Source organism: Streptomyces sp. NPDC004284, from assembly GCF_042874035.1.
Taxonomy (GTDB): domain Bacteria; phylum Actinomycetota; class Actinomycetes; order Streptomycetales; family Streptomycetaceae; genus Streptomyces.
Genome location: NZ_JBIAMJ010000027.1, coordinates 1 through 57,452, shown reverse-complemented (window position 1 = coordinate 57,452; position 57,452 = coordinate 1). Strand labels below are relative to the sequence as shown.

At 69.4% G+C, this 57,452-nt stretch carries 48 protein-coding genes, 3 pseudogenes and 3 CRISPR repeat arrays; of the genes and pseudogenes, 23 read left to right on the top strand and 28 right to left on the bottom strand.

The window, feature by feature from the left end; all coding sequences use genetic code 11:
• Positions 1-2,627 precede the first annotated feature (2,627 nt).
• Positions 2,628-3,937: a CRISPR direct-repeat array (repeat unit 29 nt; unit sequence GGGACCATCCCCGCGGACGCGGGGAGCAG).
• An 88-nt stretch (positions 3,938-4,025) separates the two neighbouring features.
• A CRISPR array of direct repeats spans positions 4,026-4,727; the repeat unit is 29 nt; unit sequence GGGACCATCCCCGCAGGCGCGGGGAGCAG.
• Positions 4,728-5,339: 612 nt separating this feature from the next.
• A complete protein-coding gene (locus ACFYUS_RS37975) occupies positions 5,340-5,708 on the top strand; it encodes a hypothetical protein (protein WP_388862679.1) in 369 nt (122 codons plus the stop codon).
• A 650-nt stretch (positions 5,709-6,358) separates the two neighbouring features.
• Here the strand turns inward: ACFYUS_RS37975 and ACFYUS_RS37970 are convergent.
• Positions 6,359-7,804: an ISL3 family transposase gene (locus tag ACFYUS_RS37970; RefSeq protein WP_388862685.1), complete on the bottom strand. Its 1,446-nt coding sequence runs from the start codon at positions 7,802-7,804 to the stop codon at positions 6,359-6,361.
• Between the two features lie 310 nt (positions 7,805-8,114).
• Here ACFYUS_RS37970 and ACFYUS_RS37965 point away from each other — a divergent pair, with 310 nt between their 5' ends.
• Positions 8,115-8,411, top strand: a complete 297-nt coding sequence (locus ACFYUS_RS37965) for a hypothetical protein (protein WP_388862677.1) — start codon at positions 8,115-8,117, stop codon at positions 8,409-8,411.
• Positions 8,412-8,886: 475 nt separating this feature from the next.
• On the opposite strand, the gene ACFYUS_RS37960 is transcribed toward ACFYUS_RS37965, so the two are convergent.
• Positions 8,887-9,285 carry a VOC family protein gene (locus ACFYUS_RS37960; protein WP_388862675.1) on the bottom strand — a complete coding sequence of 133 codons (399 nt, stop codon included), beginning with the start codon at positions 9,283-9,285 and terminating at the stop codon, positions 8,887-8,889.
• 94 nt (positions 9,286-9,379) lie between these two features.
• Here ACFYUS_RS37960 and ACFYUS_RS37955 point away from each other — a divergent pair, with 94 nt between their 5' ends.
• Both ACFYUS_RS37955 and ACFYUS_RS37950 read left to right on the top strand, forming a co-directional pair.
• The gene (locus ACFYUS_RS37955; RefSeq protein ID WP_388862673.1) at positions 9,380-10,366 is read left to right on the top strand and encodes a helix-turn-helix transcriptional regulator; all 987 of its coding nucleotides are present in this window, start codon (positions 9,380-9,382) and stop codon (positions 10,364-10,366) included.
• Between the two features lie 1,113 nt (positions 10,367-11,479).
• Positions 11,480-11,851 carry a hypothetical protein gene (locus ACFYUS_RS37950; RefSeq protein WP_388862671.1) on the top strand — a complete coding sequence of 124 codons (372 nt, stop codon included), beginning with the start codon at positions 11,480-11,482 and terminating at the stop codon, positions 11,849-11,851.
• Positions 11,852-12,384: 533 nt separating this feature from the next.
• On the opposite strand, the gene ACFYUS_RS37945 is transcribed toward ACFYUS_RS37950, so the two are convergent.
• The 13 genes and pseudogenes from ACFYUS_RS37945 to ACFYUS_RS37885 form a co-directional block, all read right to left on the bottom strand.
• Positions 12,385-12,522, bottom strand: coding sequence for a hypothetical protein (locus ACFYUS_RS37945; protein ID WP_388862669.1), 138 nt, complete (start codon positions 12,520-12,522; stop codon positions 12,385-12,387).
• The gene (locus ACFYUS_RS37940; RefSeq protein ID WP_388862667.1) at positions 12,519-13,136 is read right to left on the bottom strand and encodes a YoaK family protein; all 618 of its coding nucleotides are present in this window, start codon (positions 13,134-13,136) and stop codon (positions 12,519-12,521) included. Before ACFYUS_RS37940 ends, ACFYUS_RS37945 begins: the two co-directional genes overlap by 4 nt.
• A gap of 367 nt (positions 13,137-13,503) precedes the next feature.
• A CRISPR array of direct repeats spans positions 13,504-13,837; the repeat unit is 29 nt; unit sequence GGGACCATCCCCGCGGGTGCGGGGAGCAG.
• 612 nt (positions 13,838-14,449) lie between these two features.
• Positions 14,450-15,052, bottom strand: a complete 603-nt coding sequence (locus ACFYUS_RS37935) for a hypothetical protein (RefSeq protein ID WP_388862665.1) — start codon at positions 15,050-15,052, stop codon at positions 14,450-14,452.
• A 272-nt stretch (positions 15,053-15,324) separates the two neighbouring features.
• The gene (locus tag ACFYUS_RS37930; protein ID WP_388862663.1) at positions 15,325-15,597 is read right to left on the bottom strand and encodes a hypothetical protein; all 273 of its coding nucleotides are present in this window, start codon (positions 15,595-15,597) and stop codon (positions 15,325-15,327) included.
• Positions 15,597-15,830: a hypothetical protein gene (locus tag ACFYUS_RS37925; RefSeq protein ID WP_388862661.1), complete on the bottom strand. Its 234-nt coding sequence runs from the start codon at positions 15,828-15,830 to the stop codon at positions 15,597-15,599. Before ACFYUS_RS37925 ends, ACFYUS_RS37930 begins: the two co-directional genes overlap by 1 nt.
• A 229-nt stretch (positions 15,831-16,059) precedes the next feature.
• Entirely contained in the window at positions 16,060-16,461 is a 402-nt protein-coding gene (locus ACFYUS_RS37920; protein WP_388862660.1) for a DUF6009 family protein, read from the bottom strand.
• Positions 16,458-17,975, bottom strand: a complete 1,518-nt coding sequence (locus tag ACFYUS_RS37915) for a phage/plasmid primase, P4 family (RefSeq protein ID WP_388862658.1) — start codon at positions 17,973-17,975, stop codon at positions 16,458-16,460. The genes ACFYUS_RS37920 and ACFYUS_RS37915 overlap by 4 nt, the downstream gene beginning before the upstream one ends.
• On the bottom strand, positions 17,972-19,081 hold the full coding sequence (locus tag ACFYUS_RS37910; RefSeq protein WP_388862656.1) for a bifunctional DNA primase/polymerase: 1,110 nt from the start codon (positions 19,079-19,081) through the stop codon (positions 17,972-17,974). Before ACFYUS_RS37910 ends, ACFYUS_RS37915 begins: the two co-directional genes overlap by 4 nt.
• Positions 19,082-21,749: 2,668 nt before the next feature.
• Positions 21,750-22,049 (bottom strand): hypothetical protein, encoded by a 300-nt coding sequence (locus tag ACFYUS_RS37905; protein ID WP_388862654.1) that lies wholly within the window; start codon positions 22,047-22,049, stop codon positions 21,750-21,752.
• Positions 22,050-22,073: 24 nt separating this feature from the next.
• Entirely contained in the window at positions 22,074-23,288 is a 1,215-nt protein-coding gene (locus tag ACFYUS_RS37900; RefSeq protein WP_388862652.1) for an IS110 family transposase, read from the bottom strand.
• A gap of 130 nt (positions 23,289-23,418) precedes the next feature.
• Complete coding sequence (locus tag ACFYUS_RS37895; protein WP_388862650.1) at positions 23,419-24,753, bottom strand: hypothetical protein; 1,335 nt, start codon at positions 24,751-24,753, stop codon at positions 23,419-23,421.
• 148 nt (positions 24,754-24,901) lie between these two features.
• Positions 24,902-25,162, bottom strand: a pseudogene (locus ACFYUS_RS37890) (protein kinase); the annotation flags it as partial.
• A gap of 812 nt (positions 25,163-25,974) precedes the next feature.
• On the bottom strand, positions 25,975-26,508 hold the full coding sequence (locus tag ACFYUS_RS37885; RefSeq protein WP_388862648.1) for a CbrC family protein: 534 nt from the start codon (positions 26,506-26,508) through the stop codon (positions 25,975-25,977).
• A gap of 684 nt (positions 26,509-27,192) precedes the next feature.
• Between ACFYUS_RS37885 and ACFYUS_RS37880 the strand changes: the two genes are divergently transcribed.
• On the top strand, positions 27,193-27,786 hold the full coding sequence (locus ACFYUS_RS37880; RefSeq protein WP_388862646.1) for a hypothetical protein: 594 nt from the start codon (positions 27,193-27,195) through the stop codon (positions 27,784-27,786).
• A 152-nt stretch (positions 27,787-27,938) separates the two neighbouring features.
• Here ACFYUS_RS37880 and ACFYUS_RS37875 read toward each other — a convergent pair whose 3' ends face one another.
• Positions 27,939-28,694: a hypothetical protein gene (locus ACFYUS_RS37875; RefSeq protein ID WP_388862644.1), complete on the bottom strand. Its 756-nt coding sequence runs from the start codon at positions 28,692-28,694 to the stop codon at positions 27,939-27,941.
• Between the two features lie 316 nt (positions 28,695-29,010).
• Here ACFYUS_RS37875 and ACFYUS_RS37870 point away from each other — a divergent pair, with 316 nt between their 5' ends.
• From ACFYUS_RS37870 to ACFYUS_RS37820, 11 genes are all read left to right on the top strand, one after another.
• Positions 29,011-29,745 carry a ParA family protein gene (locus ACFYUS_RS37870; protein WP_388862642.1) on the top strand — a complete coding sequence of 245 codons (735 nt, stop codon included), beginning with the start codon at positions 29,011-29,013 and terminating at the stop codon, positions 29,743-29,745.
• Positions 29,745-30,917, top strand: a complete 1,173-nt coding sequence (locus tag ACFYUS_RS37865; RefSeq protein ID WP_388862640.1) for a ParB/RepB/Spo0J family partition protein — start codon at positions 29,745-29,747, stop codon at positions 30,915-30,917. The genes ACFYUS_RS37870 and ACFYUS_RS37865 overlap by 1 nt, the downstream gene beginning before the upstream one ends.
• Before the next feature lie 224 nt (positions 30,918-31,141).
• Positions 31,142-34,063, top strand: coding sequence for a CRISPR-associated helicase Cas3' (cas3, locus tag ACFYUS_RS37860; RefSeq protein ID WP_388862683.1), 2,922 nt, complete (start codon positions 31,142-31,144; stop codon positions 34,061-34,063).
• On the top strand, positions 34,056-35,738 hold the full coding sequence (gene casA / locus ACFYUS_RS37855) for a type I-E CRISPR-associated protein Cse1/CasA (RefSeq protein WP_388862637.1): 1,683 nt from the start codon (positions 34,056-34,058) through the stop codon (positions 35,736-35,738). Before cas3 ends, casA begins: the two co-directional genes overlap by 8 nt.
• A 13-nt stretch (positions 35,739-35,751) precedes the next feature.
• A complete protein-coding gene (gene casB / locus ACFYUS_RS37850; protein ID WP_388862635.1) occupies positions 35,752-36,402 on the top strand; it encodes a type I-E CRISPR-associated protein Cse2/CasB in 651 nt (216 codons plus the stop codon).
• A 94-nt stretch (positions 36,403-36,496) separates the two neighbouring features.
• Positions 36,497-37,690, top strand: a complete 1,194-nt coding sequence (gene cas7e / locus ACFYUS_RS37845) for a type I-E CRISPR-associated protein Cas7/Cse4/CasC (RefSeq protein WP_388862633.1) — start codon at positions 36,497-36,499, stop codon at positions 37,688-37,690.
• Positions 37,687-38,433, top strand: coding sequence for a type I-E CRISPR-associated protein Cas5/CasD (gene cas5e, locus ACFYUS_RS37840; RefSeq protein ID WP_388862631.1), 747 nt, complete (start codon positions 37,687-37,689; stop codon positions 38,431-38,433). Before cas7e ends, cas5e begins: the two co-directional genes overlap by 4 nt.
• Positions 38,433-39,212, top strand: a complete 780-nt coding sequence (gene cas6e / locus ACFYUS_RS37835; protein ID WP_388862681.1) for a type I-E CRISPR-associated protein Cas6/Cse3/CasE — start codon at positions 38,433-38,435, stop codon at positions 39,210-39,212. The genes cas5e and cas6e overlap by 1 nt, the downstream gene beginning before the upstream one ends.
• Positions 39,209-40,210 carry a type I-E CRISPR-associated endonuclease Cas1e gene (gene cas1e, locus ACFYUS_RS37830; protein WP_388862629.1) on the top strand — a complete coding sequence of 334 codons (1,002 nt, stop codon included), beginning with the start codon at positions 39,209-39,211 and terminating at the stop codon, positions 40,208-40,210. Before cas6e ends, cas1e begins: the two co-directional genes overlap by 4 nt.
• Complete coding sequence (gene cas2e / locus ACFYUS_RS37825) at positions 40,207-40,569, top strand: type I-E CRISPR-associated endoribonuclease Cas2e (RefSeq protein WP_388862627.1); 363 nt, start codon at positions 40,207-40,209, stop codon at positions 40,567-40,569. The genes cas1e and cas2e overlap by 4 nt, the downstream gene beginning before the upstream one ends.
• Positions 40,570-40,593: 24 nt before the next feature.
• Positions 40,594-41,244: a DUF3223 domain-containing protein gene (locus tag ACFYUS_RS37820; RefSeq protein ID WP_388862625.1), complete on the top strand. Its 651-nt coding sequence runs from the start codon at positions 40,594-40,596 to the stop codon at positions 41,242-41,244.
• Positions 41,245-41,340: 96 nt separating this feature from the next.
• On the opposite strand, the gene ACFYUS_RS37815 is transcribed toward ACFYUS_RS37820, so the two are convergent.
• The 4 genes from ACFYUS_RS37815 to ACFYUS_RS37800 all read right to left on the bottom strand — a co-directional run bounded on the left by ACFYUS_RS37815 (position 41,341) and on the right by ACFYUS_RS37800 (position 44,858).
• A complete protein-coding gene (locus ACFYUS_RS37815; RefSeq protein ID WP_388862623.1) occupies positions 41,341-41,895 on the bottom strand; it encodes a Uma2 family endonuclease in 555 nt (184 codons plus the stop codon).
• 219 nt (positions 41,896-42,114) lie between these two features.
• A complete protein-coding gene (locus tag ACFYUS_RS37810; protein WP_388862621.1) occupies positions 42,115-42,933 on the bottom strand; it encodes a class I SAM-dependent methyltransferase in 819 nt (272 codons plus the stop codon).
• Between the two features lie 723 nt (positions 42,934-43,656).
• Positions 43,657-44,358, bottom strand: coding sequence for a hypothetical protein (locus tag ACFYUS_RS37805; protein ID WP_388862619.1), 702 nt, complete (start codon positions 44,356-44,358; stop codon positions 43,657-43,659).
• Entirely contained in the window at positions 44,355-44,858 is a 504-nt protein-coding gene (locus ACFYUS_RS37800) for a hypothetical protein (RefSeq protein WP_388862617.1), read from the bottom strand. Before ACFYUS_RS37800 ends, ACFYUS_RS37805 begins: the two co-directional genes overlap by 4 nt.
• Before the next feature lie 289 nt (positions 44,859-45,147).
• Between ACFYUS_RS37800 and ACFYUS_RS37795 the strand changes: the two genes are divergently transcribed.
• The 3 genes and pseudogenes from ACFYUS_RS37795 to ACFYUS_RS37785 all read left to right on the top strand — a co-directional run bounded on the left by ACFYUS_RS37795 (position 45,148) and on the right by ACFYUS_RS37785 (position 49,305).
• A complete protein-coding gene (locus ACFYUS_RS37795; protein WP_388862615.1) occupies positions 45,148-46,017 on the top strand; it encodes an IS5 family transposase in 870 nt (289 codons plus the stop codon).
• 28 nt (positions 46,018-46,045) lie between these two features.
• Positions 46,046-46,431 (top strand): annotated as a pseudogene (locus ACFYUS_RS37790) (hypothetical protein).
• Positions 46,432-47,040: 609 nt separating this feature from the next.
• Positions 47,041-49,305, top strand: a complete 2,265-nt coding sequence (locus tag ACFYUS_RS37785; protein WP_388862613.1) for an FG-GAP repeat domain-containing protein — start codon at positions 47,041-47,043, stop codon at positions 49,303-49,305.
• A gap of 39 nt (positions 49,306-49,344) precedes the next feature.
• On the opposite strand, the gene ACFYUS_RS37780 is transcribed toward ACFYUS_RS37785, so the two are convergent.
• The 5 genes and pseudogenes from ACFYUS_RS37780 to ACFYUS_RS37760 all read right to left on the bottom strand — a co-directional run bounded on the left by ACFYUS_RS37780 (position 49,345) and on the right by ACFYUS_RS37760 (position 53,570).
• Positions 49,345-50,436: an IS630 family transposase gene (locus ACFYUS_RS37780; RefSeq protein ID WP_388862611.1), complete on the bottom strand. Its 1,092-nt coding sequence runs from the start codon at positions 50,434-50,436 to the stop codon at positions 49,345-49,347.
• Positions 50,437-50,479: 43 nt separating this feature from the next.
• Positions 50,480-51,856, bottom strand: a complete 1,377-nt coding sequence (locus ACFYUS_RS37775) for a hypothetical protein (protein WP_388862609.1) — start codon at positions 51,854-51,856, stop codon at positions 50,480-50,482.
• 248 nt (positions 51,857-52,104) lie between these two features.
• Positions 52,105-52,439: pseudogene (locus tag ACFYUS_RS37770) on the bottom strand (NAD(P)/FAD-dependent oxidoreductase); the annotation flags it as partial.
• 32 nt (positions 52,440-52,471) lie between these two features.
• Positions 52,472-52,885, bottom strand: coding sequence for an arsenate reductase ArsC (locus ACFYUS_RS37765; RefSeq protein ID WP_388862607.1), 414 nt, complete (start codon positions 52,883-52,885; stop codon positions 52,472-52,474).
• 43 nt (positions 52,886-52,928) lie between these two features.
• Positions 52,929-53,570, bottom strand: coding sequence for a low molecular weight phosphatase family protein (locus ACFYUS_RS37760; RefSeq protein ID WP_388862605.1), 642 nt, complete (start codon positions 53,568-53,570; stop codon positions 52,929-52,931).
• Between the two features lie 74 nt (positions 53,571-53,644).
• On the opposite strand from ACFYUS_RS37760, the gene ACFYUS_RS37755 reads away from it, so the two are divergent.
• The 4 genes from ACFYUS_RS37755 (at position 53,645) to ACFYUS_RS37740 (ending at position 56,456) form a co-directional block, all read left to right on the top strand.
• Positions 53,645-53,959, top strand: a complete 315-nt coding sequence (locus tag ACFYUS_RS37755) for an ArsR/SmtB family transcription factor (RefSeq protein ID WP_382659451.1) — start codon at positions 53,645-53,647, stop codon at positions 53,957-53,959.
• Between the two features lie 40 nt (positions 53,960-53,999).
• A complete protein-coding gene (locus ACFYUS_RS37750; protein ID WP_388862602.1) occupies positions 54,000-54,770 on the top strand; it encodes an aquaporin in 771 nt (256 codons plus the stop codon).
• The gene (locus ACFYUS_RS37745; RefSeq protein WP_388862600.1) at positions 54,767-55,828 is read left to right on the top strand and encodes an ArsO family NAD(P)H-dependent flavin-containing monooxygenase; all 1,062 of its coding nucleotides are present in this window, start codon (positions 54,767-54,769) and stop codon (positions 55,826-55,828) included. Before ACFYUS_RS37750 ends, ACFYUS_RS37745 begins: the two co-directional genes overlap by 4 nt.
• A gap of 82 nt (positions 55,829-55,910) precedes the next feature.
• A complete protein-coding gene (locus ACFYUS_RS37740; RefSeq protein WP_388862598.1) occupies positions 55,911-56,456 on the top strand; it encodes a DinB family protein in 546 nt (181 codons plus the stop codon).
• A gap of 6 nt (positions 56,457-56,462) precedes the next feature.
• On the opposite strand, the gene ACFYUS_RS37735 is transcribed toward ACFYUS_RS37740, so the two are convergent.
• The 3 genes from ACFYUS_RS37735 to ACFYUS_RS37725 all read right to left on the bottom strand — a co-directional run.
• Positions 56,463-56,966 carry a GNAT family N-acetyltransferase gene (locus ACFYUS_RS37735; protein ID WP_388862596.1) on the bottom strand — a complete coding sequence of 168 codons (504 nt, stop codon included), beginning with the start codon at positions 56,964-56,966 and terminating at the stop codon, positions 56,463-56,465.
• Complete coding sequence (locus tag ACFYUS_RS37730) at positions 56,963-57,304, bottom strand: ArsR/SmtB family transcription factor (RefSeq protein WP_388862594.1); 342 nt, start codon at positions 57,302-57,304, stop codon at positions 56,963-56,965. Before ACFYUS_RS37730 ends, ACFYUS_RS37735 begins: the two co-directional genes overlap by 4 nt.
• A partial coding sequence (locus tag ACFYUS_RS37725) for a hypothetical protein (protein WP_388862592.1) occupies positions 57,247-57,452 on the bottom strand: 206 nt, incomplete at its 5' end. The genes ACFYUS_RS37725 and ACFYUS_RS37730, both read right to left, overlap by 58 nt.

Below are 57,452 nucleotides of genomic sequence, written 5' to 3'. Positions count from 1 at the left end.
GGGGCCGGCCCGGAGGAAGCCGCGGACGGGCGGGCCGCGGGGCGGGCCCGCAGGAGCAGCGGGGAGAGGTCTGGGCGGGCAGACGGGCATCAAAGACACCGGGCCCCGTATACGGAAAACGCAAACGACTACAGCAGTCCCGGTCCTCGTGTAGGCGGAAAACGCATATGCGCCGTACCACCTTCATGACAGTGAGCCACCTGGCGATGTACCGCCTTCATGACAGCCACACGACCCTGGAGCACCACCACCATGCAGGGTCCTCCCACCCGACCACAGCCGGCACACCCCCACCCGGCACAAAGACCGACACACCACACCTAGAACAGACTCCAGACCCACCGCACCACGCCCCAGACCCAGACCCAGCGGGGCCACGATCACCACAGACACCGGAACCACCCACACCCCGCAAAAGCAGGGCGCAGCAAGGGAGGCTGGTGCCGACCGGTCATCCGCACATCACACGACTCGCCGCCGGACCGAGGACGGTCCGCCCCAGCCCGACATCACGGCCGGCCCCTGTACGAGAGCCATGGTCAGCCCACCCCTCACAGCTCCCAGCCCACCCATCCACCTGGCAAAACAGCCTGAGAGCCTCTCAGGCCCCCACACACCACACCCCAGGCACACGGACAGGACAGCTCCTCTGACACCAGGCCCCACACACCCAGCAAGGACGGCAGCAACACCAGACGACAGGGCGCAAAGCACGCCCAGACGCCACCGACCACACCACCGACGACGCCACCCCACAGACCACAGAACAGGTCACCCCTGGACGGGGAAACCAACAGGGAGACGGGAAAAACGAGAGCCTGCGGCTCCCCCCACGCCGACCCCGACACGACGCGCAGACCCACACACCCCCGCACAACAAAACCGAAGCCCAGAACCCGAACCTGACCCACCCCGCATACAGAAAACGCATACGCCATGGATGTGCCCGTATGCAGAAACCGCATCACCCACCCACACCATCCCGAACAACCCCACACCCACAGCAAACAGACGGGCGGGGACTGCTGGACAAGACAAGCGGTACAACACGAGACGGAACCACCCCCCACACACCAGCGGGATACCCCCACAAGGCAAGAGCGCCCACAGGGCGGCATCCCCACAGACACCGGGAACAAGCAGAAGCTGCCACCGATGCCGTGGACCGTGCGGCCATCCCCTCAGGAGCAGAGAGCAGCAGCCTGCGGCATGGCCCCACCACCGGACCGGGACCATCCCCGCAGACACGGGGAGCAGCAGCCTGCGGCGTGGCCCCACCACAGGACCACCGGACCGCGCCCACAACGCACAGGAGCAGGCGCGGGGAGCAGAGGGTCTTGGGCGAACCGAGCAGCTCGACACTGGGACCATCCCCGCAGGCGCGGGGAACAGACTGAGCCAGAGCCGGCCATAGCAGGGAGCGCGGGACCGTCCCCGCAGTCGCGGGAAGCAGAGCCGGGCGACCTGATCGAAGTCCCATACAGGGAGGACCATCCCTGCGCAGGCGGAAAGCAGGAGGCCCGACTCGCCGTCAAGTTCCCCGAGGTGGGACCATCCCCGCGCAGGCGCGGGGAGCAGTCGTCACCTGCACCAGCGGCGATCCCCGGATCGGGACCATCCCCGCAGGCACGGGAAGCAGCTGGGTCACCACGCACTCCACCATCCGCTCGTAGGACCATCCCCGCGGGTGCGGCAAGCAGTCAGGAGCTCTCACGGCCGTCCGCGTACCCGAGGGACCATCCCCACGGGCGCGGGGAGCAGCATCCGCAGAGCTGACACCGGAGAAACCACGGGGGACCATCCCCCCGAGCGCGGGGAGCAGGTCGACGAGGCGAGCATGACCGCCGGCGTCTCGGGGCCATCCCCGCGCGAGCAGGGAGCAGTCCGCGGCGGCCAGGTCCTCGTCGGAGGTGTCGGGACCATCCCCGCAAACGCAGGGAGCAGAGCCGCAGCTGCGGCGTCCACCCGAGCTTCGGGGAACCATCCCCGCGGGCGCGGGGAGCAGAACGGCGTCTGGGGCGAGGACTTCACGCACGAGGGACCATCCCCGCAGACGCGGGGAGCAGCTGCTCGTCGGTCAGCTTGACGGCCGAGTAGACGGGACCATCCCCGCGAGTGCAGGGAGCAGGCCCCGGACACCCAGGGGACCTTACGGCCGTGGGGCCATCCCCGCGGGCGCGGGGAGCAGTCTCTGGCCGGGGGCCACTAGCGGTCGTGGGAGCATCCCCGGGCGAGCGGGGAGCAGACGACCGCCACGTCGGACTCTCCGGACGACCGGGGGCCATCCCTGCATGAGCAGGGGGCAGGTCGCTCAGCCGGGCAGACCCGCCGACAGGCCAGGAACATCCCCGCGGATGCAGGGAGCAGTTCAGTGTGCCCGCCGCGTGTCCCACGCCAGCGGGACCATCCCCGCCGCGAGCGGGGAGCAGAGATTCAACTTGCCCTGCGTAACGCCGGTGACGGGACCATCCCCACGCAGACGGGGAGCAGTTCCCGGGCTTGATGATGCGCGGGTCGATCGCGGGGCCATCCCCGCGCGAGCGAGGAGCAGTGAGGTGAACGGCGTCCGCACGAGGACGCCGGAGGACCATCCCCGCAGACGCGGGGAGCAGCCGGCGGGTGCGTGGCTGCCCATCCCCACGGGCGCGGGGAGCAGAGCACGTGTGGGGCCGCCCGCTTCCCGTCGGGGGGACCATCCCCGCGGACGCGGGGAGCAGTGAAGGTAGCCACCGTAGGCGCCCACCTTCGTGGGACCATCCCCGCGGACGCGGGGAGCAGAAACTCCAGGCGCTCGCGTCGAAGCGGGACTCGGGACCATCCCCGCGGACGCGGGGAGCAGGCCGGCGGCGGTACCCCGCGGCCCGGTGAGACGGGACCACCCCCGCGGACGCGGGGAGCAGCCGGGCTTCGGAAGGGTCGGGGACGGCGGACGGGGACCATCCCCGCGGACGCGGGGAGCAGATGTTCGGACTCGGCGTGATCCGCCACCGGAAGGGACCATCCCCGCGGACGCGGGGAGCAGTGAAGGTAGCCACCGTAGGCGCCCACCTTCGTGGGACCATCCCCGCGGACGCGGGGAGCAGAAACTCCAGGCGCTCGCGTCGAAGCGGGACTCGGGACCATCCCCGCGGACGCGGGGAGCAGGCCGGCGGCGGTACCCCGCGGCCCGGTGAGACGGGACCACCCCCGCGGACGCGGGGAGCAGCCGGGCTTCGGAAGGGTCGGGGACGGCGGACGGGGACCATCCCCGCGGACGCGGGGAGCAGATGTTCGGACTCGGCGTGATCCGCCACCGGAAGGGACCATCCCCGCGGACGCGGGGAGCAGGTACGTGATCGTCTCGGGCTGGTCGGCGAGGAGGGACCATCCCCGCGGACGCGGGGAGCAGCTGTACGACGACGAGGACGACGCGTCGTGAGGGGGACCATCCCCGCGGACGCGGGGAGCAGTGGACGGTGCCGAGCCAGCCGTCTCGGAGTTCGGGACCATCCCCGCGGACGCGGGGAGCAGCCGGTCCACACGACGCGGAGGGACTCGCCCGAGGGACCATCCCCGCGGACGCGGGGAGCAGCGGTCAGTCGACGGCGGGGAGTTCCCCGCCTTGGGACCATCCCCGCGGACGCGGGGAGCAGGTGTCGGTGCGACTCCCAAGGGGTCAGGTTGAGGGACCATCCCCGCGGACGCGGGGAGCAGGCCGATGCTCGACGTCACCCAGCAGCTCCTGGGGGACCATCCCCGCGGACGCGGGGAGCAGACTTCGGCGAGGAGCGCGTACGGGGTGTCGTCGGGACCATCCCCGCGGACGCGGGGAGCAGAGCTTTCCCGCCAGGGCCGTGACGGCGTCCGTGGGACCATCCCCGCGGACGCGGGGAGCAGTGGTTGCAGTAGGTGCGGACGTCCTCAGCCGAGGGACCATCCCCGCGGACGCGGGGAGCAGACTCCGTGACCTGCAGTTCTATCCCACGAACAACACCACCTGAACCACTTTCACCGAAACCGGCAAAACAGACACTCTCCTCTGACGCCGAACCAACCCCGCAGGCGCGGGGAGCAGGCGTCGTCGGCCGCCCACTTGCCGTACGGCCTGGGACCATCCCCGCAGGCGCGGGGAGCAGGGTGTAACCCCTCCCCTTAGACGTACCGGTGCGGGACCATCCCCGCGGGCGCGGGGAGCAGTAGAAGCTCGCCAGGCTGTGCGGGAAGGGCGAGGGATCATCCCCGTAGGCGCGGGGAGCAGTGGTTCCGGTTGCTGGAAGCATATGCCCGAACGGGACCATCCCCGCAGGCGCGGGGAGCAGCCATGCGTTCCATGGCGGACAGGTAGCCCTTGAGGGACCATCCTCGCAGGCGCGGGGAGCAGCCATGCGTTCCATGGCGGACAGGTAGCCCTTGAGGGACCATCCTCGCAGGCGCGGGGAGCAGGAGACACCTTCGCGGGCGGCGGTGGCGACGGCGGGACCATCCCCGCAGGCGCGGGGAGCAGGGAATGAGCGTCACCGTCCCCGCGCGTGACGCGGGACCATCCCCGCAGGCGCGGGGAGCAGCACCACAAATCCGCGCAGACTCCGTATCCTCGGGGACCATCCCCGCAGGCGCGGGGAGCAGTCGCTTCCCTCCGTCGCCGACATCAGGGAGCTGGGACCATCCCCGCAGGCGCGGGGAGCAGTACTCGACGCCGCCGAAGAACCCGTCGGAGCGGGGACCATCCCCGCGGGCGCGGGGAGCAGTGAATCTGTCTCAACTCCAGCTCGGCATCCTCGTTGGGGCGGACCACAAAACGATCCACCGCATCCAGTACGGCGCCAGCGACCCGGGCCTCGGGTTGCTCCTTCAGATCTCGCGGGTGGTCGACGTGCCCCTTGCCGAGCTGGTGAGGTAGCCCTGGGCGGTCATGGGGGAATGGGTACCGGTTGGGGCCGACTACCTGCTCGCCCGTGGTCCGCCGAGAACACGGACGAGCAGGAGATCAGGGGCGGCGTTGAGCTTTCGCCTGCTTGCACTCGGCAGGTGTCGCGTGCCAGTACAGCGTTGGCCGTGCGCCGGACGTTGCCTCCGGCGTCTCCTCGCGGGCCTCACCCTCGATGGGGTACCCGCAGGACTGGCAGCGCTTCATCGTCGGCCCCTCTTCCGGTGGCAGGGGCAGTCGGAGCGCTTAGTGGGGAAGAGGGCGTCGCTGCCGACACGGACCTCATCGAGCTTGCACCAGGTGGCTTTGTACACGAGAACGGGTTCTGGCTCAGTTTCCGTGAAACGGCCACGCAGAGTAACGAATTGGCTTGGCCTGGTCTCCAGGTACAGTCGGAGCGCCTCGTGAGATCGTGCTCGCACAGGAGTCTTCCTTGCTCGAACCGGACCGCTTCGCCCTTCTCATAGTCAAGCCAGACGGAGTGGCCCAGCACCTCACTCGGCTCATCTCCCTGTGGACACGCGACCGGGGCTACAAGCTGCACGGGTTCCGGGAGCTGGTTCTGAGCCCGGAGCACCAGCTCGTCCTCGACATGGACACCCACGCCGGAGGCCGGGTCGATCGGCAGCTGAGCGAGGTGTTTTACAGTTTGGGACCGGCGCACGCCTTGCTCCTGCAGCGGGAGGGCAGCCGGTCCTCGGACGAAGGGTCAGCTGCAGCCGAGCTCGCGGGCCGTTTCGTAGGGATGCCCTTCCCCACCGGGCTCGACCGGGCACTCTGCGTGGCGATTTCGGGGCCCTGAACCCCGTCTTCAACCTGATTCACGCAACCAACAGCGCCGACAACCTGGACCGGGACGCCCGGGCCCTCTTCGACCGCCCTCTCGTTGACCTCCTGGGACTGAACGGTGCCAGACCGGATGGAATAGCCCAGACCCCGCACCTACTGTGCCCGTTCAAACTGTGGAGCACTGTGGCGGACGTCCTGGCCACCTGGCTGGGACCGGAGGTGGTACGGCCCATCGACTGGCCTGCCGACTCCCACGGCCCGTCCCACCCAGCGGTCGGCGCTGCCCTGATGGCCTGCGCCCGCGCCGCACAGCGGGCCGGAGGCGAGAATGGTGAAGTGCTGACGGGAGTGCTGGACGGGAACACTTCCTACGTGCAGTTCGCCCGCCAGGTTCCGACGGTGGACACATGGCGCGGATACCTCGCATACACGACGCTGCGTCACTTGACGCTGTGCGCTGACACTCAGTGAGCCTTGATCGCTGCTGGCCTCGGTGTCTGCGGTACAGCGACGCCCAGTCACGCTAATAGGACGCGCTTGCGAAGAAGCTGGAAGCCTGCGCGGCCGAACATCTGGCGTTTGAGCATCTTGATCCGGTTGACGTGGCCTTCGACGACCCCGGAACTCCAGGGCAGGGTGAGGCCGGCGATGACTGCATCGCGGTCACGGTCGATGCCTGCGGCGAGAGTGTGGAGGCCGGGGAGGGTTGTCTCGCCGGACGGCATCGAGCCACTGCGGCAGCCGTTCGCCCTGGCGCTCAGTGAGCATCTGCCCGAAGGACCGGACGTGGCCGGTGAGGGCGTCCAGTTCAGGGCAGTGGAGCAGAACGGCCTTGAGCCGAAGGTGCTCCGTCTCGGTGAGGGTCTCCGGCCGACGGAGGATCCATCCGGCGACGACCCGGGGTGACGGTGGCCGAGCCGTGACGGAGCCTGACGAGAGCCGCTTCTCCCGGAAATAGGCGCGAACCCGCTGGTAGCTGCCCTGATAGCCGAGCGGCACGATCTCCTCCCACACCCTCCAGGCGTTCGTGCAGCCCTGGTTCCAGCGGTCATCCAGGTAGGGCTTGAAGGCGTCGAGTCTGGATGGTCGACCCTGCCACTGGCCCTGGAACAGGTCCTCCGGGGTGGCCGCGTCGGCGAGGAGCTTGACGGTACGGGAGGTCATCCGGAGTTGGCGGCCGATCGCCCTCCGGCTGAGCCCGGCGGCCAGCAGTTCGTGGACGGTCGCGTGGTTGGCACGGGTGCGGTCGGCGAAGCGGTGCCCCCTCGGCCAGGGCGAGCCGGAGGGGTCTTCGAATTTCTCCGGCTCGGGGGCATGCTGGGCGGGATCCGGTGCCAGGATCTGCAGGCATCCGCGGTGGTCTGCGACGCACCGCTCGGCGGCCTCGCTCAGGTTATGCCAAAGATGCCACCTGTCCGCCACCTGCACCGCCTGCGGTGCCCCGGCCGTGGCGCCTTCGGCGAAGAACGGTGCCCGATCGCGGCAGACCACCTCCACCCCGGGCCGTTTCGCGAGCCAAGTCGCCAGGCTGGACGCCTCCCGGTCGGGCAGCAGGTCCACCGGACGCCGGCTTTCGACGTCGACCAGGACGGTCCCGTAGTGACGCCCCTTGCGGGTCGCGTACTCATCGACGCCGACCACCCGCGGGGCCGGAACTTCGGGGTCGGGCAGCGCTTCGACCAGCCGCAGCACCGTGCTGCGGCTCACAGACACGCCGATCACGCGCGCCAGGCGGGCACCGGCCCGACCGGCGAGCGCGAGGCCGACCGCGGCCAGTGTCGACCGCAGGCGCTCGGTCCGTCGGCCGTACCGACGGGTCAAGCCCGGCAGCTGTTCGGCGAAGGTCCGCCGCCCGCACGAGATGACCGGGCAGAGGAACCTGCGGACGCGCAAACAGAGAGCGACCCGTCTGCCTCCGCTGGGCACATCAGCGGGAAAGCGCAGGTAGGAGCTGTGAATCCGCCGTGACCAGCTCCCGCATCCGGGGCAGACGGCCCCAGCCACCGTGCTTCGGGCCTCTATGCGTACCGCCTCGTCGTTCACGGCGACGGACAGCACCGTCACGTCGGCGATCGACGGGAACAGTAAGTCCTCCAGCCCGAGCACCATTTCTTCCACGTGTCGGACTGTCAGCTACACCGCACCCGGTACGGGCCAGTTCCGGGCAACTTCCCCAGGGTCCACTCGCCCGACAACCGTCACGCAGCGTGCATGCTCCACGGAAAGTGAGCCAGAACCCGAACTCGTGAACATCGGCCTGGCCGCCAACAGGACGCCTTCTGAGCTCATCGACAAACGACTCCCGTTCTCGGGTTCTGGCTCAACTTCTGTGGTGAAGGTCTAGCGTGCTGGGCGTCTGCCAGACTTGCGCCGTGCGCGTCGCGGCAGGCGGTGCCAGGGGGAAGGAACGAGCATCAGGATGTCCCGGTGGATCGTGCTGGCCATACCTGTTGACGGTGTCAACGAGACAGATCGAGATGCACGGACCCTCAGGGAGTTCGACGGCAGCGCGGAGGAAGCGGAATCGTCCCTCTTGGAGGCCGCGAACGCATACGAGCACACGATCTGGAAGGTGCGCCGGCGAGAGATCTTCAAGTGCTCCAGCCGGTCTTACTTCGTCCGGATTCACGGGCGCATGGCGACGTACGGTTTCCTGATCCAGCTCGCTGAACTGGTCCACGACACTGCGCAGTCAACGGGCCAGCCCTCGGCCTGAAGGCTCTCCGTCACAGAAGTTGTGCCAGAACCCGCTCTCGCGAACAGAGCCAACCAGGAGTGTTCGCCGAACTGACAGTGGGGCCTGATGAACCGGGCCGTTCTGGTCTGCTCGGCCATCTGCTCCTCCGTCGTCTCATGGGGGCATTTCCGCAGCTCGTCGTACGCCCCGGTGCTCTGAGAACGGTGATGTGCGGACACTGCACTGCACTGCACAGATGGGCCATCGAGTGGCCACGCATGGCTACGTCGCGGCCACAGCACCGAGGCACCGCGATGGCACCTCACACTGACGGCATGAGCCGTAACGACGTCCTCCGCGCCGCTCGCTTAAAAGTTGGCTGGAGGTCGGCCGGTGCGGCCGATGCCGCACTCACCGCGCGTGGGCAAGCGCTCCTCGACGACCGGCACTTCGCCGTATCCCCCCGGGCGTGGCGTCGGTGGGAAGGACCCCGCCCTGGGTGGCCGCGCTCTCGTCAGCGAGCGAGCCTTTCGATGGCCATCGGCGTGACAGGGGTGAAGAAGTTGACGAGGTTGCCGTCGGGGTCACGGAGGAGGAGCGAGCGGTTGCCCCAGGGCATCGTGGCGGGCTCGGTCACGAAGTCGGCGACGGAATCTGCCAGGTTTCGGTACACGCCGTCCACGTCGGCGACGCGGAATTCGATGATCACGGTGTTGTTGTCGGCCGGGCGGGCGGAGCCGGGTGCGAACAGTGCCACGGTGCGGGTGCTGCCGATCGCGAGGGTCGCGCTGGCGGTACGCAGTTCGGCGAAGTCCTCGGTGGACCAGTCCGCCCGCACTCCGGTGGCTCGCTCGTAGAAGTCGACGAGGCGCGCGATGTCGCCGGTGATGATCCGGGTCGAGACGAAGTCCATGGTGCTCTCCTTAGGTTGGCGAAGCCGTTGGACCTCGGACGTTAGAGCAAATAGTGGACAGAATCGGTCCGGTATCAACGCTAGGCTCGTGGGCATGGCTCGACCTACCAGCCGCGTGCTCACCCTCCTGGAACTCCTGCAGTCGGGCGGCATCAGAACGGTGGCCGAACTCGCCGACCGGCTCGGCGTCGACGGGCGTACCGTGCGGCGGTACGTGGACCACCTGGTCGACCTCGACATCCCTGTCGAGGCGGTCCGTGGTCGTTATGGCGGGTACCGGCTCGCCCCCGGGTATCGCCTGCCTCCGCTCATGCTCAACGACGACGAGGCGCTCGCCGTGCTGCTCGGCCTCGTCGCCGGCCGTAGGACGGGGTTGCTGACGGCGACCGAGACCGCGGGCGAGACGGCAGCGGCCAAGATCCGCCGGGCGCTGCCCGAGCGTCTTGCCCGTCGGCTCGACGCCGTCATGGAATCCCTCGCCTTCACGGATCCGCCCGGCGCGTTGGCCACCCCGGAGACAGGGGTCCTGCTCGCCATCGCCGATGCGGTACGCCATCGCCGCCCGGTCTCGATCAGGTACACCGCCCGAGACGGCCGACGAAGCGAACGCACGCTGCACCCGTACGGGATCGTGACCCATTCGGGCCGGTGGTACGTCACGGGTACCGATCCCGAGATCGGCCAGGACCGGACTTTCCGGCTCGATCGCATCGCGGACGCGAGGGCGCTGCCAGGCTCATTCGAGCCGCCCGCTGGACTCGATCCGGCACAGCGTGTCCTGTCGGGGCTCGCCAAGGCCGCGTACCGGCACGAAGTGACCTTGCGGATCCATGGGACGGTCGAACAGATCCGCGCCCGACTGCCCGCCAGCGTCGCGAGCGTGGAGGGGCCCGCGGCCGCGGAAGGCGATCCGCACACCGAGCGTTGGCTCCATGTCGAATTGAGGGCGGAGCGGCTCGACTGGTTGCCTCCCGTCCTCGCCTCGCTCGACCGGCCGTTCGTCATCGAGCGACCGGAGGAACTCCGAGACCTCGTCATCGCGCTCGCCGACCGGCTCACCACCTCTGCCCGCCAAGCCTGACGGCGCTGTCTCCTGAGAGAAGCCCCACTGTGGATCCCCAAGCCATCCGGCCTCAGGTCCGCACGGGTCGGGCACCAGGGCACTGAGGACAGAGCGGATCAACAGAGTCTGCGCCCGGCGTCCAGGCTTCCGGGCTTCCGGGCTTCCGGGACCAGATCGCTTGAGATTTTCGGCGGCCCGGCGTCTCAATTGATCTGGTCGCCGCAGGTCACGGCCCTGGAACCGGACCAGATCATTTGAGACGGGACACAGGCCCACACGCCCAGTGTGGGTCAGAAACACCAGACAACAGGGGGCGCAGGGCACGCCCGGGCGCCACAACCGCACCGCCGGCGATGCCCGGCCAGCAGGTCGCAGGACAGGCTGCCCGTGGCAGGGAAGCCTGCAAGAGCGGGAGAGAGAAACGAGAGCCTGCGGCTCCCCGACAGTCCCGACACCGCACGCAGACAACACCCACCCCCAGCACAGCACCAGCGGCCGGAAGCCGGAAGCCGGACCTCGCCCCGTATACGGAAAACGCATACGCCATACATCACCCCGCATGCAGAAACCGCATCACCAACCCAACCTGCCACCACCGACACCGGAACCCCCACCGTCACGAACAACCCCACACCGACGGCAAGCAGGTGGGCCGTGGCTGCTGGCCGCGACAAAGTGGTACAGCGCGAGACGGGTCTACCTCACAGGCCGGGGGGTACCTCAATGCAGGCAGGGACGCCCACGGAGCATCCCCACAGGTACCGGGAGCAGCGGCCGGCGCCGTGGTCCCACCACAGAAAGCCGCAGGACACCCTCACACGGTGGAGGGCTGCCGTGGTAAGCCCGGCGGTAAGCAAACCGGAGGCATGGCCAGCACACCAGTCGATATCACCACATCCACCACACAGCGACCGAAGCGACCGAAGCGCAGAACACCCCGCAGGTGCGGGAAACAGCCAGCCGGCTGCGTAGGTCAGAAGCAGGAACGGTTGTCGGTAGTTTCTGGGAACGATCGCAGGCCGGCAGCCCGGAAATGTCGGGGAGAAGTAGGAACAGGCTGGCGCGTTCGTCTCGCGGTCTCGCTGCCGGTTTTCCGGACCGCCCGGTTCGTCCATGAGGGATGATCCCCGCATGGACAGAGTCGTTGATCTTGATGAGGTGGCTGCGGTTCTGGCTGGCCGGGCGGTGGGCTGGAGGTCGGCCGGCCTGGGAGTGGGCCAAGTGACCTGGAGGGACGCCGAGGCGTCGTGGCCCCAGCCTCTGGAGACCGACAGGGCCGGGGTGCATGACCCAGACTCGGTCGGCGTGGTCATCTCCGGTCCGGGAGAGGCCGAACTGTCGGTTGTGTTGTTCCGGGGTGGCTGGGCCGACGTGGACTTCATCGCCGGCCTCGACGACGCGGGTTCCCTCCCAGCCTCGGGTATCGCCTCAGCGTCGGACTTCGAGGCCCGAATGAATCGGTGGGTCGCTCGTGTCTTCGGGGTCTGCGTCGCTGTTCAGTGAGTGCTGGTCTGTCTCGGTTCAGTCGGCAGGCTGATGTTCAGCCCGGACCCGGGACGTGGCGAGACGGTGGGCTTCGGCGGCGCCCGGGCCCCTCGTCGTGCGGAACGCACCACCATGTTCCCCAAGCAAACACCCAGGTGTTCCCAGAACTCGGCGACATCACTCTCCCGTAGATCCGGGCGTTCTCGCTGCTGAGCAACAGACGTTCTTGGAACTCACCTCCATAGCCAGCCGGCGTGAAGGCACACACCACGCATTCGGGACCAACCCCGCACGAGCGGGGAGCAGGTCTCACCGCGCATCAGACGGTCGTCGGTGAGGGGGCCATCCCCGCAGGCGCGGGGAGCAGGACTGCGCCAACTGGTGTGCGGTGAAGACTGCGGGACCATCCCCCGCGTGAGCGGGGGGCGCCCATGGTGAGTTCGGCGGTAAGCAGACACGGCCTTGGTGAACGTACTCACCACACCCAGGGCAACGCTTTCGGACACCGGCTGGGAGCCATCGAGCGGGAGAACGAGCCTGACCGGCTGCGATCAGGACATCGGGTCCGCGCCCGACGGGATGAGGGCGTCGGCGCCGACAGCATCCTCGACATGGCCCTGGACATCGACCGTGATGGCCGTCGTCCGTCCCTGTGAGGTGATCAGCCAGGCCAGCATCTGTACCGTCAAGGGTGTTCCCCCTCCCTCCCCCGGGCCCTCGTCCTGCGCCACCGGCCTGCGGCGAGTACGACCGCGATCAACAGCGCCAGGACCGCGACGAGCACCCCTTCCGCTCCGGTGCGGGAATGGAGAAGCCCGCCGGAGAGGGCCCCCGCGGCGAGCGCCGCCACCGACACCCCGCGCCGTACCGTCGCCGGCCCCGGGCGGTCCGCTGCCAGCCCCGTCAGGGTCCGCGTCATGACTGTGGTGGTCAGATCGGGCACCCCCAGGCGGTGCACCACAGCATTCTGCAAGCCCATGCCGCACGCCAGAGGGACCAGCACCGCGTAACGCCCCCAACCCGCCGCCTCGGCCGCGAGCGCGAGCGCGGCCAAGAGCGTCTGCACCGCGACCAGTGGTGCGAAGAGATCTCCCGCCTCCGCGTCCCGGCGCCACGAGCCACCCGCGACCGCCCCAGTCACAAACCCCGTCAACGCCACGGCCGCGGCGAGGGCCGACAGCTGAGCGACTCCGGACAGCGCAAACCCGAGGAAGACCACGTTGCCGGTCATGTTGGCCACGAAGACCCGGCCCAGCCCGAGGAAACTCGCCGCGCCGACCAGACCACTGACGAACGTCAACACGAGGAGCAGCGGAGCGAACCTCGCATAGCGATGGCCTTCGGGAAACATCCACCGCGCTGCCGGCCCGCCCATCCCGCCCCCCGCCGCCCTCAGCCACTTCACCCCCACAGTGGAACAGAACCCGCAACAAACCGCGAACGAGCCACAGCCGATCGTGAGCACACCCCTCACACGGCCATCGAACACTCCACTCCCACTCCCCGGATACGCGCGGTCAGACCACGACACGGCCCGCTTCCCACCCTCAGCCCAGTACCGCCGCCGACCAGACGCTGCGAGAACCCGCACATGTCTGGGGCGCGGCAGCGGCAGCAGCAAACCCCGCCAGGAACGAGGAACCGACAGTCAGCGACTGAAGCAACTGAGCAGAACCATCCCCGCGCAAGCAGGGAGCAGCCGCTGTACGCCTGGTCCAAGCCGTCGTTGAGGGGACCATCCCCGCGGGTTCGGGGAGCAGTCGTCTACACCGGATCGAGCAAGTACGAGCTGGGGACCATCCCCGCGGGTGCGGGGAGCAGCCGGCCGCGACGACCGGCGGCACCATGCCGTGGGGACCATCCCCGCGGGTGCGGGGAGCAGCCTTCGCCATATCTCGCAGAAATTCCTCGGCAGGGACCATCCCCGCGGGTGCGGGGAGCAGCGTACTTACGATCCGGGGGGAAGTCGTGTAGTGGGACCATCCCCGCGGGTGCGGGGAGCAGACTCCGTGACCTGCAGTTCTATCCCATGCACTGCACTATCCGAACTACTTTCAGAGAAACCGGCAAAACAGACACTCTCCTCTGACGCCGAACCAGCCCCGTGCACGCGGGCAGCAGGCCGAGTAACCGTTCCCTTCAATCACGTCCTTGGCACGATTCCCACGAGTACCACGAGCCGAAGGAGCATGCCTACGGTGCGGGAAACAGTGAGCCGCCCCTTGTCGGAGTCGGCCAGCAGGCACCTCCGCGTAGGGGCGGGAGCTGCGGCTCGTCCGTGTGGCTGCAGGGCCAGAGGCTTCGTCAGGCCGCTATGGTGGGCCGTGTCGACTGGTTGTTGATGCGCCTTCGGTTGTGCCCACAGCATCACGTGGGGCACAAAGCGTTCCTGGTCGGCCTGCCGCAGTTGAAACGCTGTTTCAGTACTTCTGACGCGCGCCTGGTCACAGGTTGACGGACGATGAGAGCAGAGCCCGCCCGGGAAGCCGTCGCACGTTGCACCGGGCGGGCGCTCCATTCCTCTGTCAGAGCTGCTGCGGGGTCCGGAGCATCAGGGGCATCTCGGGGGACGGGGGGTGGATCTCGTCGTGCAGGCCTGCGCTTCTCAGGCGGTGGTCAGGCGCTGATGCCGACCGAGGAGACGTAGGCGTACGCGTTGTAGTCGGAGTCGAGGTCGGAGATGACGTCGTCCCAGATCTCGTCGACGAGGCGGGCGTCGCGGGTGGCCCAGGCGTCGACCAGGTCGCTCCAGATGTAGCGGACGGTGATGGAGCGGGTGTTCAGGTCTCGGCGGTACTTCGCTTCGACGCGGGTCTGGTCGACCGGGTAGATCTCCATGCGGCGGCCGCGGCCTTTGTTGTCGAGGTGGCGGACCAGCCAGCCGGAGCGGATGAGGTTCTCTCTGCGGCGGTGCCAGTAGGCGGCGTCGATCCGCTCTCGGCTGGCTGAGGTCGGGGAGGTCTTTCCCTTGTCCTTCATCCATGTGCGGATCGTGCGGGGGGAGACGCCCTGGGTCTGTAGCTCGGCGCGGCCGGCGGGGCTGTCGAGGTAGCGGAGACGGGCGACCAGTCCGCGGCGGGAGGTGATGGGTGAGGCGATTCCGGAGGAGTGGACGATGCGGTTCAGTTCCAGGATGAGGGCTTCGCCGCCCTTCATTCCATCGGCGTCCGACTTCTGCCACTGCCCCCAGCGGGACCACAGGTCCGGAGAACCCGCCATCGGTACCTACTTCCGAGACTCCTGCGCCGGTTTTTCTCTCACAGCTCCTTTGACCTGCGGACCAGAGCCTAGTGTGCTGGTGTGCACCTCGGTGACAAGGGTCGTCCCTCGTGCCATGGAGTCGACCTTGAGGCGGACGCGTTGCGCGGGTGTCTGGTGCTGCATCGGGCAGCGATTCTCAGTCGCTTCAGTCGCTTGCTGCGCGATGTGTGCTCGGGGCCGTCTTGTCGCCGTCTTGCCGGCGCTGGGTCGTGTCGGGTGTTCTGCTGGGCTCAGACCTCGATGTAGGCGACGACGACGACCGTGCGCAGCGCTGTCACGAAGTAGAGGACTCGGACTTGTTCGACCTCGTCGGCGTATTGGCGTAGTTGGGGGCCGGTGGTGTCGCCGGGGATCGGTTCGCCGATGTCGGGGTTGACGGAGATGACGACCAGGGTGCGGTCCAGGGCGTGGAGTTCGGCTTCGTCGGTGATCTCTTCGACTTGTTTGGCGGCGGAGTCGGAGAAGGTGATGCGGGCGCGACGGGGGCTGTGCTGGTTCGGCATCAGGCGACGGCCGGGCGTTGGGCGGCGAGGCGTGTGAGGGTGCGTTCGCGCAGGTCTTCCCAGGGGGTGGAGTTGTCCACGGAGGGGAGGCCGTTGGTGGCGATGTCCTCCAGGACGGCGGCGAACTGGTCGGCGCTGGCGCGGGTGCGGGCGGCGTAGGCGCGTACTGCGTCTGCGGCTGCGGGGTCCAGTTGGAGGCGTGTGGTGTCGGTGGGGGCCGGCTGGTCGCTCATGGAGGGGCTCCCTGGGACGTGGGGTGAAGGGCTTCTACGGTATCGCTCGGGTTCGGGGGGTGGTACCGATCTGGCCGAACCCGGTCCCGGGGGGGGCGGTGGCGGGGTTGGGGGATGTGGGGCTGGTTGTTGGCGGGGTCCTGTGCGGGCTGTCGCCGGGACCCCGGAAAACGTTCGCTTGTGTCTGAAGTTCAGTCGCTTCAGTCGCTTCGGTCGCTCGGTTTGAGCGCTACAAGGGGAGGCCTATGCCCAGTTCCTGCATTGCTGCGGACGGGGGGCCGCCTTCGCTGCGTTCGGTCTTGCGGCCCTTGGCGGTGGGTTGGAGGGTGCTGGGGTCGATGGCCTCGGCCGGGGCGGAGCCGGCGTAGAGGCCTTCGGGTTCGCTGTCGCGGTCGTGCGGGAGGAGCCAGAAGACGCGGCGGCGGAAGGTGCCTGAGGCTCGGGAGGCCTTGGCGTCGCTGCCGAGGATGGCGTATCCGACCATGCGGCCGTCGCGGTGGTAGGCCGGTTTGCCCGAGCGGGTGGGGAGGCGGTCGAGGCTCTGGCGGACGTAGTCGAGGCGGGAGACGTCCTCGAGCCAGACCAGCTCGGTCTCGTGCTTGAGATCGTTCTCGCTGATCAGGGAACTCATGACGTCTCCTCGTGGGCGAGCAGTCCGATACCAGGGTAGTACTTCCTCGAATTCGACAAGATCATCTCTTTCGGGGAGGACAGCCCGAGGAGCTCGCGGGCCCGGGCGGCGAAAGTACGGCTGCTCATGGCGAGGCAGCCCTCGCTGCTGCACCACGAGCGATACGCGTCGTAGAGGGTCTTCTGTTCGGTCCGGCAGTCGGGTCCGAGGACGCAGGCCTCGTCGAAGAAGCGGCCCGTGTGGTCCTCGGTCTCGGCGTAGGCCGTGGTGGCGATGCGGACCTTGTCGGGGCCGGTGAGGTCCTTCTCTCCGCTGAGGTAGCGGCGGGCGCCGTCGATGAGCCAGTTCAGGATGCCGGGGCCTTCCTCCGCGACGAGGATGTCCGCGAGGTTGTCGATCCTGCGGTCGTCGGAGACGGTGCGTTCGAAGGGGATCAGTCGCATGCGGCGCCAGAAGGCGAAGCCGCCGGTGCCGACCTCGGGGCGGTGGTTGCCCAGCAGCCAGAGCTTGTGGGTGGGGTTGAAGGAGAAGAAGTCCTGCCGCATGCGGCGGGCTTTGATGCGGTCGCCGCCGGTCAGGAGCTTGACGCGGGCCTCGTCGAACTTGTCGCCGGGCTTGACCTCGGAGCAGACGACGACGCGCCGGCCGTGGAGCTCGGCGAGGTCGGTGGGGTGGCCTTCGTAGGGGCGGGCCATGAGGAAGCCGGGCGGGGCGGCGTCGGCGTAGTCGCCCAGGAGCTTCATCAGGACGTCGAGGAGGACGGACTTGCCGTTCTTGCCCGCGCCGAAGAGGAACGGCATGACCTGGCCGCCGACGTCGCCGGTGATGGAGTAGCCGAGGAGCAGCTGCAGGAAGCGGTTCATCTCGACGCCTTCGGCGTCGTCGCCGAACGTGTCGTCCAGGAAGCGCAGGAACCTCGGGATCGGCATCGGGGCGGGGCCGACCGTGGTCGAGCGGGAGTGGAAGTCCTTGTTCGGGTCGGGCTTGCGCACGAGTCCCGTGTGGAGGTCGACGAGGCCCGAGGGGGTGCACAGGGCGTAGGGGTCGGCGTCGAGGTGTTCGGCCTTGAGGACCATGCCGGGGGCGGACTTCGCCTGGATGAGCATGGCGTTGATGCCGGAGGTGCTCAGCGCGCGGCGGCGGTGCTTGCGCAGGGCGTCGACGGCGTGTTCTCCGGTCGGGTCGTGGGTGGCGAGGTGTTCGCCGATCTCCCCCGCGGCCCAGAACACGGAGTCGTCCTCGTCGACCTGCCAGCGCGTGGTGTCCCAGCGGTACCAGCCCAGGCCCGGGACGTGCCGGAAGTCGGTCTGGTAGAGCTTGATGAACAGCTTGGCGTTGCCTCGGTCGGTGAGGGAGTCCGGGACCAGGCCGTGGGCGGTCGCCTCCCCCGGTGTCCAGACCGCGCTGCTGCTCTGCGGGGGCAGGACGGGGGCCGACTTGGCGATGATCTGGGCCGCCAGGTCGTGGGGGTCGAAGTCGAAGAGCGTGTTCGGGTCGCCGCTCGGGGAGGTCACGCGCGGCTCCCGGGGTGAAGCGGGCGACGGGCGCCTGCGGTCATGCCACTGCGGATGATCGCCTCGGCGCGGCGCTCCTGCCCGGGGCGGGCGTGGCGGGCGGCCTCCTTGAGCGCCTCCTCCGCGGCCTGGGCCGTGAGGTGCTCGGCGGCGACGAGTCCACCGAGCGTGTAGGCGGCTCGGTTGAGCTTCTCGGAGAATCCCGCGCCTTCGGTGACTCCGGCGCATTCGGAGACTTCGGACAGCACCCTGGTGAGCGTGGCGAGGATCGGGTTCCCTCCCCCTCGTGCGGCGGAGACCGCCTGACGGGCCCGGGACGGGACGGGGCGGGAGGCCGGTACGTGGGCCGCAGGCAGATGGTGGGTGCGCTGCAGTTCCTGGGCGAGCCAGCTCGGGAGCGGGGCCGGGGTCCGTACGGTACCCAGCGGCTCGTACATGCCGGCTTCCGTGGTGGTGCCGGGCGCGATGATGTAGCCGCCGTCGGCCCGGACGTCGACCTGCCAGGCGAGCGCCCGGGTCTTTCCCGAGCCGGTGGAGCACTGCCAGCGGCGGGGGTCGGTGGTGCGGTACCAGACGTGCAGGCCCCCGGAGGGGGTGCGTACCCGCAGCGTGGTGGTGTCGTCGGCAGGGCTGTCCTGCCCGCGCAGGGCCGCGAGTACGGCCAGGGTGTGGAAACCGGTGGTCATCGCGGATACGTCGATTTCCTCGGCGATGTCGATGCCGGGCAGGAGGCGGTCCCTGGAAGGGGGCGTACCGGGGTGGGCGTCGATGTCTATGACGACGAGGTTCGCAGGCCCGCAGGCGACGGCTACGCCCATCTGACGACGGGGGCCCCACCACTGCTGGATGCGGCTGTTGTCCAGCGTGGCGGCATGGAAGCCGTGACACCACCTGCCCTCGGCCCGGCACACGCAGGTCCTGGGGTCGTGTCCGTGCTCGCGGCAGGCCGCGCAGTTCGCGGCGGGCGTCTTCTTGCCCGGAGCCAGCGGATGGACGGGCCAGCCATGGCTTGCGCACCAGCGAGCGAGCACGAGTGGGTCCGGCCCTCCGGGAACGGGACCAGCGACTGATGAGTCGCTATAGGAAACCCGCAGGTCAGCAGGCATCTGGTTCCCCCAATAGCGACTGAAGCGACTCAAGTACGGAGACAGCCTAGCGAAAACACTCGTTCGGCCAAGCCATGTGGAGGGCGGCGCGTCGTGCGTGAAAAAGCGACCCAGCGACTGAAGGATCGGGGCAGCGACTCAGTCGCTCTCAGTCGCTGTCTTCAGTCGCTGGGTAAAACCGCAGGTCAAATGGGTACTGCTACCTAAAACAGCGACTGAAGCGACTCAAGACACCTATATATCAGGCGCACACGCGCGATCTGTACGGCTGATAAGTGGAGCTTGAGTCGCTTCAGTCGCTGTTATGGGAGTCTCTAGGGCTCTGACCTGCGGTTTTATGTCAGCGACTGAAGACAGCGACGGTAGCTGTGCTTCAGTCGCTGGGTCGCTGGAGGCAGCGACTGAAGCCGGGGAGCGACTGTGGAGCGACTGAAGGGAGAGCGACTGGAGCGACCGAAGCGACTGAGAGAAGAACATGGGTGCGTGGTCTCCACTCTTCGCCGAGACGGGCAGTGGTGTTCAGTGCCCCGTCCTGAGCCACTCCCCTATCGGTGCAGGACTGTTTTCTTCGTTTTCTTCGTTTTCTTCGATGGCACTCCCCCAGCAGCCGGCGCGACACAGATGTACGGGAGGCAGCCCCGTCGATGCCGCCCGGGCAGGCAGGCCTGGTGCTAGATCGGCGACCGGCCCCCGCCCCGGCTGGATGCCTGGTGGGCATGTACGTCAGCACAGCTTCCGGTAGGGCGCTCCCAGGATGTACGTCTGCCACTCCTCCTGGGTGATGTCCCGGTTCACCTGCTTGCACACCGCTGTGGCAGTCAGGTCGGGCCCGAGCCGGGAGGAGATGACGTCGTTCCCTCCCTCCCAGCACTCGCAGGGCCCCGTCCTTGCCGAAGGAGAGGACGTCGATCTTCCAGTCGCCCGCGTTCAGAGGCGGGCCCAGTGCGGTGCGGGCCTCCACTTCCCACAGCTGTACGCGTTCGCCGCTCGTCACGGCGGCCAGCATCTTCCCGTCCTGGGAGAAGACGGGTTCGTCGGCCTCGTCGATCAACCGGCTCTGTGGGCGGGCGCCGTTCCGGGCATGTGGGCGAGGCGCTGGCGGGTGGATCCGTCTCACAGCTCGACGGAGTCGGTGGCGCGGGTGAGGGTGAGGGGCGAGGAGGCTGCCGGCCGGGGAGAAGGCGAGAGCGGAGGCAGTTCCGCCTCCCCAGCCCGCAGTGCGGACCGTGCCGGCCCGCAGGTCCAGGACCTCGCCGGAGGTCGTGGCGAAGAGACGGCCGTCAGGGCTGAAACGGCCGTTGGCTGTGATGTTCTTGAAACGGTGGATCTCTTTGCGCGCGCGTACGCCCCACACCTGTACCGTGCCGCCCGCTCCGTCCCGTCCCCCGCCGGGGACGACGTAGGCGGACACGTACCGGCCGTCGGGCGAGAGAACGAGATGGCGAACCGTGTCGTCGCCGGGCACGAAACGATGGATCTCCTTGTTCCGACGGGTGTCCCACAGCACCACGAACTGTCCGCCCGTCGGCTGGTAGTCAGTGAAGGCGAGAACGCCGCCGTCATGGCTGAGCGCGTTGTACATGTGCCGGGCGGGCAGCTCCCTCCCCCGCTGCGGGACGGTGTGCAGGGTGCGCCCGGTCCGCAGGTCCACGATCCGCTGCCGCATCTGCGTGAAGCCCTCGCGGACGATGGCGGTGCTGCCGTCGGTCGAAGCGGCAGCCGTGACGACGTCGGAGTCGGAGTAGGTGGAGCTGCCCCGTCGTCAGGGGCCGTCGCGGAGGCCGAGGCCATGACGGAAGAGACGTCGACCCGTCGCAGGACTCCGTCGTCCCCGGCCATGACGGGCAGGCTCTTGCTCGGCTCGTGCAGCGTGAAGTCGAGTCCGTAGGAACTGGATGCCGTCTTCTCCGAGGAGGCGATGGTGGCGAGGTGGTTTCCGGTCTCGCTCTCCCCGGTCTCGCTCTCCCCGGTCTCGCTCTCCCCGATCTCGATGTCACCCCCGCTGGTCGCCCCGAGGAGGTAGTGGCCGTCGGAGCTGAAGCTGCCTTTCCGGAGGCCGACGTCCGGGAGCGTGGCGGACTGGTTCGTCGACCGGGTGCTCCAGATGCCGACCTCGCCGTACGTGCTGCTCACGACGCTCAGATCCGATGCCTCCGGGGCCAGTTGCAGGCGGGCGACCATGCTTCCGTCCGGGCTGAAGACAGTCTCACGGTTGCAGCCAGGTGTGCGGGGGACGAAGAGCCTCGTCGCCTCGGAGGTTCCGGTCGTGTGCAGGACGTCGACGCCCTTGGCGTCGCATGCGAGCAACTCGGTGCCGGAGGGCGACATGTCGCCCCGTACCGGAGCGGTGTTCCGTCCTGCGGCGTCCCGGAGCATCGTGGTGCCGTCCGGGCGCTGTTCCACGACCTGTCCGAGGTTGGTCAGGGACAGGCTGTCTCCGCCGTTCTCGTCCACCGGCAGAGTGAAGGGGGCCGCCGGCGGCCGGCCGTCGGCGATGTCGACGACCTGGGCGCGTTCCTCGCCGGTCCGCCGGAGGATCAGCCGCCCGTCCGGGCTGATCGCCGGGGGGGGGGTGCCTCTATGTCTTTGGTCAAGCAGGCAGGGCTGTGTGCGGGCTTTCCAGCCGGGGCGACGTGAAGTGCCGGGAGTACGGGTCCGGGTGGTTTGATCAGGGCAGGTCTTCGTCCGGGTGCAGGTATGAGTCGTTCTCGGCGTAGTAGATGACTGCCTCGCATGCCTCTTGGAGGGAGGCAGCGGCCCCGTCATGGTGTGCGCGCCAGGTCTCCAGGACGTCGCGGATCAGGACAGCTTCCAAGAGGTAGGTGCGGCCCTCGGCGTCCGGCCGGCTTGAGCCTTCCCGGTTGGGGACAGCTACCGCGTCGCTTTGCGCAGTCCAGGGCTCGCTGGCGAAGACGGTCAGGCCGTCATCCGTCTCAGTCAGTCGGCTGATCAGTTCCTCAAGTGTCACGGGTGCTCCAGAAGGGTTCATCTGTTAACTGCAGAGTCCCATGTGGCGTGGGGTGCGGGGTTCGTAGAAGGTGCCGTCTCGGAGCATGGCGAACAGGACGCTGATGCGGTGGCGGGCGAGGCGGAGGAGGGCCTGGGTGTGGGTTTTGCCCCGGGCGCGACAGCGGTCGTAGTAGGTGCGGGAGGCGGGGTCGTGCAGGGCGGCGAACGCGGACAGGAACATCGTGCGTTTGAGCTGCCGGTTCCCGCCGCGGGGTGCGTGTTCGCCGTGGATCGAGGTTCCCGACTGCTTCGTGGCCGGTGCGAGGCCGGCGTAGGAGGCGAGGTGGGCGGCAGTGGGGAAGCTGGTGCCGTCGCCGATGGTGACCAGCAGGACGGCGGCCGTCCTGACGCCGATGCCAGGCAGCGACGTCAGGACCTGGGGAAGAGGGTGTGCCTCCAGCAGTTCGTTGATCTGGGCTTCCAGGGCCCGGCGTTGTTCGTGGACGGCCGCGAGCGAGCGGGCCAGGGACGGGATGATCACGTCCAGGGTGCCGGTGCCAGGAACGACGACGGTCTGTTCGTCGAGGGCGTCGAAGACGTCGTCGATGAGCCGGGCGGCCATGCGTGGGGCCTTCGGGCGGATCAGCTCGACGAGTCTGCGGCTGCCGGCTTGCCGCAGGGCGGCCGGGGAACCGTGACGTTCGAGCAGCCAGGTGACGGCCTGGTGATCCAGGCGGGGGCCGAGGACGCGCTCCAGGCTGGGGTGGAACTGCGTGAGCAGGCCCCGTATCCGGTTGGAGGTGCGGGTGGCCTCGGCGGCCAGGTCCTGGTCGAACCCGACGAGGACGGCGAGCTCGGCTGTGATCTCGTCGGTCAGCTCCAGGGAGCGCAGGGTGTGCGGCATCGTGCGGGCGGCGTCCGCGATCACAGCCGCGTCCTTCGCGTCGGTCTTTGCCTCGCCCGGGTAGAGGTCGGCGATCCGCCGCATGGCCAGTCCGGGCAGGTAAGCGACCTGGCAGCCAGCGTCCCGGGCCACCGCGAGCGGGAGGGCGCCGATGGAGGCGGGCTGATCCACGACCACCAGGACGGTGCCGAACTTCGCGGACAGTTTCTCGAAGACGGCCCGCAGTTTGGTTTCGCTGTTGGGCAGCGGCTTGTCGAAGACCTTCTTGCCGGCCGGGGTCAGCCCCTGGCCGTGGTGTGCGCTCTTGCCGACGTCCAGACCGAGGAAGACGCCCACGCCGCCGGTGTCGATCATCGTGCCCCCACCTGCTCGTTGTCGTGCTGGCCTGGGCATCGGGGCCGTTCTCGCGCATCCACGTTATGCAGACCTGCCGCCCGTACGCGGCCGGGCATTGCGCCCGGCCGGGCGGTGGCCAGACCTCTCATCAGCGTCTCCGACGGCACCCCTCGGGCCCGGTGACACCACCCCCCAGGTCATCCGTTCGACAGGGGGACACAGCCATGCCGGACCCGGAGGCCAGCGGCCCTATTGCAGGACCGCGAAGAACATAACGGGGGCTGCCCTCCACCCAGGTGTACGCCCCGGGCAGGACGCGAGGGGTACGTGAGGGGCGGGAGGCGGCCGGCGCAGGTGTGGTGAGGTCGGTGAGGGTGGTACGGGTCGGCGAGTACACCACGAGGCCGCTCCCGGACTGGGTCAGGGCCATCCCGGAGTCCGTGCCGTTCTCGATGCTGGGCAGGGCGATGGTCTCGGTGGTCCGCTGGGTGAGGGAGCCGTACAGGGCGCCGAGGGCTTCGGGGACGGGTGCGATGCGGTACGAGGTGAGGCCGAGGAGCATCGCGGTGTCGGGCTCGGCGTTCCGCAGGTTCTGGGCGGTCTGAGCGACGGTACAGGCCTGGGCCTCGGCCTGCCGGGCATCGGCCTCGCGGTTCTGCAGATATGTCACGGTGCCCGCGAGGAGGGGGAGTACGGTGACGCCCGCGAGCCCGGCCAGGAGCTGGCGGCGACGGCGCACCGTGCGGGCCGCCGTGAGGAACTGGAGCTCGGCCGGTTTGGGGCGCAGGTCCGCGGGGACGGTGGCGAGCCAGTCGAGCAGCGTGCGCGGTTCCGATCCGGAGAGCAGGTCCTCGCCGCGTCTGCCGTGCGCGTGCCAACGGTTGGTGGCTTGGGCGAGACGCTGGAGACGCGTGCGGGACACGCGGTGGTGGGCGGCCCAGCCGCGCAGACGGGACCAGGCAGGGAGAAGGGCCGTGCTGACCGGGCGTACCCCGCCGTCGGGTTCCACGACGAGCGCGCCCGCGGCGGTGAGGCCGTCGACGGCGAGGGCCATGGCCTGTTGTTCGGACGCTGGACGGCCGTCGAAGAGTTCGCTGCGGTGCGCGGTCCGCACGCTGCTCTGGGAACCGTCCTCGGCACCTCCCGGAACGACCAGTCGGAGCAGCAGTTCGAGAGTGGCACGCTGGGTCGGGGCAGGCAGACCTGCGTAGGCGTTCTCGGCCCGCTCCCCCAGAGGCGCTACGGCCAGAGTGGCCGTGTACAGAGGGGAACGGTCGGCCTGCTCGGCGCCGGCCCGCAGGCGGTCCTCCCCTCCCCCGCCCTCGGTGCCGGCCGTGTCCACGAGGCCGCTCCCGGGTGCGGCGGCCCGGACGAGCCGGATCAGGAGGTCCTGGATGCCAGGGCGCCGCGCCGGGTCTTTGGCGAGGGTGGCGGTCAGGAGGGGACGCAGGCGCGGGTCGATCGCGGACAGGTGGGGATCCACGGCGGCGGTGCGGTGGGCGACCTCCGCGATGTTCGTTCCACGGAACGGCTCGCTCCACGGAATGGCTCGGTGCCGGTCGCCGCGTACAGGACGACCGCTCCCCAGACGAAGACGTCGGAAGCGGGGGTGGCATGCCGGCCCCGAGTACCTCCGGGGCCATGTAGCCGAAGGTCCCCATGATCGCCCTGGTGGCGGTCAGCGACATGTCCGGCGTACGGGCGATGCCGAAGTCGATGATGCGCGGTCCGTCGGGGCCTAGGAGGGCGTTGTCCTGCTTGAGGTCGCGATGGACGACGCCGACTGCGTGGATGGCGGACAGGGCGGTCGCCGCACCCGTGGCCAGCCTCCATGTCGCCTCCTCGTCGAGAGGGCCGTGGGTGCGTACCGCCTCGGCGAGAGAGGGGTCCAGGGATGTAGTCGCTGACGAGGTAGGGGATGTCCCCGTCCACGGCGGCGTCGAGGACGCGGGCCGTGCAGAAGGGCGCGCCCCTGCGGGCTGCCTCCGCCTCCCTGCCGAACCGGTCGCGTGCGAAGGGATCCACGTCGCGGCGCAGTGCCTTCAAGGCCACGCGCTCGCCTTCGGTGTCGTACGCCTCGTAGACCATGCCCTGGCCACCGGCGCCGAGTCTGGCGGCCAGCCAGTAGCCACCGATGCGCTGTGGATCCTCAGCGAGCAGCGGTAATCCGGTCACCTTGCGACTCCCCCGTGTCGAAGCGTGTGGCGGCGTATCGCCCCGTCGCGAGGAACCGGACCAGGTACGGACAACGGGCGGCGCGCGGCCGGTCATCCTGTCCCACCGGGGTGTCCGTTACCAGGGGACGGTCGGGTTTTCCTCCGGGTCTGTGTCGTGCCTGAGGCGATGGGGGCAGCGGCGGATCAGGGTTGTCGCGCGCTGAACAGCGGGGCCGCATGTCCGGCACCGGAGGTGGTGCCTGCCTGCCGTTTCAAAACCCGGTTTTGAAACGACGCCGTCGAAGGGGTGCGGCCCTCGTTCAAAACCCGGTTTTGAACTCGCCCACCGATTCTCTGCGGACGCACGGTCGCTGATCTCGAGATCAGTCGTGAAGAACGCTCCGGCCCCTCGTCCGGCTGAGGCCAAGGCCACCGGCTTCGCCGGCCCCGGCAGGCCCTCCCTGAGATCGGACCTTCACCAGGGCACCGCCAGAGGGTGGGGTGCGGATCCTTTGCAGGGAAAGGGGGCGTGCTGAGGTGGGCCGTGGTTATGAAGCGTCGGCGTAGGCGAGACGGGTGCCGCAGACAGTGCAGCGGAAGAGCATGGCGTTTGCCCCTTGCCCGAGGTGGGTCAGGAAGTTCTCGAGCCGGGAGGCGTCGTGCCAGCCACCCATCCGCAGGTCGAGTCGAAGCTGGTCCAGTGCCTCGGGATGGGCTGCCAGTTCGGCGTATCCGACCTCGCCGATGAAGGCGGCCGCGTCGTTGCAGTGGACAAGCCAGTACGGATCCTGCCAGGTGTGGAAGCCGGGGGTGCGGCGAGTGACCTCCATCAGGGTCTCCTCGCTGATGCCGTCGAGCCCGTACGCGTCGATGAATTCACCTTCGAAACGTTCAGCGGCGCTGCCATCGGCGATGCACCAGGGGCAGAGTCTCCCGTTGACATTCTGGGCCGTGTAGAACGACGCGGTGTAGATCCATCCCGTACTGCGCCCGCAGCAGGCGCAGGTCTCGGCGCTCTCGCGGACGGACCCGCTTGCGATGGGGTCGGGGTGGTAACGGAAGTGGGGTAGGTCGGTGGTCACTGGTGAGCCTGCCGCGGCATGGAAAGGTTCGCTTCGGCGCTGGTGGTCTGCGTGTCGGCGGACATGCCGGTAGGCCTCATGGGCCGCAGTCTCTTCGCCAGCAGGTCCGCGATCAAGCGGTGAGGTCGAAGTCCTGCTGGTCGGGGGTGAGACAGAGGTGCCAGGAGGAGTCGAGGTTGCGGTCGGCGACGGCCGTACGGAGCCGTAGACGGCTTCGGCTCTGCGGAGGCCCCGGCTCTGCGGAGGCCCCGGCGGGTGCCGGTGACGGGGAGGAAGCCAGCGATCAGGTGGCGGCAGATGCCTTCGACCGTGCCGGTGGCCGGGCCGTGTGGACGGTGCTCCGGCTGTCGGAGCTGGACGGGTAGGGAAGTGGGAGATTGCTGGGGGGCCATCCCCGTGGCTCGCTTTGCGGTGAGCGTTCGTTCTGGAGAGCGTCGGCGATGGGACGGCTGTCTGCCGTGCAGCGGGAGTTCTGACGGAGCCAGCACACGCAGTGGCACCTGATCGTCGACAGGCGGTGGGCTCGTGTGCCTGAACACCTCGGCATGTCACCTGACAGCTGCCCCGGACCCCGCCCTGCGGGGCGGCGTGAGCAGGATTGTCGTCATCGAAGGCGCGTCGTTCTCATCGCTTTGAGATCATCTGCGGTCTTGCCCTTCGACACGGATGCCCCGAGGAGACGAGTTGATCACGGAGTACCAGCAGAAGCTGCGCGAGCGTTACCTCGCCGCTCCTGTCCTGCCGGCGCCGGAGCCGTGGCAGCCGGTGTTGGACCAGGGGACTCCCATCGGGGGTCTGCTCGGCATCGGCTTCGCCGTCCATCCCGACAGTGGGCACGATCTCGTGATGGTCGTGTCCAGCGCCGGTCATGGACTCTTCGACGCGGTCACCGGTGAGAAGGTCGCCCGTGACCGGGACCCGGATCCCGACACCAGCACTCCGGACGCGTCGCCGGAGCTCACCTGTCCCGGGCTCGGCCCGATCGAGGGCATGCCGGTGCGTATCGCCGGGCTCTTCGGCGGCGGCCTGCACAGCACCACACCGGACGGCTGGAGCCTGGACGTCGTCAGTCCCGAGTGGCCCCACGACCGCGTCATCCTCTCCGCCGACGGCGGGTCCCACAAAGGCCCGGCGGGAGGGACGTGGTGGCACGTCTTCCACTCCGAGTACTCGGAACTCCGCGCGGCCGGGTTCTCCCCCTCCGGCCTGACCCTGGCGGTCGCCACCAGCAGCGACCTCACCCTCTGGACCCGGCCCGAGCTCCACTTCGACCACTGAGCGGTGACAGTCCTCCTGTTCAAGGGGCAACCATCTTGAACAGGCACAGTTCGTTGGACACCCGGTACGAAATGCCGCCTTTGAGGGAGCCATCTTCAAAACCGGGTTTTGAAACGCTCACGGGGGCGGCCCTGATGCCGGTGGACAGATGGCTACCCGGCGGGGGAGTCCTCACGCATGGAGCACACCAGCTCGGAGACGTGGCGCGCCTGGACAGGTGACAGCTGCCGTGCCTCCCACAGCAGAGCTGCGGCGTCCACGCCCTCCGGGGACGGAGGGGGCGGCACCTCACGTAGAGGAACGCCCGTCAGTGCGGCCAGCTCGCAGGCGTCGATGCCCAACACGGTGGCGAAGTCCGTCACCAAGCGCGGGGTCGGTTCCTTGCGACCGGACCCGATCAGGCCGTAGGTGGCCGCCGACAGGTATGTCGGAGTCACGGACGCAAGCGCTCTCGCCATGCCCGTCCAGTTCAGATTGCGGTACTGGAGCATGCGGATGAGCCAAGTGCCTGGGCCACCGGGGAGGGGCAGGAGAGGCCTCGGGGTGAAGCCGGAGCGCCGTTGCTCCTGGGGCAGTGAGCGAATCAGCCGGAGAAGTTCATGACGTCTGGCTGCGGGGAGGCGCGCCGCAGCCGTCACCGTGCTCGCCGTCCACTGCGCGGTCGTGGCGTCCAACGGCGCAAGGTCGTCCGGAACCGCCAAGCCCGCGAGGATGAACAGATCGGTAGCGTGGAAACCCAGCGCGGGCCCAAGCCGTCGGAGCAGTGCGTCGCCCGGGTTCTTCCCTGCGAGTACCGCCCGGACCTCTTCCGCCGTCGAGCCGGCGCGGTCGGCCAGTTCCTGGGCGTCGAGGCCTCTGTGGTCCAGGAGGCATGCCAGCCTGGCGTCGAATCCCGGATGCTGCGTCATGTCCGCAGGCTAGACAGAAGAGCGGGCGGTTCCAGTGCGGGGGGCAGGTGGAGTGTCCTCGTCGGTGCGCCTGAGTGCGCTGAGACGTATGCCCGAACGACTCGGTTCGTTGCGAGTACGACGCGATCGAGGAGGACGGGGCAGTTCCGTTTCGCAGGGGCGGTCAGAAGCGGAACGAGGGGTTCACTTCAAAACCCGGTTTTGAAACCGCCGTGCCGGAGTGCCTATGAACGAGGGGATACGTGGCATCCTGTCCACGTCCGCTAGTACCAGCCGACGTGGCTGGGAAGCATACGGAGCATCAGGAGTACCACCCATGGCACGGATTACCGCGCTCATCAACCGCAAGGGTGGAGTCGGGAAGTCGACTCTCACCGTCAACACCGCGGCCATCACCGCCCACGTCCTGGGCGCAGCCCCCGAAGGCGACCCGCACTACGTCGCCGCAGTCTCCGCCGACCCCCAGGGTTCGACCACGTGGTGGTCGGAGCGTGTCGGTCACGAGCTGCCCTTCTCCTTCGAGCAGATCAACTCCAAGGACGACCTGGAGCTGTTCTCCCACCTGAAGAAGTCCCGCAAGATCAAGCACGCCTTCATCGACACCCCGGGTTGGATGGACCTTCCCGAGGACGAGAAGGAAGAGGCCGGTGACCCGTTCGGGAAGAGCACGGCCGCGGACGCCATGCGGGCCGTGCTGACCAACGCCGACGACATCATCGTCCCCGTCGAGCCGGAGCCGCTCGGCTTCATGCCGACCCGCGACACCATCGAGGAGGTCGTGAAGCCGCTCGGCATCCCCTACCTCGTCGTGATCAACAACTGGGACCCGCGGGACGGCGAAGCCGACCTCGACCAGACCAAGGACTTCGTGCGGGCCCAGGGCTGGAACCTCGCCAACACCGTGATCCGTCACTACAAGGTGCACACCCGGGCCGCCCTCGAAGGCACCGTCGTCACCCAGTACAAGAAGAACCGTGTCGCCATGGAGGCGCGCGAGGACTTCTACCAGCTGGCTCTCGAGCTCGGTGCCGGCAAGAAGGGCTCGCGCTGATGGCGGCGAAGAAGCCCTGGACCGACCTGCTCGACGGCCCGGGGAAGCCGGGGAGCAAGCGTGCCGCCGTCGACGAGCCCGCCAAGACGGAGGCGCCGCCGACGACCGTGTACATGCACACGCTCGTCGGCAACCCCGAGAACCCGCGCACCGATCACGACTACAGCGACGAGGACCCCGACTTCCGCGAGCTCAAGGCGTCGATGAAGTCGGTCGGTCAGCTGCAGCCGGCTGTCGCGCTGTCCCGCGAGGCGTACCTCCGCCTCAAGCCGGAGCAGGGGCCTCGCATCGGCGATGCCGAGTGGGTCATCATCCTCGGCAACCGGCGCTTCCACGCGGCGAAGCAGCTCGGCTGGACGAAGTTCGAGATCCGGGTGCGCGACCGCCTCGGCAACGAGGACGACGACAGGGTCGACGAGGCCGTCGTCATCGAGAACATCCACCGCAAGAACATCCCGCCCTACAAGGAGGCGGAGTTCCTGCAGCGGATGGTCGAGCGCCACGGCTCCCAGGAGAGGGTCGCGGAGCGCATCGGCAAGTCGCAGATGTACGTCTCCAACCGTCTGGCGCTGCTCAACCTCACGCCCGAACTCCGTGACGTCGTCGACACCAAGCAGATCAAGGTGAAGACGGCGGAGAAGATCGCCAAGATCCAGGATCCCGAGCAGCAGAAGGCCATCGCGGCCGAGGAGATCCGCAAGGCGCAGGAGCCGAAGCCTCCGCGTAAGCGGGCTGTTCCGGAGCCGTCGGTCCCGCCGGTTCAAAACCCGGTTTTGGAGTCCGGTGTTCCGGAGCCGTCGGTCCCGCCGGTTCAAAACCCGGTTTTGAAGTCCGAGGCGGAAGCGTCCGAACCCAGTGGGGGAGCGGTGGCCACCGAGGCCGCCGATCTGGCTGAGCCGGTTGCCGTCGTCCCGGAACCGCGGAGCACCGCGGCCGTCGCGGCTGATCCGGCCCTCGTCGTGCCGTGGAACGACGGCGTCGCTCTCATGGACATGGCCTTCGACAGGCTCGACCCGGTGCAGCGAAGCGCGTTCATCCAGCGGTACTTCCGGCGGAGCAGTGGTATCGAGGCCGTGACCACGGACATGCGAGGGGATCTCGGATCCCAGGCCCGTGCCTCGCTCGGGGCGATCCTGCAGCAGGTTGCCGCCGGGCTCGTACGGGAGATGTAGCCGAAGACGCGGAGCCCCTGTTCTTCCTCATGGAAGGGCAGGGGCTTCGTGCTGCTCCCGCGCTGTGCCGCCCGCAGCGAGGGCGGCACGGTGGCGAGCGAAAAATTGCTCACCTTACGCGGTCGAATGCCTGCCGTGTGTCGGTTCCGCGCAAGTCGATGGTGAAACCCGGATCTTGTCCTGATGGGGGCGTCGCCTCCTTCACCGCCGTGTATCCATCTCCCATGGCACGTGAGGGGGAGGGCCGCTCAGGCCTTCGGAGCAGACTTGAGGGTCCGGTGCTCGCGCTGTGGGGCAAGTACGACAGGGACTCCGACGGGTGGCTGCCGTTGTGGCAGCACATGGATGACAGCGCGGCTGTGGCGGGGATGCTGTGGGACGAGTGGATTCCCTCGCAGATCCGCCGGCTGGTCGGTGAGGCGCTGCCCGGGGGAGAGGCCGACGGGCGTCGGCTGATCATGTGGCTGGCCGCGGTGCACGACATCGGCAAGGCCACGCCCGCGTTCGCCTGTCAGGTCGAGCCGTTGGCCGATCGGATGCGGGACGTGGGCCTGCAGATGCGGTCGTACGGGCAGATGGGGCCGGACCGCAGGAGGGCGCCGCATGCGCTGGCCAGTCAGGTGCTGCTGGGGGAGTGGCTGGAGGAGCGCTGCGGTGGGGCGCCCGGGCAGTGTGATCAGTTCTCGGTGGTGGTGGGTGGGCATCACGGGGTGCCGCCCGAGTACGGGCAGATCAGTGCGCTGGACAATCGCGGGCATCTGTTGTGGTCGACGGGGGTGAGTCGGCCGTTGTGGCGTCGGGTGCAGGCGGAGCTGTTGGAAGCGTGTGCCGACGAGTTCGGTGTGCGGGAGCGGCTGGGGGAGTGGCGTGCGGTGAAGCTGCCGCAGCCCGTGCAGGTGCTGCTGACGGGGCTGGTGATCGTCGCCGACTGGATCGCGAGCAACCCGGAGCTGTTCCCGTACTACCCGCAGGACGTTCCGCGGAGCAGTGCCGAGCGTGCGGCGGCGGCGTGGCGGGGGCTCGACCTGCCGGCCTCGTGGCGGCCCACGGAGCCGCCCGCGGATGTGCGGGAGCTGTTCGCCTCCAGGTTCGCGCTCCCGAAGGGAGCGGAGGCACGTCCCGTCCAGGTGGCGGCGGTGGAGCTGGCCAGGTCCATGACGGCGCCGGGGCTGATGGTGATCGAGGCGCCGATGGGGGAGGGGAAGACCGAGGCCGCGCTGGCCGTGGCGGAGATCTTCGCCGCCCGGTCCGGGGCCGGGGGAGTGTTCTTCGCGCTGCCGACCATGGCCACCGGCAACGCGATGTTTCCCCGGCTGCTGAAGTGGTTGAAGAGGCTGCCGTCTTTGAAGGGGCAGCGTCATTCGGTGCTGCTGGCACACTCCAAGTCCGCGTTGAACGACGAGTTCACCGACCTGATGGAGGTCGGGAAGGTCGTGGCCGTGGAGCTGGACGCCGATGTGCGAAGCCAGTCTCCGAACGTCCGCGAGGCCGTGGCGGAACTGGTGGCCCACATCTGGCTGCGGGGCCGGAAGAAGGCGATGCTGTCGTCCTTCGTGGCCGGGACCGTGGACCAGCTGCTGTTCGCCGGGCTCAAGAGCAAGCACCTGGCGCTGAGGCATCTGGCGGTCGCGGGCAAGGTCGTCGTCATCGACGAGGCGCACGCGTATGACACGTACATGAGTGCCTATCTCGACCGGGTGCTGTCGTGGCTCGGCGCCTACCGGGTGCCGGTCGTCATCCTGTCGGCGACGCTTCCCGCGGCCCGGCGCCGGGAGCTCGTCGAGGCCTATGCCGGTGCGGGGGCGGGTGACGGCACGGCACCGGGGGCGTTCGAGGCTGTCGCGTCGGCGGGGGAGTACCCGCTGCTCACGGCGGTGGCCCCGGGCGGAGCTCCCGTCGTGCGGCGTCCCGGGGCGTCCGGCCGCGGTGTGTCCGTACGGTTGGAGCGCCTCGACGACGATGCCGAGGTCCTCGCCGACAGGCTGGCCGAGGAGCTGCGGGACGGTGGGTGCGCGCTGGTGGTGCGCAACACCGTGACGCGCGTGCTGGACACGGCACGTGTGCTCCGGGAGCGGTTCGGCGACGAGGACGTCACGGTGGCGCACGCCCGCTTCCTCGACCTGGACCGCGCGGCGAACGACAAGGAGCTCCTGCGGAGGTTCGGGCCGCCGGGGGAGGAGTCCGACCGTCCCCGGCGCAGGCACATCGTGGTGGCGAGCCAGGTCGCCGAGCAGTCCCTCGACGTGGACTTCGACCTGCTGGTCACCGACCTGTGTCCGGTCGACCTCCTGCTCCAGCGCATGGGGCGCCTGCACCGGCACCAGCGCGGAGAGGGCCAGGCGGACCGGCCCGAGCGGCTGCGCGAGCCGCGGTGCCTGGTGACCGGCGCCGACTGGGAAGGGACCGTACCGGTGCCGGTACGAGGGTCCGTCATCGTGTACGGGAAGCACCTGCTGCTGCGCTCGGCGGCCGTCCTGCTCCCGCACTTCGACGGGGCGGATCCCGTGCCCGTACGGCTGCCGGAGGACATCAGCCCGCTCGTACAGGGTGCGTACGCCGAAGGACAGGCGGCACCCGAGGGCTGGGCGGAAGCGCTGGACGAGGCCTGGGCCGAGCATGAGGAGCACTGTGCCGACCAGGCCAGGAGAGCGGCGACGTTCCGGCTGGACGACGTCCGCAAGGCAGGGGAACCGCTCTTCGGATGGGTGGCCGCCGGTGTGGGCGACGCGGACGACACGCCCGAGGGGCGGGCCCAGGTACGCGACACCCGTGACGGCCTGGAGGTCATCGTCGTGCAGAAGCGCGCCGACGGGACGATGACGACCGTGCCGTGGCTGGGCGAGGACCGCCGGGGGAGACGGCTGGGCGGGCTGGAGCTGCCGTGGGACCAGGTACCGGAACGGTTGGCCGCGCGTACGGCTGCGGCGAGCGGACTGCGCCTGCCGGTGCAGTTCTCGTACCACGAAGTGATGAGCCGGGCCATCGGCGAACTCGAGGAACTGTACGTGCCGGCCTGGCAGTCGAAGGACAGCCCCTGGCTCGCCGGCCAGCTGATCCTCGCTCTCGACGAGGATGGTCAGACCCGGCTGGCAGGCTTCTCGCTCCGGTACTCCAAGACCGAGGGACTTGAGGTGACCCGTGTCTGAGACCAGTGGGACGAGCGAGGCGGGCGGGAGCGCGCCGTCGTTCGACCTGACGGAGCGTCCGTGGATCGGAGTGCTCCAACAGGACGGTGCGGAACGGGAACTGTCGCTGCGTGAGGTCTTCGCGCGGGCCCGTGACATCCGCCGGATCGCAGGCGATCTGCCCACGCAGGAGTTCGCCCTGACACGCCTCCTCCTCGCGATCGCCCACGACGCGCTCGACGGCCCGAAGGACATCGAGCACTGGTCGCGGCTGTGGAGCGATCCGGAGTGCTTCGCCGGAGTGGGGGAGTATCTCGACGTCCACCGCGGCTCGTTCGATCTCCTGGATCCGGAGGTGCCCTTCTTCCAGACGGCCGGGCTGAGGACGGCGAAGGACGAGGTCTCCTCGCTCAACAGGATCGTGGCGGACGTGCCCAACGGCGATCCGTTCTTCTCGGCGCGGCTGCCCGCCGTCGATCGGCTGGGCTTCGCGGAAGCGGCGAGGTGGGTGGTGCACGCGCACGCGTACGACACCTCCGGCATCAAGAGCGGTGTCGTGGGCGACGACCGCGCCAAGGGAGGAAAGGTCTACCCCCTGGGTGTCGGGTGGGCCGGGAACCTCGGCGGAGTGTTCGTCGAGGGGCGCGATCTGCGGGAGACGCTGCTGCTGAACCTCGTGGCGGCGGACACGAGCGGGACCGTGTCCGGAACCGACGACCGCCCTGCGTGGCGGCGGGGGCCGAGCGGGCCCGGGGGAGGGGAGCGCACGCCGACCGGGCTGCGCGACCTGTACACCTGGCAGAGCCGGCGCCTGCGGCTGCACGCCGACGCCGACGGGGTGTACGGCGTCGTCCTCGGCTACGGCGATCCGCTCCCCGCACGCAACATGCACACGCACGAGCCGATGACCGCCTGGCGCCGTAGCCCGGCACAGGAGAAGAAGTACCGCGAGAAGCTGATCTACCTGCCGCGCGAGCACGATCCCGCGCGTTCCGCGTGGCGCGGCGTCGCGGCGCTCGTGGCCGATCGCGGGCAGACGAAGAAGGGCACGGACGGCGTCCCTCTCCACCTGCGGCCCGGCGTCCTGGAATGGGTGGCCCGTCTGGTGACGAGCCGGACGCTGTCCCGGGGCTTCCTCGTCCGGGCCCGGATCATCGGGACCGCCTACGGCACACAGCAGTCCGTCGTCGACGAAGTCGTCGACGACCACCTGACGATGGACGTCGTCCTCCTGCACGAACAGGACCGCGAGTACGCGCAACAGGCGATCGACGCGGCCGGCGACGCCGCCGAGGCGGTCAAGACGCTCGGCGACCTCGCGACCGATCTGGAACGTGCCGCCGGCTCGGAGAACGAGGGTCCCCGCAGCGTCGCGCGCGACCGTGGCTTCGGCGAGCTCGAAGGCCCCTACCGCACGTGGCTCGCCGCCCTGGGCTCGGCGGACGACCCCGTCGAGCAGCGGGCCGCATGGCAGCGGCAGGCGTACGGGATCGTCCTCCGGCTCGGCAGGCAGATGGTCGCCGACGCGGGAGACCTGGCCTGGGAGGGGCGCACCGTTCCGACCAAGCAGGGCAGCGTGTGGCTCAACTCGGCGCTGGCCGAACGCTGGTTCAGGGCACGGCTTCGCACGTGCCTCGGTCAGCCCTTCCCGTCCGACCGTCCGTCCGACCCGGGCGCGGCGGAGGAATCCCTTTAGAGGTGCATGCATCATGACGACCGATACGGCGCCGACGCCGGTTCACCAGCTGGTCGCCGATTTCGCCCACCAGTGGATCGGCAGTTGGCAGCGCGGTTACATCACCGACCAGTCCAAGGCCGTCGCCGCCCGCGCCCGGCTCAGTCGCGAGGCCGGGAAGAGCGCGGCGAAGGTGTTCGACCTGTGGGATCTGATCGATCTCGACGCGCTCCAGGGCGCCCGCGGTGCCGGACGTCCCCTGAGCGAAGAGGAGCTGGAGCAGGCCCAGGAGGCACTGCTCATGGCCTGCACCCTCTGGGCCCTCCACCAGCAGTCGCGCAGCGCGGGCGTGCACCTGCGGGACAAGACCGGCTCTCCCCGGGGCCTCGGTGCCGCGGTGCGTCGGCTGATGCCGGCCGGTGAGATCGACGACGCGCTGCGCAAGCGGTTCGTACGTGCCGGGAAGGCATCCGACCTGTCGACCCTGGCCCAGCGACTGCGGGACATCGTGCTGCTTCTCCGCCGGGAGGACGTGGCCCTCGACTACTCCCTGCTCGCCGGGCAGCTCTACCAGTGGCAGCGGCCCGGCGGCATGGACGCGGTCCGTGCCGCCTGGGGCCGTTCCTTCCACGCCTGGCGGGAGAAGGACGAGAAGGAAGTCCAGGAGCAGGAGGGCACTTCTTGAGCGACGCCGACGCCGACGCCGATCCCGCTGCGACCGACATCACCACCGACATCACCACCGGCACCGCCACCGACATCACTGACAAGGACGCTCCGTGAACCACCTCTTCCTCGACGTGCACGCGCTGCAGACCGTCCCGCCGAGCAACCTGAACCGGGACGACACCGGTGCCCCGAAGACCGCCGTGTACGGGGGAGTGCCGCGTGCCCGCGTCTCCAGCCAGGCCTGGAAGCGCGCCACCCGGGAGTACTTCGAGGAGAAGCAGCTGCTCGACCCGGGCGAGCTGGGCGTCCGTACCAAGAAGGTCGTCGAGGTGCTCGCCGACAGGATCGGGACCCTTGAGACGTCTCTCAAGGGTGAGCGGGCGGAGGAGCTCGCCGCCGAGGTGATCCAGGCCGCCGGCCTGCAGATCGCGGTGCCCAAGCGCAAGGCGGAGGCCGCGGCGAAGACCGGTGAGCCGGAGCCGTTGCCGGAGGCCAAGTACCTGCTCTTCCTCAGCTCCCGTCAGCTGGACGGCCTGGCCGGTCTCGCCGTCGAGGGCGCTGCCGACGGCAAGGCGTTCTTCAAGGACAAGGAGAACAAGGCCCGGGCCAAGCAGCTCGCCGACACCCGCCACTCCGTCGACATCGCGCTCTTCGGCCGGATGGTCGCCGACGTCACCGACATCAACGTCGACGCCGCCGTGCAGGTCGCCCACGCGATCAGCGTCCACAAGGTCGAGAACGAGTCGGACTACTTCACGGCCGTGGACGACAGGAACGAGGACGACGAGCCGGGCGCGGGCATGATCGGCACCGTCGACTTCAACTCCGCGACGCTCTACCGGTACGCGGCACTCGGTGTGCACCAGCTGGCCGAGAACCTCGGGCAGGGGCTGCGGGAGGACGAACCCCTGACGACGCCGGTCCGCCGCGCCGTCGAAGCCTTCGTCGACGGGTTCATCCACTCCCTGCCCCAGGGCAAGATCAACACCTTCGGCCACCACACCCTCCCCGACGCCGTGGTCGTCAAGCTCCGCACCACCCGCCCCGTCAGCTTCGTCTCCGCCTTCGAGGACCCGGTGCCCAGCGGTCAGGCGGGCCATCTCCGCGGAGCCGCCGAGCGCCTGGCCGAGTACATCCCGTCCGTCGAGAAGGCGTACGGCGACGACGCCACCCTCACCTGGGTCCTGCGGGTCGGCCCGAACACGCAGAAGCTCAGCGGGGTCGGCACCGAGGCGGAATCGCTGCGCGAGCTCGTCTCCGCCGTGGGCCAGGCCGTCGCGGAGCACCTGGAGACGCCCGCATGACCGTCCTGACCCTCAGGCTCGCCGGCCCCCTGCAGTCGTGGGGGGCCGCGGCCCGGTTCGCCCGCCGCACCACCGAGTCCGCCCCGACCAAGAGCGGCGTCATCGGCCTCCTCGCCGCGGCGAAGGGCATCCAGCGGGGCGACGACGAGCGGCTGGCGCCGCTCGCGGCACTGCGGTTCGGGGTGCGCGTCGACCAACCGGGCACGCGGCTGCGGGACTTCCAGACCGCCCACCACGCGGACACCGGCAAGGCGATGCCGCTGTCCGAACGGTTCTACCTCGCCGACGCCGTGTTCGTCGCCGCCGTCGAGGGGGACCACGACCTCCTCGACGAGCTCCACAGCGCCCTGACCAGGCCGGTGTACCCGCCTTTCCTGGGGCGCCGCTCCTGCCCTCCCGCACAGCCCGTGGAAATGAACCTCCACCCGGAAGGCGACCTGCGGAAGGCTCTGAGCACCGAACCGTGGCAGGCCTCCCGGTGGTACGCGCGACGGCAGCGGAGTGGTCCCACCGTGCGGCTCGCCGTTCTCCACGAGGCGCCGGCCGGCGATCCCGCCGCGGACGTCCTCCGTGACCAGCCGGTGAGTTTCGCAGCGGGGCACCGGCGTCACGCGCTCCGCACGATCGTGCGGAGCGAGACCGACGTGCCCAACCCGCACGCGAGCCCGAATCCGTACCCACGCCCGAACCCGCACGCGCCCCGGCACGATCCGTTCGCCGCTCTGGCGGAAGAGAGCGAATGATGTACCTGACCCGCTTCCGGCTCAACGCCGCCCGCACCGGTGCCCGCCGCCTGCTGTCCTCGCGGCAGGTGATGCACGCCGCCGTGATGGCGTCCTTCCCCCGCCTGCTGCCCGCCGACCGGCCGACGCCCGACGCCCCCCGGGTCCTCTGGCGCCTGGACCACAACGCACCCGGCGAGGTCTTCCTCTTCCTCGTCAGCCCCGACGCCCCCGACCTCACGCACCTGGTGGAACAGGCAGGGTGGCCGACGGCCATGGTCGACGGGCCGGGCTGGCAGACCCGCGCCTACGCCCCGCTCCTCGACCGCCTGGCGGAAGGGAGCCGGTGGGAGTTCCGGCTGACGGCCAACCCGGTGCACCACATCCGCCGCACGGACGACGAGCCGCGCAAGCGGACGGCCCACCTGACCGCGTACCACCAGATGGGCTGGCTGCTGGACGAGGGCCGGCAGGAGCGCGGTGGGTTCCGCATCCTCGAGAAGCCCAAGGAGAAGCGTCTGCTGCCCGGGGGAACCACCCCTCAGGGGCGCGAGCACCATGGTGACCGCTATGAGCTGCTGGTCCGCGACCACCGTTCCCACGCGTTCGACAAGTCCCGCGCCTCCGGCGCGAAGCGCGGCAAGCCCGTCACCCTCGTCACCGCCACCTTCGACGGGCGTCTGGAGGTCACCGATCCGGAGCTCATGCGTCGTACCCTCACGCAGGGGATCGGGAAGGCGAAGGCGTACGGCTGCGGTCTGATGACCCTGGCGCCCCTGCCCCAGGGGGAGGCCCGGTGACGACCGTGTCCCGGCGCGGGGCACTCACCCCGCGCGAACTGACCCGCGTGAGCGAGCGCATCTCCTTCGTCTACTTGGAGCGCTGCACGGTGCACCGGGACGCCAACGCCATCACCGCCACGGACGCGGACGGCGTCACCCACATCCCCTCGGCGACGATCGGCACCCTGCTGCTCGGCCCCGGCACCCGCGTCACCCACCAGGCGATGAGCGTCCTGGGGGAGACGGGCGCGGGCGTCGTCCGGGTGGGGGAGCAGGGCGTGCGGTACTACGCCGGCGGCCGGGCCCTGAGCCGCTCCTCGGCACTCGCCGAGGCCCAGGCCGTGCAGTGGGCCAACGCCCGCTCGCGCCTGGGGGTCGCGCGGGCCATGTACCGGCTGAGATTCCCCGACGAGGACCCGGGCGGAGCGACCCGCCGTGAGCTCCTCGGCCGCGAGGGCGACCGCGTCAAGAAGTGCTACCGCGCCGAGTCCGCCCGTACGGGAGTGCCGTGGCACGGCCGCAAGTACGTCCCGGGCGACTTCGCCGCCGGCGACGCGGTCAACCAGGCGATCACCGCGGCCGCCCAGTGCATGTACGGCGTCGCGCACGCCGTGGTCACGGCGCTCGGCTGCAGTCCGGCGCTCGGTTTCGTCCACTCCGGTCACGAGCTCTCCTTCGTCCTGGACATCGCCGACCTGTACAAGACCGAGATCGGCATCCCCCTCGCCTTCGAGGTGGCGACCGAGGGCGGCGAGGACGTCGGTTCCCGCACCCGCAGGGCACTGCGCGACCGCATCAACGAGACATCGTTGCTCGACCGCTGCGTCGGTGACATCAAACGGCTCCTCCTCGGAACCGACGACACCGGGACGGCGGACCCGGACGGCACGTGGGACATCGTCACGCTGCAGAGCGACAAGGGCGCGCGGGTGGCAGCCGGCCGGAACTACGGAGACGGAGACGGAGACGGAGACGGCGAGGGCAGTGGCTACGAGGAAATGGCGCTGACCTGGTGACCGTGATCGTCCTGACCAACTGCCCGGCGGGCTTGCGCGGCTTCCTGACCCGCTGGCTCCTCGAGATCTCCGCCGGCGTCTTCATCGGGAACCCGTCCGCGAGGATCCGCGACGTCCTGTGGAACGAGGTCCAGCAATACGCCGGACAGGGCAGAGCCCTGCTCGCCCACACGACCGACAACGAGCAGGGATACACCTTCCGCACCTTCGACCACGCCTGGCACCCGGTCGACCACGAGGGCCTGACCCTCATCCACCGCCCTGCCGCGGGGAGCGTCGGTCCTGCGGCAGCGAGCGGTACGAAGGACAGGTCCGGGTGGAGCAACGCGTCCAAGCGGCGCCGGTTCGGACGTAGGTAAGCACGCACAGAGGGGGGTTTGAACATGCCAGAGTTCTGGATCGGCCATCGCCGCTACCGGACGAAGAAGGACGCGGGAGAAGCCGTACAGGAGGTGCTGTACCGGTACACCGTGGGAAGCATCGTCGACGGGGAGGAGGACCATCTGTTGCTCCTCGACCTCCTCGACCTGCACCACGAGGCGGCGGAGAAGATCGGCCCGGGCGTCGAGGCCTTCGCGATCGCGCCGCCGCAGCGCGGCCCGTACCCTGGCTTCGAGGTGATCCGGACGGACGGAAGCCGCATCGACTTCTCGTATCTGACCTGCCTGAAGCCGCCCACGCACCGTCAGCAGGTGCTGAACGTGATGCGGGACGAGGTCAAGGCGACGATCAACGCCTACTTCGCGTCTCGGCAGGCGGCCGGAACGCTGCTGTCGGACCAGTCCCGTACACCGCTGGAGACCACGAACACCGCCGTGAGCTACTTCCGAGGCCCGTCCTTCGTCGAGATCGCCGAAGCCTTCGCCCGGTCGGCCGGAGGATGGGAGACGATCGAGTTGACCCCCTCGACCGAGCCCGGCCTCGGGCGCTTCTCGGACCGGGACCTGGCCCGGCAGTGGTTCACGCACCATCAGGAGAGGGCCGAGCTGGGGTTGCTGTCGACACGGGAGAACCAGCGTCGCCCGCGTACGTGACCGCCGGATCTGGGCAGAGGGGATCCCCGCGGATGCGGGGAGCATGGGGGATGGGGGATGGGGACCGCTGGTCGATCAGCGGTTCTCTCCCCGGGATCAGTTGAGATCGCTGGTGTCGAGACTGAGGCCGAAGGGCTCGGGGATCGTGAGGACGGTGCCGAACGGGTGGGGGCCGTCGACCCGCGTGTAGCCGAGCTTCCCCGGTTCGGAGAACAGCGTCACGCTCTGCTCCTGGCGGTCGACGACGAGGTAGAGCGGGGCGTTGTACTCGGCGTAACGCTTGCGTTTGACGATGCGGTCGGTGTCCCGGTTCGACTCCGAGGTCACTTCGACGATGAGGAGCGTGTCTTCGGGCAGGAGGGCGGTCGCGCCCTTCGCCTGGGCCGCGGGGACGACGGCGATGTCGGGGACATACCAGTTGGATGAGCCGGGAAGGTCGAGGTTGCCGGAGCCGGTGACACATCCCAGTTCTCGTGCGCGTGAGCGGATCTGGTCGCGGATCGTCTCCGCTGCCGCTTCGTGATCCCAGGTGGGCGACACGGGCTCGATGATTCCTTCGACGATCTGGGCGCGGTCGCCCCTGATGTGCTGGACGGCGTACTTGAGGGCCCGTTCGGGATCGACGTTGCTGTAGTCGGCAGCGGTACTCATCGTTCGTCCTGCATCCGGAGCCGCCGTGGCCTCCCTGTGCCTGCTGTCCTGTACGTACTCATTTCCTGATCACCCTCATGTCGAGGATCCTCACTCCGATCCGGGGAGATTGCTCGATTCAGTATTCCCGAGTTGCCCTTCCCCGAATTACCCTTCCCCGAGTTGCGTTTCGACGGCTGCACGCAGTGGACAAGCGGGCCTTCTGACACGGAGGGACGGTCAGCCCCGGCGGGTGGCGAGCAGCAGAGTGAAGACGGCGTGCTCGGTGAGGCCACCGCTGGTGGCCGCATACCGGTCGAGGAGGGCGCGGGCCCGGTGCTCGAACGCGTCGACCTGGTCACCGAACACCGCTCGGGAGGCGAACGAGGTCGAGTAGAGGTATCCGATGACACCGTCGGCGGTCCACTTCCGTTCGACGGGGATGGAGTGTTCCTCGACATGGTGGAACGCGGAGTCGGAGAGGACTTCGCGGTACGGGCGACCGTGCACCGCGTACGTCCGGCTCTTGCCGGCGCGGCGCTCGGGCCCGAGGTACTCCTGGATCAGGGCGCGCAGCGCGTCGGTCCACTCCGCGCGTGCGGTCCAGAGGCTGCCGTCGCCCATCACCGCGACGGTCGCGTCCGGCGCGGTCATCCCTTCCAGGCGGGACAGGACGAGAGGCTGGTCCATCCAGTGGAAGGCCCGGCTGATCGTGACGAGATCGGCGCGCCAGGACGGAGAGGGCGGCTCGAACTCCTCGGCCGGGGTGTGGTGCAGACGGATGGTGGCCGGAAGGCCCGCGAGTCGTCTGTCGGCTTCCGCCAGCATGCCCGCGTCCCGCTCCACCACGTCGATCTCGGTGACCTTCCGGGACAGGGCGAGGGGTACCTGCCCGGTGCCCGAGCCCAGGTCGAGCAGGACACGGTGGACCTTGCCCGCCACCCGTCGCGCGAGCAGGTCGACGGCCTCGTCCGGGATGCCGGGGCGGTGTTCGGCGTAGAAGGGAGCGGTTGCGTCGAACTCGTCCGAGAGGTTCACGAAGCGGTGCTCCTGGTGCATGCGGGTGGTGTGTGAGGAGAGGCCGATCCCGTCGCGCGCGTGTGTGAGGCGGGCCTGTTGTCGTGGTGGCGAGCCGATGGGTGCGGGTGGAGGCGGGCTTGATTCACGCACGGGGAACGACGGCGGCGAGACTGTTGATGTCCGTTGATGTCCGCTGGTGCCCGCTGATGTTTGTGCTTCTCGGCGTGATGAAGGTCGAGGCGAGTGTCCCAGACCTTGTGCGGTTGTACGGAAAGGCCACGCGGGCGAAAGCGCGATGGTGCTCCTGATGCCGTCAGCAGGCCACTTCCGGCCCTTGAGGAAGGCGTCTGCGGGGGCAAGGTCCGGGCGTGTCGCAGGTGCGTGAACGCACGGGAGTGCGTGAACCGGCCGCTTGACGTCCCGCCGTCCACGGTCAGCCTGACGATCGCCTCGCCGCCGTACAGGGTTCCCCACGGTGCCACGATCAGAAGATCGTCGGGACGCGTCTGATCAAGCCATTCAACCCCTGTCCGGGGAACCTCTCCCACCGAGCAAGCGGCGACGATCCGGTCGTACGAAGCTCCTTCCGCGTATCCCGGCCGACCGTCTCCGACGATCGGCAGCGGGGACAGGCCGGCTCGGCGCCGGTCCTTGGTGGGTGGGGGCATGGGGTGGCTCTGGCCTGCAGGGACGCGCTCGGACGCTGGCTGCTCCCGAAGACTTCGGGCGTTTTCGGGACGTCCAGGTGCTCGTGTGGGTGTCTCACCAGTGGGTGAAGTCGTAGACGCCGGCGGGGGCGTAGAGGTCCTGGGCGGGGGAGAGGTTGCCGTCGAGTTCGTCGGGGACGAGTGAGGGCAGTGCGGCCATGAGGGCGGTGTTGCCGACACGTACGCGGCCGTTGTCGTCGCGGAGGGAGACGTCGAGTCCGAGTCGATCGGTGGTGCCGGGTGTGGTGACGTACAGGCGTGCGGTGGCATGGTCCTGGAGGAGGAAACCGTCCAGTCGCAGGCGGCCGCTGTCCTCCGGATCGTCTTGGGGCTGAAGCACGGAGGCTGCGGCGTGGAGTGCGTCCCCGAGCTCGAACGTGACGTGGTCGAGGGCGTCGAGCATGGGCCGGCGGGCGTCGGCGAGAGGGATGCCCGCGGGGTCGGTGCCGTCGGGTACGGGAGGACGAGCGAGGACCGGCCGGAGAGCTGCGATCAGGTAGGTCCAGGGGATGTTGTCGCCCTGAGGGTGGATCAGAGGCAGGTCGTACGCGACCGAGTTCTCCAGTCGGAGGCCGTTCCAGAGCACGACACGGGTGATGCCTCGTCGTTCCGGCGGCAGCAGGACACCGCGGACGAGGCCCGCGTCGGCGGTGCCCGAGAGCGGCGACGACGTGAAGCGGAGCAGTTGCCACATCAGGATGCGGTGCAGGTCCGCCAGTCCCTCGTCGTCCCACTCCGGCGGCAGGTTCTCGGTCATGCCTGGTTGACCTTGTCGGGGCAGCGGTTGCGGGGGACGTTGCGGCAGTACGCCGTGATGACACCGATCTTGGCGTTCCTGTCGCTGAACGCGTATCGCCTGTCCGCCGTCTGCCAGTGGTACTGGACGATGATGGGGATGTTGGCGATCTTGCGAGGCGGATCGAGCAGCCCACCCGTTGCCACGAGGGCACCGTCGTAGACGAGCCTGTGCGGCTGCTCCCTGCTCGTCGTCGGGTTGCTCGTGCCACCGATGATCTTCTTGATGACGTCGGGGTTCGTGATGTTGTGCGGCCCGGAGAAGTGCTTCCAGCCCAGCACGCTGTTTCCGACGCGGGTCGGTACCGCCTTGCCCCGCCGGTCCTTGCTGGTGAACTTCACCGTGTCCCGGCCCGGCGCCGCCGAGGCGAACGACACGCCGTCGGTACGGGGTGCCGCCTCACTCGGTGCGGTGGGCCGCCCCCGACCGCTGAGCATCTCCTCGTACTGCTCGTTCGACATCACAGTCAGTTCCTCCGGCCCGTCCATGGCTTGAGCGGGAGTTCCGCAGAGAAGGAGGGCTGCGGTGGCGGCGAGTGCGCTGAGGTCAAGCAATGACGGCCTCCGGGCGGCAGTGATCCATGGTGATCCGCTGACGCCATACCGTAACTGTTCGTCACTGAGAGTTCTGGAAACTCGGGGGCCCTGCGGCCGGGGGGATTGCGGCCTGCCCCGGGCCGCAGGGCTGGGCAACTAGGCCGTGTTTTGAAAATCGGCTCTGTGCTTCGTCCCGCATCGCGATGATCTCGGTGTGGGGCGAGGGGATCTTTCTGACGACCAGTGGGCTGTGCTGGAGCCGTTGTTGCCGGTCGCGGTGCTGGGACGGCCGTCGTTGGTCCGACGGAAGCTGATCGACGAGATCCGGTGGCGGGTGAGGACCGGTGCTCCGTGGCGGGATCTGCCGTCGGAATACGGGCCGTGGCAGACGGTCTACGGACTCTTCCGCCGCTGGCAGCGCGACGGCACCCGGCCCAGGCTGCTGATCCAACTACAGACCCGGGCGGACGCGGCAGGGCTGATCACGTGGGAGGTCAACGTCGACTCCACGATCTGCCGGGCCCATCAGCACGCGGCGGGTGCCCGTCGCGACGGCCTGGCCCAGAACGAACCGCCGGGCGGAACCTCAATCGAGCCCGACGACCACGGACTGGGCCGGTCCCGGGGAGGCTTCACCACCAAGATTCATCTGGCCTGCGAGCAGGGCCAGCGGCCGCTGTCTTTGCTGGTCACCGCAGGTCAGCGTGGTGACAGCCCGCATTTCGTCGCCGCTCTGGAAGGCATCCGGGTGCCCCGCACCGGACTCGGCCGTCCCCGCGTCCGTCCCATCCGAGTGCGGGGCGACAAGGCGTACTCCTCCCGCGCCAACCGGGCCTACCTGCGAAAGCGGGGGAATCCGCTGCACGATCCCCGAGCCCGCCGACCAGGCCGCCCACCGCAAGCGACGCGGGAAGGCCGGGGGCGGCCTCCGGTCTTCGACCGCGAGGACTACAAGGCCCGGCACGCGGTCGAGTGCGGGATCAACCGGCTCAAGCGCAACCGGGCGGTCGCCACCCGGTTCGACGAACTCGCCGTCCGCTTCGAGGCCACCGTCCTGATCGCCGCGATCGACGAAGGGTTATGACCGGCCCGAGCTGTCAGTTCCTCATGCCATGCTGACCGCGACCAGGGCCGACAGGGTGAGGGAGAGACCACGATGGGGGCTCAGTACTACGGCGCCGACAGCGAGAACGGCGACCGCATCGACGACCCCTCCGAGGACGCGCTGTTCATGATGATCAGCGACCTCAACGACTCCGACAACACCTTCGTCGTCGTCCAGCCCGACGAGGACGCCCCCGTCTGGTTCGCTTCCGTGGCCGTCCTGGACGAGGACGACTACGAGATCGTCCGCCGTGACACCACCCGCAACGAGCACGAGGTCACCACGGCGACCGGCATCAACGACATCGCCCGTGACCTCACCATATGGATGGCCGCCCGAGACTTCCCCGGACGGCCAAACAGGCAGGTCAGCGCGTTCTGCAACACCGCCTAGCCGTCGCCCTCTCGTGACCACTGGCCGGTGATGGTCTCCAGCCGGACCAGGACCGACGCACACTCGTCCGGCGAGAGGTCGTCACCGTCGGCATCTGATCGAGGAGTGACTCCAAGGCGGTGGACACCTCACTCCACAGGCGCTCGCTGCCGGTACACGTACTCGGTGAAGTAGTCGGCCTCGTAGAGCACCAGCCCGGGGGCATGGACGCGGCCCGTGCCGCAGTTGTCGGTCTCGGCCCCGTAGGACGGTCAGGGCACGTCGAGCCACTTCCGCTCCGACCACCGCCCCAGAAACGCTCCAGGCGCATCGCTGGGCAAAGGCACCGGATCGAAGTAGAGGTCCACGGCAGAAGGTCAGCCATAGGCTGAACGATTCACCGGACACGGCCCATGAGGAAGAACGGTAGAGCTCGCCGAACCTGACGGACTGCAGAGTTCTTCGGTCCGACGTACAACCCTCGGGGCGCCTCGTGAGTCATGCGGGCGTGGCGTGTCGCGCCACCCCGCGCTCCTGGGGAGGAAGGGCTACAACGCCTCAGGCAGCCAGTACGAGCACGACCTCATGTCCTGACCGGACCCCCTCCGCACTCCTGAGAGGCACCTCTCCGTGAGCCACCCCAGATCCACCGCCGGGCGCCGTCTCGGCGCGTTCGTCGCCGTCGTCCTGATGGCCACCGCCGGTCCGGCCGTCCTGCCGGCCGGTGCCGCCGCCGGGACCGGCTCCCTGCCCGGCGCCGCGCCCGCCGCGACGGCGGACGCCACGGCGTCCCTCCTCAAGCCGGGCGACAAGGTTCTGGGCCTGGGGCGGACCGGGTTCCTGAGCCGGGACGCCGACGACTACACCCTCATCCGCTGGACCCGCCTGGCCGACGGGGCGGTGACCACCGTCCCGTACAAGCCCGGCACCTACCTCTCCCGCGACTCGGACGTCGTGGTCCTCCAGAACCGTGACACCACCTCCCTGCGGGACATGGCCACGGGCACGGACCTCTTCTCGGTGCCGCTGAACTGGGACCGGTACGCGGGAGCCGTCGGCTCCCACCTCTTCTTCCGAGCCGACCTCTCCGGCCACGGCCCCCTGGACGTCTACTCACCCGGCCCGGACGGGCCGGTGCGCCGGACGGTGAGCGGGCTGCCCGAGGACGCGTCCGAGCTGCACGTGGTGGCGGGCGCCGACGACGAGGCGCTGGTGAGCTACCTCACCGGTGAGGGGACGACAGCGGTCGCCCGCCACTGGGCGGTCGTGGACCTCGCCTCCGCCGCCGTCACCTCCTCCCGCCGGGTCCCGGCCACAGGCTCGATCGGGGCATACGCCTATGCCCTCTCCGCCGGCCACGTCGCCTGGACCGAGTACGACCCGGCCGCAGGTACGAACGTCGTCGTCCTCGACCGCTCCACCCAGAAGGTCCAGAGCTTCCCGACGCCTACAGCGGGGAGGCTGCTCATCGGCCTGGCCGGGGACTGGGTCACCTACTCCCTGCCCGGAGGGCTCCTGGAGGAAAAAGCAAGCCCGCTCATCCCGCTGACCGCCCGCAGCCTTACCGGCACCACCACGCGCAAACTCCTCGACCACACAGTGTCCGATTTCGACACCGCCGGCGACGCGCACGGCTTCGTCGGTGGCACCGCAGCCGGCGGCGAGGGCCTCTACCGGGTCGCGCCCGGCACGGACGGCGTCCCGGTCGCCTCCCGGCTTGCCGCGACGGGCGAGCCGACGCAGGTCACGCTGCTCCGCCAGGCCGTCCCCACCACGGTGGACCTCGACCGCACCGCCGGCAAGCTCTCCATGGCCTGGGAGCTCAGCCGGAACAACGTCAACATGTGGGTCACCCTCCGCAACACCCGTACGGGCGAGTCGATCACCGAGTACGTCGACCAGCCGGCACAAGGCGAGGATCCGCAGCCGACGCGGTTCGACTGGGACGGCACGCTCAACTGGCAGGGCACCAAGGGCACCTGGACCTCCGCCTCCGCCGGCCCCTACACCTGGGAGATCAGCGCGAGCCCGCTCAACCAAGTCGGGCCCACGCTGAAGGCGTCCGGCTCCTTCACGATCAACCGCAAGACCGGCGCGCACGACTTCGACAGCGACGGCGCACCGGACGTCCTGGCCCGTGACGGGTCGGGCCGGCTGTGGATCCAGGACGTCCACCACCACCCAGGCTGGACGGACACCACCCAGAACCCCGAATTGCTCGTCGGCGGCGGCTGGCAGGCGTACGACCGGATCGAGGCCACCGGGAACCTCACCGGCGACAGCGCCCCCGAGGTCGTCGCCCGCGACCGCGGCGGCGTGCTCTGGTTGTACCAGGGCACCGGCAACGGCAAGGCACCGTTCACGGCCCGGGTCCAGGTCGGCGGCGGGTGGAACACGTACACCCTGCTGACCGGCGGCAGCGACCTCACCGGCGACGGCCGCCCCGACCTGGTCGCCACCGACCGGTCCGGTCGGCTGTGGCTCTACCGGAGCACCGGTTCCGCGTCGGCGCCCTTCGCCGCCCGCCGGCTGATCGGGAGCGGCGGCTGGCAGACGTACGACCGGATCATCGCGACCGGTAACCTCGCCGGCGGCGCCGCCGGCGACCTGGTCGCCCGGGACCGCGCCGGCGTTCTCTGGTTGTACCTCGGCAAGGGCGACGGCACCTTCGCCGCCCGCACCCGGATCGGCGCCGGCTGGCAGCACTATGACGACCTGATCGGCTCCGGCGACGTCGACCGGGACGGCAAGCCCGACCTGTACGCGTCCGACGTCAACGACGGCATCCCGGCGCCGTTCCTCTACCGAGGCACAGGCGCGTGGCAGGCGCCGTTCCGCCCCGGAGAGGGAGTGGACGCCATCCAGTTCGGCCATTCATTCAACCTCTTCGCCTGACCCCTGCCGAAAACACGGAGCCGATTTTCAAAACACGGCCTAGTGTTCTGAGTCAGGAATTCTGTTCAGATATGAGGCGAGGTGTTCGAGGATCTCGTCCGCCGTCTTCGTCCAGAGGTAGGGCCTGGGGTCGGTGTTCCAGGCGGCGATCCAGGTCCGGATGTCCTGCTCCAGGGCCTGGACGGTCTTGTGGACGCCTCGCCGTATCCGTTTGTTCGTCAGCTCGGCGAACCATCGCTCGACCAGGTTGAGCCAGGACGACCCGGTCGGCGTGAAGTGCAGGTGGAACCGGGGATGGGCCAGCAGCCAGGTCTTGATGGCCGGGGTTTTGTGGGTGGCGTAGTTGTCCAGCATCAGGTGGACGGCGAGACCGTCCGGGACTTCCTCGTCGAGCTTGACGAGGAACTTCTTGAACTCCTCGGCCCGGTGGCGGCGGTGCAGGGAGCCGATGACCTTGCCGGTGGCGACCTCCAGGGCGGCGAACAGGGTGGTGGTGCCGGCCCGGACGTAGTCGTGCGTGACGCGTTGCGGCACTCCGGGCATCATCGGCAGCACCGGCTGCGAGCGGCCTGGGGCCTGGATCTGAGACTTCTCGTCCACGCAGAAGACCAGGGCCCGCTCGGGCGGGTCCAGAGAGAGGCCGACGACGTCGTGGACCTTGTCGACGAAGTACGGATCCGTCGACAGCTTGAACGTCTCCGAGCGGTGCGGCTGCAGACCGAAAGCCCGCCAGACCCGCGACACGGTCGACTGTGACAGGCCCAGTTCCTTCGCCATCGACCGCGTCGACCAGTGGGTCGCGTTCTTCGGTGTGGACTGCAGGGTCCTGGTGACCAGCGCGGCCACCTGCTCGTCGGTCACCGACCTGGGACCGCCCGAGCGGGGCATGTCTCCCGGGCCGGCGATCCGGTGCTCGACGAACCTCGCCCGCCACCGGCCCACCGCATGCGGCGTCGAGCCGAGCCGGGCCGCGACGTCCTTGTGGGAAGCACCCTCCGCGCAGGCCAGGATGATCCGACAGCGCAAGGCCCACGCCTGCGGCGTGGAACGGCGCCGCACCCATCCATCGAGCGCGGCCCGTTCCTCATCCGACAGGATCAACTCGGCCTTCGGCCGCCCAGTACGTGCCATAGGGCAAGCCTGTACATCTGAACAGAATTCCTGACTCAGAACACTAGCGGCGGGCCCGTCGTTGGCCGGGGAGGAGGCGTATGGCGAGGACGGATCCGTCGGCGTGTACGGAGACGGGGCCGCCCCACTTCTCGTCCCAGGCGAGCCGCGGGCGGGTGTGCTGGGCCGCGTGCACGTGGGCACGGTATTCCTCTACCTGCCCGTTGGTGAGGAGTTCGAAGAGCTTCGCGTCCACCCCGGAGAATGCCTCGACGCGGGGGCCGTTGAGCCGGAAAACGTGGTCGGTGCCGGCGTAGGCGCCCCCGAGGAGCTCGTGGCTGATGTCCTGGACGCTGCCGGCGGCGGCGTGCTCGAAGCCGTCGAACCGCTTGTGTCCCTGGCGTTCGGTCAGATAACCCGCGGTCGCCCGGCCGGACCCGGTGAAGGCCATGAGCTCGGCTGTCGCCGTGAGACCGACGGTCTCCTGGAACCACGTGTAGTGCTCCGGCGTCACGTGGCAGCCAGGCACGGGGTCGGGCTTCACGTGGCCCGGGCGGCCTGGCGGCCGAATGCCCGGCATGACGTTCTCCTGTCGCGGGCCCGTGTCCAGGTTGGCTTCGGTCTTCCCGGAGGGCCCGGCCAGCCACCCGCCCCGGCCCTTGGCCTGCACCGCGTGGACGGTCACGGTCCCGTCCGTGGGCAGCTCCGTGCTGAACAGCAGACTCGGGGTCTGGTTCCACTCGCCGACGTGTACGCCTTCGGCGTGGACGGACGCGGAGGCGAGCTGGTCGGCGGAGACCGAGGCGTTGCTGTGGTTGCCCTTGCAGACGACGGGAACCACCAGGGACGGTTCGCCGGGGCGCCAGACCTCTGCGAAGTACTGCGGCCGATAGCGGTATCCGACCTTGTTCCCCTTGTCCCTGCTGGTCAGGGCCCAGCCTCCGCGTAAGGCCGTATCCGCGGGGACGATGCTCACGGAGTGGTCGGGGTACGTGCGCCCCAGCATGGTCTTGGCGAGCGTGAGGGCGAAGCCGATGCCGAGCTCGTGCGACTGCAGGTTCTTGTACCGCTCCGCGATCTGCCGCCCCTCCTCGCTCAATCCCAGGAAGGAGTCGGTCCCGCCCGCCAGCGCCTGGCTGTACTTCAGGGCTCCCCAGTGTTCGGCCAGCCCCCGTCCCGCACCCTTCCACGACAGCGCTGTCGCGCGGCCGAGCGTATGGAGGACGTCCCACAGGGAGACGCGCATCTGGCGGTCGAGCTCGGTGCGCGGGATCTCGGACAGGTGCGGCTTGCGGCGGAGCGGCTCGTCGCCCTTCTCCTTGCGCGTCTTGTCGTCCGCGGCGATCACGGAACGCACCTTGCCGAGCAGTTCCTCGTTGGAGCGGACGGAGATGTTCGACGACGTGTCGAGGTCCAGAAGTACCTTCTTGGCAGGCTTCAATGAGTCCCCTACGGCTCGCACGGGCGCTTCACGAACCCTGCGAAGGTACGGATTCGGGGACCGGGGCACGCAAGTGTGCAGGGGCGCACAGGCAGGCGAGATGGCTGCAGGTGCGGGGCCACCGCAGTCCCGGCCCGCTACTTCGGCAGTCGCGGGCCGGAGCGGCGTCGGTCAGGCCGTGACCGCGGCCGGGGTCTTGTCGGAGAGGCGGCGAGGTAGCGCTCGGTGTCGAGTGCGGCCTGGCAGCCGGAGCCGGCGGCGGTGATCACCGTCTTCGCGCGGTGGACGGTGCCGGCGGAGTCGGTCAGGAGTTTGATGTCGCCGGTGAGGTCGACGGAGATGATGTCGTCGTCGATCATTTCGGCGCTGAAGCGTTCGGCCTGGGCCCGCATGTTGTCCATGAGGTCAGGGCCGTCGATGCCGGTGGGGAAGCCGGGGAAGTTCTCGACCTCGGTCGTGGCGGTGAGGGAGCCGCCGACGAAGATCGGGTTGCCGAAGAGCAGGGGTCTCAGCTGGGCGCGGGCGGTGTAGAGGGCTGCGGTGTATCCGGCGGGCCGGAGCCGATGATGACGACATCGCGTATGACGTCGGTCGGGTCGAGGTCGGTCACGCCGGTCACGCCTTCTTGGCGTCGATGTCGGCGATGAGGCCCTCGATGAGGGTCTTGATCTCGTCGCGGATGGGGCGGACGGCCTCGACGCCCTGGCCGGCCGGATCCTCGAGCTGCCAGTCGAGGTAGGTCTTGCCGGGGAAGTACGGGCAGGCGTCCCCGCAGCCCATGGTGATGATGTAGTCCGACGCCTGGGCGGCCTCGGGGGTGAGGACCTTCGGCTTCTGGTCGGAGATGTCGATGCCCAGCTCGGCCATGGCGGCCACGGCCGAGGGGTTGACCTGGTTGCCCGGCAGGGAGCCCGCGGAGCGGACCTCGACGCGGTCGCCGGCCAGGTGACGCAGGAACCCGGCGGCCATCTGGGAGCGGCCGGCGTTGTGGACGCAGACGAAGAGCACGGAGGCGAGCGGAGCGGTCATCGGTTCTTCCTTGGGGGCAGGGATGGTGCGAGGGCGGAAAGGTTCAGGAGCCGGACGGCAGGGTGTCCAGCAGGGCGGTGATCCGGGTGTCGAGGGCGTCGCGGATCTCGCGTACGACGGCGATCGGGGTGCCGTCGGGGTCGGGGACCGGCCAGTCCAGGTAGCGGTGGCCGGGGAAGACGGGGCAGGCGTCGCCGCAGCCCATGGTGGTCACGATGGCGGCGGCCTGGACGACCTCGTCGGTCAGCGGCTTGGGGTGGACGTCGTCGAGAGCGATGTCGGCCTCGGTGAGGGCCTGGACCACCTGCGGGGCGACGGCGCCGGAGGCGTGGGTGCCGGCGGAGGAGACGATCACGCCGTCGCCGGCGCGGTGCGCGAGCAGTGCGGCGGCCGGCTGGGAGCGGTCGGCGTTGTGGCTGCACACGGACAGCACCCGCGGCCGACCGTCGCCCGCGGTCGGGTTCTCGACGTGCGCGAGTACGTCCGGGCGCTCGGCGGCGAACCGCTCCGCCGGCACCACCAGGTGGGTGCGGACGTGCGCGTTCGCGGCGAGCTGCTCGTAGGAGTCGGCGATCAGCCGCTGTACCGTCTCCACGGAGTACCGGCCCTGGTGGCGCACGGCGAGGCGGGCGACACCGGCGGCGAGACGTTCGTCGGGAAGGACCGGGTGCGAGGACGCGGTCACGGCAGGAACCCCCTGCGTTCAAAGAGGTCAGCCCAGGCTGATATCAGCTCTGGATGATGTGAGAGTATCAGTCCATGATGACGTCAGTCGATACTGATCTGATCCGGGTGCTGGGTGACCCCCTGCGCCTCCAGATCGTGACCCTGCTCGCCCGCGAGACGCTGTGCACCACCCACCTCGTGGAGGAGACCGGTGCCAAGCAGACCAACCTCTCCAACCATTTGAGAGTGCTGCGCGAGGCCGGGGTCGTCGAGACGGAGCCGTGCGGCCGGTTCACCTACTACCGGCTCAAGCCGGACGTCATCGAGCAGCTCGCCACGCAGTTCGCCGCGCTCGCGCAGACCGCGCGACTGACCGCCGAGGCGAACTTCAAGCGTTCCTGCCCCTGACCCCGCCCCCTGTGCCGCACCTGCCGAGGAGTACCCGCCCGTGACCGCCACCGAGCCCGCTGCGAGCGACGCCATAGCCACTGACCCGTCGCCGCAGCCCGCGCCCGGCGCCACCCCGCCCCGTACCCCGCTCATCGCCCGCGCCGCCGCCGAGCTCGTCGGCACCGCCGCGCTGGTGGCGATCGTCGTGGGCTCCGGCATCCAGGCCACGCAGCTCACCGATGACGTGGCGCTGCAGCTCCTCGCCAACTCCACCGCCACGGTCTTCGGCCTCGGCGTCCTGATCGCCCTCCTCGGACCGGTCTCCGGCGCGCACTTCAACCCGGCCGTCAGCCTCGCCGAGTGGTGGACCGCCCGCCGTGGCGGCGCGGGCGTGACGGGGCGCGAGCTCGCCGTCTACGTCCCGTCCCAGATCGTCGGCGGGATCCTCGGCGCGATCCTGGCGGACGCGATGTTCGGCGAACCGCTGGTGAAGTGGTCCACGCACGACCGCTCCGACGGGAACCTGCTCCTCGGCGAGGTCGTGGCGACCGCCGGTCTGATCCTGCTGATCTTCGGCCTGGCCCGTACCGACCGGCTCCGCTTCGCGCCCGTCGCGGTCGCCTCGTACATCGGCGCCGCCTACTGGTTCACCTCGTCCACGTCCTTCGCGAACCCGGCGGTGACCATCGGCCGCGCGTTCACCGACACCTTCGCCGGCATCGCCCCCGCCTCGGTCCCGGCGTTCGTCGGCATGCAGATCATCGGCGCGGTCGTGGGTCTCGCCCTGGTCGCGGTCATCTTCATGAGCGGGAAGACGGACGCCGAGTGACCCAGGTCGTGGACGTGGTGGTGATCGGCGGCGGCCAGTCCGGGCTCGCCGCCGGTTATCACCTGCGCCGCCTGGGCCTGGACTTCGTCGTCCTCGACGCCCAGCCCACGCCGGGCGGTGCCTGGCAGCACACCTGGGACTCCCTCCACCTCTTCTCTCCGGCTGCCTTCTCCTCGCTGCCGGGAAGGCTCATGCCGCCGCAGCCGGGGGAGACGTACCCGGACGCCGCCCACGTCGTCTCGTACCTCACCGACTACGAACAGCGGTACGAGCTCCCCGTCGAACGGCCGGTCCGCGTCGAGGGGGTCCACCGCGACGGCGAGTTCCTGAGGGTGGAGGCGGACGCCGGGACCTGGCGTGCCCGCGCGGTGATCAGCGCGACCGGCACGTGGTGGCGCCCCTTCGTCCCCGCCGTTTTCGGCCGTACGGAGTTCAAGGGCACCCAGCTCCACACGGTGGAGTACCGCAGCCCGTGCGACTTCGCCGGACGGAAGGTGATCGTGGTCGGGGGCGGCAACTCCGGCGCCCAGATCGCCGCCGACCTCGCGTACGACACCGACCTCACCTGGGTCACCCTGCGCGAATCGCGCTACCTCGCCGACGACATCGACGGCCGCGCCCTCTTCGACCACGCCACCGCCCGCCGCCGCGCCCTCGACGAGGGCCGCGCCGACACCGGCGGCGTGGCCTCGCTCGGCGACATCGTCGCCGTACCGCCCGTACGCAAGGCCCGCGACGCCGGACTCCTCAAGGCCCAGCCGATGTTCACCCGCCTCATCCCGAACGGCGTGGAATGGGCCGGCGGCATGACCGCCGAGGCCGACGCGATCATCTGGTGCACCGGTTTCCGCCCCGCCCTCTCCCAGCTCGCCCCACTCGGCCTGCGCGGTCCTCGCGGTCACATCCCCACGGACGGCACCCGGGCGATCGGCGACCCCCGCCTCCACCTCCTCGGCTACGGCGACTGGACCGGCCCCGCCTCCGCCACCCTCATCGGCGTCGGCCGCCCGGCACGCGAAGCCGCCCGGCAGATCGCTGGACTACTCGGCGTCGTGTGAGTCCGCGGAGCACCTGGGTTCTGTGGCGATCCCGGCGGGAATCATCCAGACCCGGGGGGACCCAGGCTGCGAGGAGAACGGTGTGAAGCCAGACGGTCGTTCCGCGCTCGACCGGCAGGCCGTCCTCGACGGCTACGCCACGGCCCGCCGGACCTTCCACGCACTCCTGGACGGGGCCACACCGTCCGACCTCGCCCGTCCGACCAGCGGCACTCGCTGGACCAATCATCAGCTGCTGTGGCACATGCTCTTCGGCTACCTCGTCACCCGCGTCCTGCTGGTCCTCGTGCGCGGCTTCGGTCGCCTGCCCCGGGGCGCGAGCAAGGCGTTCGCCCGGGTGCTCGATGCGGGGACACGGCCTTTCGACGTGATCAACTACCTCGGGCCGTGCGGGGCGGTGAAGGTGTTCGGGCCCCGCAGGATGGGCACGGCGTTCGACCGGATCACCGGTTCGCTGGCGCGGCGGCTCGCGAAGGAGTCCGAACGTGATCTGACGCGAGGAATGCACTGTCCGGTCCGATGGGACCCGTTCTTCAACGACTTCATGACCCTCGCGGACCTCTACCGGTATCCCACCCAGCACTTCGACTTCCACCAGCGCCAGCTCACCCTCGGCGAGGGCGGCTGACGCCCGTCAGCCGACGAGGGGGCTGCGGCGTTCGACGAGGACGGTGTCGCGCCAGCGGCCGTGGTGGCGGCCGATGCGCTCGCGGGTGCCGATGACCCGGAAGCCGGCGCGGGCGTGGACGGCGAGGCTGGCGGCGTTCTCGGGGAAGATCCCGGACTGGACGGTCCAGATCCCCGCCGCCTCGGTCGAGTCGACGAGTGCCCTGAGCAGGGCGGAGGCGACGCCCCGGCCGCGGGCGTCGGGGTGCACGTAGACCGAGTGTTCGACGACTCCGGCGTACGCGCTCCGGTCGGAGACCCTGGCGGCGGCGACCCAGCCGAGGACCCGGCCGGTCCCGTCGAGGGCGGCGAAGCGGTGTTCGCGCAGCCTGGCCGCGTCGAACTCGGCCCAGGTGGGGGCGGTGGTCTCGAAGGTGGCGTTGCCCTCGTCGATTCCGGCCTGGTAGATCGCGAGGACCGCGTCGGCGTGTGCGACGGTCAGGGGCACGACGACGGCGGTCGCGACGGTCACGCGGTAGCCGCCTTGGTGAGGAGAGCGCCCATGGCGGCCAGGACGGCGGGCTCCACGCGGTAGTAGACCCAGGTGCCGCGCCGTTCGGAGGAGAGCAGCCCGGCCTCCTTCAGCTTCTTCAGGTGGTGCGAGACGGTCGGCTGGGAGACGCCGACGTCGGAGATGTCGCAGACGCACGCCTCGCCGCCCTCGTGCGAGGCGACGGAGGAGAAGAGCCGGAGCCGTACGGGATCGCCGAGGGCCTTGAACATGACGGCGGTCCGCTCGGCCTCCTCGGCCGTCAGCGGCCGTTCGGCCAGGGGTGGGCAGCAGGCTTCCACGACCTCTTCATTCGACATTCATCTATGTTGACACACGTCGAATCAGGTGTCACGGTGAAGGCATTCCAGATATCGACGAACATCGAAGCAAGGAGTCCGCCGTGCACCCCACCGAGGAACAGCCGCCCGTCGTGGTCATCGGGGCCGGCCCCGTCGGACTGGCGGC

Bases quoted from the DNA above. Each gene is read 5' to 3' on its own strand.
- ACFYUS_RS37765 (WP_388862607.1), bottom strand. From the start codon at position 52,885: ATGACCGCTCCGCTCGCCTCCGTGCTCTTCGTCTGCGTCCACAACGCC.
- ACFYUS_RS37925 (WP_388862661.1), bottom strand. From the start codon at position 15,830: ATGAGCGACCAGCCGGCCCCCACCGACACCACACGCCTCCAACTGGAC.
- cas5e (WP_388862631.1), top strand. From the start codon at position 37,687: ATGACCGTCCTGACCCTCAGGCTCGCCGGCCCCCTGCAGTCGTGGGGG.
- casB (WP_388862635.1), top strand. From the start codon at position 35,752: ATGACGACCGATACGGCGCCGACGCCGGTTCACCAGCTGGTCGCCGAT.
- ACFYUS_RS37780 (WP_388862611.1), bottom strand. From the start codon at position 50,436: ATGGCACGTACTGGGCGGCCGAAGGCCGAGTTGATCCTGTCGGATGAG.
- ACFYUS_RS37820 (WP_388862625.1), top strand. From the start codon at position 40,594: ATGCCAGAGTTCTGGATCGGCCATCGCCGCTACCGGACGAAGAAGGAC.
- ACFYUS_RS37970 (WP_388862685.1), bottom strand. From the start codon at position 7,804: ATGGTGCTCGGGCTGGAGGACTTACTGTTCCCGTCGATCGCCGACGTG.
- ACFYUS_RS37960 (WP_388862675.1), bottom strand. From the start codon at position 9,285: ATGGACTTCGTCTCGACCCGGATCATCACCGGCGACATCGCGCGCCTC.
- ACFYUS_RS37950 (WP_388862671.1), top strand. From the start codon at position 11,480: ATGGACAGAGTCGTTGATCTTGATGAGGTGGCTGCGGTTCTGGCTGGC.
- cas6e (WP_388862681.1), top strand. From the start codon at position 38,433: ATGTACCTGACCCGCTTCCGGCTCAACGCCGCCCGCACCGGTGCCCGC.
- ACFYUS_RS37755 (WP_382659451.1), top strand. From the start codon at position 53,645: ATGATGACGTCAGTCGATACTGATCTGATCCGGGTGCTGGGTGACCCC.
- ACFYUS_RS37865 (WP_388862640.1), top strand. From the start codon at position 29,745: ATGGCGGCGAAGAAGCCCTGGACCGACCTGCTCGACGGCCCGGGGAAG.
- ACFYUS_RS37900 (WP_388862652.1), bottom strand. From the start codon at position 23,288: ATGATCGACACCGGCGGCGTGGGCGTCTTCCTCGGTCTGGACGTCGGC.
- ACFYUS_RS37930 (WP_388862663.1), bottom strand. From the start codon at position 15,597: ATGCCGAACCAGCACAGCCCCCGTCGCGCCCGCATCACCTTCTCCGAC.
- ACFYUS_RS37920 (WP_388862660.1), bottom strand. From the start codon at position 16,461: ATGAGTTCCCTGATCAGCGAGAACGATCTCAAGCACGAGACCGAGCTG.
- ACFYUS_RS37955 (WP_388862673.1), top strand. From the start codon at position 9,380: ATGGCTCGACCTACCAGCCGCGTGCTCACCCTCCTGGAACTCCTGCAG.
- ACFYUS_RS37815 (WP_388862623.1), bottom strand. From the start codon at position 41,895: ATGAGTACCGCTGCCGACTACAGCAACGTCGATCCCGAACGGGCCCTC.
- ACFYUS_RS37800 (WP_388862617.1), bottom strand. From the start codon at position 44,858: ATGTCGAACGAGCAGTACGAGGAGATGCTCAGCGGTCGGGGGCGGCCC.
- ACFYUS_RS37875 (WP_388862644.1), bottom strand. From the start codon at position 28,694: ATGACGCAGCATCCGGGATTCGACGCCAGGCTGGCATGCCTCCTGGAC.
- ACFYUS_RS37810 (WP_388862621.1), bottom strand. From the start codon at position 42,933: ATGCACCAGGAGCACCGCTTCGTGAACCTCTCGGACGAGTTCGACGCA.
- ACFYUS_RS37965 (WP_388862677.1), top strand. From the start codon at position 8,115: ATGTCCCGGTGGATCGTGCTGGCCATACCTGTTGACGGTGTCAACGAG.
- ACFYUS_RS37935 (WP_388862665.1), bottom strand. From the start codon at position 15,052: ATGGCGGGTTCTCCGGACCTGTGGTCCCGCTGGGGGCAGTGGCAGAAG.
- ACFYUS_RS37730 (WP_388862594.1), bottom strand. From the start codon at position 57,304: ATGTCGAATGAAGAGGTCGTGGAAGCCTGCTGCCCACCCCTGGCCGAA.
- ACFYUS_RS37870 (WP_388862642.1), top strand. From the start codon at position 29,011: ATGGCACGGATTACCGCGCTCATCAACCGCAAGGGTGGAGTCGGGAAG.
- cas3 (WP_388862683.1), top strand. From the start codon at position 31,142: ATGGCACGTGAGGGGGAGGGCCGCTCAGGCCTTCGGAGCAGACTTGAG.
- ACFYUS_RS37910 (WP_388862656.1), bottom strand. From the start codon at position 19,081: ATGCCTGCTGACCTGCGGGTTTCCTATAGCGACTCATCAGTCGCTGGT.
- ACFYUS_RS37805 (WP_388862619.1), bottom strand. From the start codon at position 44,358: ATGACCGAGAACCTGCCGCCGGAGTGGGACGACGAGGGACTGGCGGAC.